The organism is Bacteroides sp. BFG-606 (assembly GCF_024788145.1).
Lineage (GTDB): Bacteria > Bacteroidota > Bacteroidia > Bacteroidales > Bacteroidaceae > Bacteroides > Bacteroides vicugnae.
In genome coordinates this window covers 6,402,486-6,458,723 of sequence record NZ_JANUIL010000001.1, presented here as the reverse complement: position 1 = coordinate 6,458,723, position 56,238 = coordinate 6,402,486, and the positions used below count along the sequence as shown (strand labels likewise).

At 44.1% G+C, this 56,238-nt stretch carries 65 protein-coding genes (2 of these 65 running past the window's edge); 18 read left to right on the top strand and 47 right to left on the bottom strand.

The window, feature by feature from the left end; genetic code table 11:
• The 6 genes from scpA to NXV01_RS25125 form a co-directional block, all read left to right on the top strand.
• Positions 1-2,005, top strand: the 3' portion of a protein-coding gene (gene scpA / locus NXV01_RS25150; RefSeq protein ID WP_148365149.1) for a methylmalonyl-CoA mutase. The gene continues 143 nt to the left of window position 1, outside the view; the window shows 2,005 of its 2,148 coding nt (coding positions 144-2,148); its start codon lies off the left edge, out of view; the stop codon is at positions 2,003-2,005.
• A 223-nt stretch (positions 2,006-2,228) separates the two neighbouring features.
• On the top strand, positions 2,229-2,849 hold the full coding sequence (locus tag NXV01_RS25145) for an RNA polymerase sigma-70 factor (protein ID WP_195649101.1): 621 nt from the start codon (positions 2,229-2,231) through the stop codon (positions 2,847-2,849).
• Between the two features lie 119 nt (positions 2,850-2,968).
• Entirely contained in the window at positions 2,969-3,952 is a 984-nt protein-coding gene (locus NXV01_RS25140) for a FecR family protein (RefSeq protein WP_195649100.1), read from the top strand.
• 32 nt (positions 3,953-3,984) lie between these two features.
• A complete protein-coding gene (locus NXV01_RS25135) occupies positions 3,985-5,130 on the top strand; it encodes a peptidase M26 (protein WP_259023368.1) in 1,146 nt (381 codons plus the stop codon).
• Positions 5,131-5,309: 179 nt separating this feature from the next.
• Positions 5,310-8,831 carry a TonB-dependent receptor gene (locus tag NXV01_RS25130; protein ID WP_259023367.1) on the top strand — a complete coding sequence of 1,174 codons (3,522 nt, stop codon included), beginning with the start codon at positions 5,310-5,312 and terminating at the stop codon, positions 8,829-8,831.
• 19 nt (positions 8,832-8,850) lie between these two features.
• Positions 8,851-10,608 carry a RagB/SusD family nutrient uptake outer membrane protein gene (locus NXV01_RS25125; protein ID WP_259023366.1) on the top strand — a complete coding sequence of 586 codons (1,758 nt, stop codon included), beginning with the start codon at positions 8,851-8,853 and terminating at the stop codon, positions 10,606-10,608.
• A gap of 200 nt (positions 10,609-10,808) precedes the next feature.
• Here the strand turns inward: NXV01_RS25125 and NXV01_RS25120 are convergent, their stop codons facing one another.
• From NXV01_RS25120 to NXV01_RS25015, 22 genes are all read right to left on the bottom strand, one after another.
• Positions 10,809-11,084, bottom strand: coding sequence for a hypothetical protein (locus NXV01_RS25120; RefSeq protein ID WP_008766343.1), 276 nt, complete (start codon positions 11,082-11,084; stop codon positions 10,809-10,811).
• Entirely contained in the window at positions 11,050-12,471 is a 1,422-nt protein-coding gene (locus NXV01_RS25115; RefSeq protein ID WP_008766342.1) for a reverse transcriptase, read from the bottom strand. Before NXV01_RS25115 ends, NXV01_RS25120 begins: the two co-directional genes overlap by 35 nt.
• Before the next feature lie 14 nt (positions 12,472-12,485).
• Entirely contained in the window at positions 12,486-12,866 is a 381-nt protein-coding gene (locus NXV01_RS25110; protein WP_008766341.1) for a four helix bundle protein, read from the bottom strand.
• 145 nt (positions 12,867-13,011) lie between these two features.
• On the bottom strand, positions 13,012-13,824 hold the full coding sequence (locus tag NXV01_RS25105; RefSeq protein ID WP_259023365.1) for a DUF1566 domain-containing protein: 813 nt from the start codon (positions 13,822-13,824) through the stop codon (positions 13,012-13,014).
• Between the two features lie 22 nt (positions 13,825-13,846).
• A complete protein-coding gene (locus tag NXV01_RS25100; RefSeq protein ID WP_008766339.1) occupies positions 13,847-14,638 on the bottom strand; it encodes a hypothetical protein in 792 nt (263 codons plus the stop codon).
• Between the two features lies 1 nt (position 14,639).
• The gene (locus NXV01_RS25095; RefSeq protein ID WP_259023364.1) at positions 14,640-16,106 is read right to left on the bottom strand and encodes a hypothetical protein; all 1,467 of its coding nucleotides are present in this window, start codon (positions 16,104-16,106) and stop codon (positions 14,640-14,642) included.
• The gene (locus NXV01_RS25090) at positions 16,030-20,043 is read right to left on the bottom strand and encodes a hypothetical protein (RefSeq protein WP_259023363.1); all 4,014 of its coding nucleotides are present in this window, start codon (positions 20,041-20,043) and stop codon (positions 16,030-16,032) included. The genes NXV01_RS25095 and NXV01_RS25090 overlap by 77 nt, the downstream gene beginning before the upstream one ends.
• Positions 20,012-20,932 carry a hypothetical protein gene (locus tag NXV01_RS25085; protein ID WP_259023362.1) on the bottom strand — a complete coding sequence of 307 codons (921 nt, stop codon included), beginning with the start codon at positions 20,930-20,932 and terminating at the stop codon, positions 20,012-20,014. The genes NXV01_RS25090 and NXV01_RS25085 overlap by 32 nt, the downstream gene beginning before the upstream one ends.
• 6 nt (positions 20,933-20,938) lie before the next feature.
• Positions 20,939-21,781, bottom strand: coding sequence for a hypothetical protein (locus tag NXV01_RS25080; RefSeq protein ID WP_008766337.1), 843 nt, complete (start codon positions 21,779-21,781; stop codon positions 20,939-20,941).
• Positions 21,774-22,262 carry a hypothetical protein gene (locus NXV01_RS25075; RefSeq protein WP_008766336.1) on the bottom strand — a complete coding sequence of 163 codons (489 nt, stop codon included), beginning with the start codon at positions 22,260-22,262 and terminating at the stop codon, positions 21,774-21,776. The genes NXV01_RS25080 and NXV01_RS25075 overlap by 8 nt, the downstream gene beginning before the upstream one ends.
• Complete coding sequence (locus tag NXV01_RS25070) at positions 22,252-22,632, bottom strand: hypothetical protein (protein ID WP_258903036.1); 381 nt, start codon at positions 22,630-22,632, stop codon at positions 22,252-22,254. Before NXV01_RS25070 ends, NXV01_RS25075 begins: the two co-directional genes overlap by 11 nt.
• Before the next feature lie 7 nt (positions 22,633-22,639).
• Complete coding sequence (locus NXV01_RS25065) at positions 22,640-23,101, bottom strand: hypothetical protein (RefSeq protein ID WP_258903037.1); 462 nt, start codon at positions 23,099-23,101, stop codon at positions 22,640-22,642.
• On the bottom strand, positions 23,101-23,379 hold the full coding sequence (locus NXV01_RS25060) for a LysM domain-containing protein (protein WP_008766334.1): 279 nt from the start codon (positions 23,377-23,379) through the stop codon (positions 23,101-23,103). The genes NXV01_RS25065 and NXV01_RS25060 overlap by 1 nt, the downstream gene beginning before the upstream one ends.
• Positions 23,376-23,879 (bottom strand): hypothetical protein, encoded by a 504-nt coding sequence (locus NXV01_RS25055; RefSeq protein ID WP_008766333.1) that lies wholly within the window; start codon positions 23,877-23,879, stop codon positions 23,376-23,378. Before NXV01_RS25055 ends, NXV01_RS25060 begins: the two co-directional genes overlap by 4 nt.
• Positions 23,879-24,376, bottom strand: a complete 498-nt coding sequence (locus NXV01_RS25050) for an N-acetylmuramoyl-L-alanine amidase (protein ID WP_008766332.1) — start codon at positions 24,374-24,376, stop codon at positions 23,879-23,881. The genes NXV01_RS25055 and NXV01_RS25050 overlap by 1 nt, the downstream gene beginning before the upstream one ends.
• Positions 24,369-24,617: a hypothetical protein gene (locus tag NXV01_RS25045; RefSeq protein ID WP_008766331.1), complete on the bottom strand. Its 249-nt coding sequence runs from the start codon at positions 24,615-24,617 to the stop codon at positions 24,369-24,371. Before NXV01_RS25045 ends, NXV01_RS25050 begins: the two co-directional genes overlap by 8 nt.
• A 12-nt stretch (positions 24,618-24,629) precedes the next feature.
• Complete coding sequence (locus NXV01_RS25040) at positions 24,630-24,929, bottom strand: hypothetical protein (RefSeq protein ID WP_008766330.1); 300 nt, start codon at positions 24,927-24,929, stop codon at positions 24,630-24,632.
• 11 nt (positions 24,930-24,940) lie between these two features.
• Positions 24,941-25,240 (bottom strand): hypothetical protein, encoded by a 300-nt coding sequence (locus NXV01_RS25035; RefSeq protein ID WP_008766329.1) that lies wholly within the window; start codon positions 25,238-25,240, stop codon positions 24,941-24,943.
• Positions 25,237-25,740, bottom strand: a complete 504-nt coding sequence (locus tag NXV01_RS25030) for a hypothetical protein (protein ID WP_008766328.1) — start codon at positions 25,738-25,740, stop codon at positions 25,237-25,239. Before NXV01_RS25030 ends, NXV01_RS25035 begins: the two co-directional genes overlap by 4 nt.
• Positions 25,737-26,708, bottom strand: a complete 972-nt coding sequence (locus NXV01_RS25025; RefSeq protein WP_008766327.1) for a hypothetical protein — start codon at positions 26,706-26,708, stop codon at positions 25,737-25,739. Before NXV01_RS25025 ends, NXV01_RS25030 begins: the two co-directional genes overlap by 4 nt.
• On the bottom strand, positions 26,705-27,340 hold the full coding sequence (locus NXV01_RS25020) for a DUF6046 domain-containing protein (RefSeq protein WP_008766326.1): 636 nt from the start codon (positions 27,338-27,340) through the stop codon (positions 26,705-26,707). The genes NXV01_RS25025 and NXV01_RS25020 overlap by 4 nt, the downstream gene beginning before the upstream one ends.
• 4 nt (positions 27,341-27,344) lie before the next feature.
• Positions 27,345-29,273: a phage tail tape measure protein gene (locus tag NXV01_RS25015; protein ID WP_008766325.1), complete on the bottom strand. Its 1,929-nt coding sequence runs from the start codon at positions 29,271-29,273 to the stop codon at positions 27,345-27,347.
• A 43-nt stretch (positions 29,274-29,316) separates the two neighbouring features.
• Between NXV01_RS25015 and NXV01_RS25010 the strand changes: the two genes are divergently transcribed.
• On the top strand, positions 29,317-29,475 hold the full coding sequence (locus NXV01_RS25010) for a hypothetical protein (protein WP_153842118.1): 159 nt from the start codon (positions 29,317-29,319) through the stop codon (positions 29,473-29,475).
• An 11-nt stretch (positions 29,476-29,486) separates the two neighbouring features.
• Here NXV01_RS25010 and NXV01_RS25005 read toward each other — a convergent pair whose 3' ends face one another.
• Genes NXV01_RS25005 through NXV01_RS24980 form a run of 6 tightly spaced genes read right to left on the bottom strand, consistent with a single transcriptional unit; the run spans position 29,487 to position 33,598 of the window.
• A complete protein-coding gene (locus tag NXV01_RS25005) occupies positions 29,487-29,867 on the bottom strand; it encodes a hypothetical protein (RefSeq protein ID WP_008766324.1) in 381 nt (126 codons plus the stop codon).
• A gap of 28 nt (positions 29,868-29,895) precedes the next feature.
• Positions 29,896-30,336, bottom strand: coding sequence for a hypothetical protein (locus NXV01_RS25000; protein ID WP_008766323.1), 441 nt, complete (start codon positions 30,334-30,336; stop codon positions 29,896-29,898).
• Positions 30,337-30,340: 4 nt separating this feature from the next.
• Entirely contained in the window at positions 30,341-31,564 is a 1,224-nt protein-coding gene (locus NXV01_RS24995; RefSeq protein ID WP_008766322.1) for a DUF2586 family protein, read from the bottom strand.
• 11 nt (positions 31,565-31,575) lie between these two features.
• Positions 31,576-31,716 (bottom strand): hypothetical protein, encoded by a 141-nt coding sequence (locus NXV01_RS24990; RefSeq protein WP_258899642.1) that lies wholly within the window; start codon positions 31,714-31,716, stop codon positions 31,576-31,578.
• Positions 31,713-32,510, bottom strand: a complete 798-nt coding sequence (locus tag NXV01_RS24985; protein ID WP_258899641.1) for a hypothetical protein — start codon at positions 32,508-32,510, stop codon at positions 31,713-31,715. The genes NXV01_RS24990 and NXV01_RS24985 overlap by 4 nt, the downstream gene beginning before the upstream one ends.
• 26 nt (positions 32,511-32,536) lie before the next feature.
• A complete protein-coding gene (locus NXV01_RS24980; protein ID WP_008766321.1) occupies positions 32,537-33,598 on the bottom strand; it encodes an ATP-dependent Clp protease proteolytic subunit in 1,062 nt (353 codons plus the stop codon).
• Positions 33,599-33,800: 202 nt separating this feature from the next.
• Here NXV01_RS24980 and NXV01_RS24975 point away from each other — a divergent pair, with 202 nt between their 5' ends.
• From NXV01_RS24975 to NXV01_RS24950, 6 genes are all read left to right on the top strand, one after another.
• Positions 33,801-34,316 carry a DUF1804 family protein gene (locus NXV01_RS24975; protein ID WP_004303263.1) on the top strand — a complete coding sequence of 172 codons (516 nt, stop codon included), beginning with the start codon at positions 33,801-33,803 and terminating at the stop codon, positions 34,314-34,316.
• Complete coding sequence (locus NXV01_RS24970; protein WP_055256005.1) at positions 34,316-35,854, top strand: hypothetical protein; 1,539 nt, start codon at positions 34,316-34,318, stop codon at positions 35,852-35,854. The genes NXV01_RS24975 and NXV01_RS24970 overlap by 1 nt, the downstream gene beginning before the upstream one ends.
• Positions 35,855-35,856: 2 nt before the next feature.
• The gene (locus tag NXV01_RS24965; protein ID WP_008766319.1) at positions 35,857-36,279 is read left to right on the top strand and encodes a hypothetical protein; all 423 of its coding nucleotides are present in this window, start codon (positions 35,857-35,859) and stop codon (positions 36,277-36,279) included.
• 32 nt (positions 36,280-36,311) lie between these two features.
• Positions 36,312-38,858: a DUF935 family protein gene (locus NXV01_RS24960; protein ID WP_008766318.1), complete on the top strand. Its 2,547-nt coding sequence runs from the start codon at positions 36,312-36,314 to the stop codon at positions 38,856-38,858.
• 83 nt (positions 38,859-38,941) lie between these two features.
• A complete protein-coding gene (locus NXV01_RS24955; protein ID WP_008766317.1) occupies positions 38,942-39,520 on the top strand; it encodes a hypothetical protein in 579 nt (192 codons plus the stop codon).
• Between the two features lie 11 nt (positions 39,521-39,531).
• Positions 39,532-40,131, top strand: a complete 600-nt coding sequence (locus NXV01_RS24950; protein ID WP_008766316.1) for a hypothetical protein — start codon at positions 39,532-39,534, stop codon at positions 40,129-40,131.
• 8 nt (positions 40,132-40,139) lie between these two features.
• Here NXV01_RS24950 and NXV01_RS24945 read toward each other — a convergent pair whose 3' ends face one another.
• Complete coding sequence (locus tag NXV01_RS24945; protein ID WP_008766315.1) at positions 40,140-40,397, bottom strand: hypothetical protein; 258 nt, start codon at positions 40,395-40,397, stop codon at positions 40,140-40,142.
• Positions 40,398-40,663: 266 nt separating this feature from the next.
• On the opposite strand from NXV01_RS24945, the gene NXV01_RS24940 reads away from it, so the two are divergent.
• Positions 40,664-41,575 (top strand): radical SAM protein, encoded by a 912-nt coding sequence (locus tag NXV01_RS24940; RefSeq protein ID WP_008766314.1) that lies wholly within the window; start codon positions 40,664-40,666, stop codon positions 41,573-41,575.
• 51 nt (positions 41,576-41,626) lie between these two features.
• Here the strand turns inward: NXV01_RS24940 and NXV01_RS24935 are convergent, their stop codons facing one another.
• The 18 genes from NXV01_RS24935 to NXV01_RS24850 all read right to left on the bottom strand — a co-directional run bounded on the left by NXV01_RS24935 (position 41,627) and on the right by NXV01_RS24850 (position 50,509).
• Entirely contained in the window at positions 41,627-41,809 is a 183-nt protein-coding gene (locus tag NXV01_RS24935) for a hypothetical protein (RefSeq protein ID WP_008766313.1), read from the bottom strand.
• A gap of 8 nt (positions 41,810-41,817) precedes the next feature.
• Positions 41,818-42,066, bottom strand: coding sequence for a hypothetical protein (locus NXV01_RS24930; protein ID WP_008766312.1), 249 nt, complete (start codon positions 42,064-42,066; stop codon positions 41,818-41,820).
• A 20-nt stretch (positions 42,067-42,086) separates the two neighbouring features.
• Positions 42,087-42,263, bottom strand: a complete 177-nt coding sequence (locus NXV01_RS24925; RefSeq protein WP_008766311.1) for a hypothetical protein — start codon at positions 42,261-42,263, stop codon at positions 42,087-42,089.
• 176 nt (positions 42,264-42,439) lie between these two features.
• Positions 42,440-42,751, bottom strand: coding sequence for a hypothetical protein (locus NXV01_RS24920; protein ID WP_259023361.1), 312 nt, complete (start codon positions 42,749-42,751; stop codon positions 42,440-42,442).
• A gap of 11 nt (positions 42,752-42,762) precedes the next feature.
• A complete protein-coding gene (locus NXV01_RS24915) occupies positions 42,763-43,212 on the bottom strand; it encodes a hypothetical protein (RefSeq protein ID WP_008766309.1) in 450 nt (149 codons plus the stop codon).
• Between the two features lie 176 nt (positions 43,213-43,388).
• Positions 43,389-43,592 (bottom strand): hypothetical protein, encoded by a 204-nt coding sequence (locus tag NXV01_RS24910; RefSeq protein ID WP_004303279.1) that lies wholly within the window; start codon positions 43,590-43,592, stop codon positions 43,389-43,391.
• A gap of 7 nt (positions 43,593-43,599) precedes the next feature.
• Positions 43,600-43,797 carry a hypothetical protein gene (locus NXV01_RS24905; protein ID WP_230328169.1) on the bottom strand — a complete coding sequence of 66 codons (198 nt, stop codon included), beginning with the start codon at positions 43,795-43,797 and terminating at the stop codon, positions 43,600-43,602.
• A 62-nt stretch (positions 43,798-43,859) separates the two neighbouring features.
• Entirely contained in the window at positions 43,860-44,246 is a 387-nt protein-coding gene (locus tag NXV01_RS24900; protein WP_008766307.1) for a hypothetical protein, read from the bottom strand.
• Positions 44,243-44,890, bottom strand: coding sequence for a DUF3164 family protein (locus NXV01_RS24895; RefSeq protein ID WP_008766306.1), 648 nt, complete (start codon positions 44,888-44,890; stop codon positions 44,243-44,245). Before NXV01_RS24895 ends, NXV01_RS24900 begins: the two co-directional genes overlap by 4 nt.
• Positions 44,891-44,913: 23 nt before the next feature.
• On the bottom strand, positions 44,914-45,138 hold the full coding sequence (locus NXV01_RS24890) for a hypothetical protein (RefSeq protein ID WP_008766305.1): 225 nt from the start codon (positions 45,136-45,138) through the stop codon (positions 44,914-44,916).
• Positions 45,125-45,556: a hypothetical protein gene (locus NXV01_RS24885; protein WP_008766304.1), complete on the bottom strand. Its 432-nt coding sequence runs from the start codon at positions 45,554-45,556 to the stop codon at positions 45,125-45,127. Before NXV01_RS24885 ends, NXV01_RS24890 begins: the two co-directional genes overlap by 14 nt.
• Positions 45,525-46,202, bottom strand: coding sequence for an ATP-binding protein (locus NXV01_RS24880; protein ID WP_008766303.1), 678 nt, complete (start codon positions 46,200-46,202; stop codon positions 45,525-45,527). Before NXV01_RS24880 ends, NXV01_RS24885 begins: the two co-directional genes overlap by 32 nt.
• Complete coding sequence (locus NXV01_RS24875; RefSeq protein WP_008766302.1) at positions 46,199-47,113, bottom strand: AAA family ATPase; 915 nt, start codon at positions 47,111-47,113, stop codon at positions 46,199-46,201. The genes NXV01_RS24880 and NXV01_RS24875 overlap by 4 nt, the downstream gene beginning before the upstream one ends.
• Positions 47,114-47,141: 28 nt before the next feature.
• Complete coding sequence (locus tag NXV01_RS24870) at positions 47,142-49,334, bottom strand: hypothetical protein (protein WP_008766301.1); 2,193 nt, start codon at positions 49,332-49,334, stop codon at positions 47,142-47,144.
• Positions 49,335-49,353: 19 nt separating this feature from the next.
• Positions 49,354-49,518 (bottom strand): hypothetical protein, encoded by a 165-nt coding sequence (locus NXV01_RS24865; protein ID WP_008766300.1) that lies wholly within the window; start codon positions 49,516-49,518, stop codon positions 49,354-49,356.
• Between the two features lie 7 nt (positions 49,519-49,525).
• On the bottom strand, positions 49,526-49,705 hold the full coding sequence (locus NXV01_RS24860; RefSeq protein WP_004310117.1) for a hypothetical protein: 180 nt from the start codon (positions 49,703-49,705) through the stop codon (positions 49,526-49,528).
• Between the two features lie 219 nt (positions 49,706-49,924).
• Positions 49,925-50,239: a hypothetical protein gene (locus NXV01_RS24855; protein ID WP_138337142.1), complete on the bottom strand. Its 315-nt coding sequence runs from the start codon at positions 50,237-50,239 to the stop codon at positions 49,925-49,927.
• 27 nt (positions 50,240-50,266) lie between these two features.
• Positions 50,267-50,509 (bottom strand): hypothetical protein, encoded by a 243-nt coding sequence (locus tag NXV01_RS24850; protein WP_008766298.1) that lies wholly within the window; start codon positions 50,507-50,509, stop codon positions 50,267-50,269.
• 85 nt (positions 50,510-50,594) lie between these two features.
• Between NXV01_RS24850 and NXV01_RS24845 the strand changes: the two genes are divergently transcribed.
• The 4 genes from NXV01_RS24845 to NXV01_RS24830 all read left to right on the top strand — a co-directional run.
• Positions 50,595-51,392: a S24 family peptidase gene (locus NXV01_RS24845; protein WP_055256001.1), complete on the top strand. Its 798-nt coding sequence runs from the start codon at positions 50,595-50,597 to the stop codon at positions 51,390-51,392.
• A 395-nt stretch (positions 51,393-51,787) separates the two neighbouring features.
• The gene (locus tag NXV01_RS24840) at positions 51,788-52,006 is read left to right on the top strand and encodes a hypothetical protein (RefSeq protein WP_007765896.1); all 219 of its coding nucleotides are present in this window, start codon (positions 51,788-51,790) and stop codon (positions 52,004-52,006) included.
• A gap of 364 nt (positions 52,007-52,370) precedes the next feature.
• Complete coding sequence (locus tag NXV01_RS24835; RefSeq protein ID WP_259023360.1) at positions 52,371-53,861, top strand: endonuclease/exonuclease/phosphatase family protein; 1,491 nt, start codon at positions 52,371-52,373, stop codon at positions 53,859-53,861.
• Positions 53,862-54,118: 257 nt separating this feature from the next.
• On the top strand, positions 54,119-56,238 hold the 5' portion of the coding sequence (locus NXV01_RS24830; protein WP_148365148.1) for a DNA topoisomerase 3. The gene runs 55 nt beyond the window's last position; only the first 2,120 of its 2,175 coding nucleotides appear in the window; the start codon lies at positions 54,119-54,121; its stop codon lies beyond the right edge, outside the window.

Genomic DNA, 56,238 nt, shown 5'->3' with positions numbered 1-56,238 from the left:
CCTTGAAGGAATGGAACATCTTGGCTATGCTGCCGGACTCCCTCCTTATTTGCGCGGTCCGTATTCAGTAATGTACACTCTTCGCCCTTGGACTATCCGCCAGTATGCCGGATTCTCCACTGCCGAAGAATCAAATGCATTCTATCGCCGTAATTTGGCTTCCGGTCAGAAAGGTTTGTCAGTAGCATTCGACTTGGCTACTCACCGTGGATATGACCCCGATCACGAACGTGTAGTAGGCGACGTAGGTAAAGCCGGTGTATCTATCTGTTCATTGGAAAATATGAAAGTGCTGTTCGATGGTATCCCATTGAACAAAATGTCTGTGTCTATGACAATGAATGGAGCTGTGCTTCCGATTATGGCATTCTATATCAATGCCGGTTTGGAGCAAGGTGCTAAACTTGAAGAAATGGCCGGTACTATCCAAAATGATATTCTGAAAGAATTCATGGTGCGTAATACTTATATTTATCCGCCTGCATTCTCTATGAAGATTATTTCTGATATTTTCGAATACACTTCGCAGAAGATGCCTAAGTTCAACTCTATCTCTATCTCCGGTTATCACATGCAGGAAGCAGGTGCAACTGCGGATATCGAGTTAGCTTATACATTGGCCGATGGTTTGGAATATCTTCGTGCCGGAACGGCAGCAGGCATTGACATTGATGCATTTGCACCGCGTCTGTCTTTCTTTTGGGCGATCGGAACCAATCACTTTATGGAAATAGCCAAGATGCGTGCTGCACGTATGTTGTGGGCGAAGATTGTGAAGCAATTTAATCCGAAGAACCCGAAATCACTGGCATTGCGTACTCACTCACAGACTTCCGGTTGGTCGTTGACAGAACAGGATCCGTTCAATAACGTAGGGCGTACTTGTATTGAGGCTATGGCTGCAGCTCTGGGGCATACTCAATCTCTGCATACCAATGCATTGGATGAGGCTATCGCTCTTCCGACAGATTTCTCTGCACGTATTGCCCGTAATACTCAAATTTATATCCAGGAAGAAACTTATGTTTGCAAGAACGTTGACCCATGGGGTGGATCTTATTATGTAGAGTCTCTGACTAATGAGCTGGCACACAAGGCTTGGGAACACATTCAGGAAATTGAAAAATTGGGTGGTATGGCGAAAGCTATCGAAACAGGTATTCCTAAGATGCGTATCGAAGAAGCTGCTGCACGTACACAAGCCCGTATCGACAGTGGTCAGCAGACAATTGTCGGTGTGAACAAGTATCGTTTGGAAAAAGAAGCTCCGATTGATATTCTTGAAATTGATAATACGGCTGTTCGTCTTGAACAGATTGAAAACCTGAAACGTTTGAAAGAAGGACGTAACCAAGCTGAAGTGGACAAAGCATTGGCAGCAATTACCGAATGTGTAAAGACTGGCAAGGGTAACTTGTTGGAATTGGCTGTGGAAGCAGCTCGTGTTCGCGCAACATTGGGTGAGATTTCTTATGCTTGCGAACAGATAGTAGGACGTTATAAAGCAATAATTAGAACGATATCAGGCGTGTATTCATCAGAAAGTAAAAACGATAGCGACTTCAAACGTGCTTGTGAACTGGCCGAGAAGTTTGCGAAGAAAGAGGGACGTCAACCTCGTATCATGATTGCGAAAATGGGACAGGACGGTCACGACCGTGGTGCTAAAGTCGTAGCAACCGGTTATGCTGACTGTGGTTTCGACGTGGATATGGGACCCTTGTTCCAGACTCCGGCGGAAGCTGCTCGCGAGGCTGTTGAAAACGACGTTCATGTAGTAGGTGTTTCTTCACTGGCTGCCGGACATAAGACATTGGTTCCGCAAATTATTGAAGAACTGAAGAAACTGGGTCGTGAGGACATTGTAGTGATTGCCGGTGGTGTTATTCCTGCACAAGATTACGATTTCTTGTATAAGGCAGGTGTAGCTGCTATCTTCGGTCCGGGTACTCCGGTAGCGAGAGCTGCTTGTCAGATTTTGGAAATTCTAATGGATGAAGAATAAGGAAAACTATCTTATTGACAGATTGTATATGCAATAAGTAACCATGAATCAATAGAAAAAAGGGTCAGTTACTGGCCCTTTTTTTGTATCCTATTATTGAAAACTTCCTTTTGGGCGTTTTATAAAAAAGTACCTCAGATTTGATTTATTGAAAAAATATTCATAATATTGTCATCACTTTGTTAACTGTTGCCCCGTACCTTTGCGCATAAATTTCTAAACTATGGTAGATTTCATGGATGATAAACAATTATTGGGAGAGCTGAAAAGAGGCAATAATGCAGCTTTTGAGTTTCTGTTCAAAAGTTATTATCCTCGTTTGCGAGGGTATGCTATTCGTTTTATAGAAGATGAAGAAACGGTTCGTGATATTATTCAAGAGTGTTTCTTACGATTTTGGGAACGTCGCGAAATGTTATCTGCCTTCTCACTTACTTCTCTTCTTTTTTCTATGGTCCGCAACGGATGTCTGAATTATCTGAAACATCGCTCGATTGTTGAAAAGTACCGGGTGGAATACCTGGCAAAGGTGGATGGGGAAGAAAGACTCTACTATGCAGACTTTATGCAGGATGCAGAATATAAATTATTATACAAAGAATTGCAGGAGCAGATTGCCCTTGTGCTTAATCAGTTGCCGGACAGGTCGCGTGAGATTTTTTTGTTAAGCCGTTTCAGGGGATTGAAGAATAGGGAAATTGCAGAAAAACTACAAATATCTACCACAGCAGTCGAAAAGCATATAGCAAGGGCTTTGCAATATTTTTCCCGGCATTTCAGCGAACGCTATCCGGTGGATCTGTATATAGTGATATTGGCATGGCTGATGATGGAGCAGAAATAATCAATGCACTCTTCGGTTATATAAAGAATAAGAAGCAGGAAAGTTTTTTCTGCTTTTTTTTGTTTCAGAGGTTGGGTAAAAGAAATATGGGTTGTTACATCTTATAGAAAGTGAATATAATGAAGCAAGAAGAAAATATCCATGAATTGGCTATTCAGTATTTTGAAGGACGCATATCAAGAGCTGACGAAAAGAATCTGTTCGAATATATTGAACAGGTGGAAGGTGGCTATGGCAGGTTCCGTCAGTGGGAGAGGGAATGGATGAATCACCGGAATACCGATTCGGAGACAGATGCCGGATGGGAAGCTTTGAAGCATAAGATGTATACGCAGGAAGCGATTGTCCCGTTATTGAGAAAGTCGAAACTTGGTATATGGAAGATAGCCCGTATCGCTGCCGTTATAGCATTGATTGTTGGTACTACGTTGGGTATTCAACAGGCTATTTACTTGTTTACGCCAAAGACTTTCTTTGTTTGCGAAGCTCCGTTGGGGGATAAGAGTAAGATACAGCTTTCGGATGGTACGGTTGTATGGCTGAATGCAGGTTCCGTATTGAGATATTCGAATTATTTTAATACAGCCGACCGAGTGGTAGAGCTGGAAGGGGAGGGGTATTTTGAGGTGACTAAACAGAATGGAAAGCAATTCACGGTAAAGACGCATGAATATGATGTGGTGGTAAAAGGTACGAAATTTAATGTATCTGCCTATTCGGACGATTCTTATATAACAACCACCTTGCTGGAAGGAGCGGTAGAGTTGAATTATAAAGAAGATCAGATACGGATGTCTCCAGGAGAATCTATTTCTTTGGATTTGGCAACAGGACAGTTGAAAGGAAAGAAGGTAAATGCACGTCAGGCAATGGCGTGGGCGGAAGACAGGATTGAATATGATGACATTACGTTAGGAGAGATGGTGAAGAAACTTTCACGTCAGTACGATGTGCATATTCAGTTAGAGTCGGAGAAATTGGGAGATATGAAGTTCCGTGTTTCGTTGCGTAATAAAGAGACAATCGTAGATGTAATGGACGCACTGAAAGAAATCATACCTATCAAAGTAGAATATAAGGAAAAGGATATATATATAAGATAAGAACTCAATGTTTAATTGTAAAGAAATCAGGTATGAATATTACTCAAATAGGCAGATTTGGGATGCTGTTGATGATGGCATCTGTTGCAATCTCGTGTTCTAACCCTAATCCTTTGGACTCATATACTCGTGTTCCGTTCGAAAAAACGGAAACGGATGACGGAAATAGTGATGGTGATGGAGACGGTGCCAGTGGTTTGTTCGAGAAAGGAAACGGAACGGACAGCAAACCTTATATGATAATGAATGCTACGCAGATCAGAAATATGCGTAGTGTGTTGAAATCGGGAATGAAAGTTTATTTCCAGTTAGGTGCTGATATTGATATGGCAGGCATTGATGACTGGCAGTCGTTGAATGGTTCCGGTGATTTTCCTTATGAAATAGATTTTGACGGAGACAGCCATGTCATTAAGAACTTCAAATGTTCTGCCGGTGATTATCCGAGTTTCTTCGGAGTATTGTGCGGTGATTGTCGTAATGTAGGCTTTGTGAATGCTTCTGTATCATCTGCTCGGCAGGGGATTGGAATTATTACCGGTTATCTCGGACTTAAAGATAAAGGTAACGGAAATAAGACAGGAAGAATTGTGAACTGCTATACGACCGGTGAAGTGATCGGTTCTGGTGCGGCAGGTGGAATAGCCGGTGTATTGGCAAATAGCTATGATGGGCAGGAAAGTTATATAAAGAACTGTTATTCAAATGCAACGGTCAGCGATCAGGCGGCAAGTGGCGGAAAAGCAGGCGGTATTGCCGGACGGAAAGTAGGTGTCGGCGGATTTATTGAGAACTGCTATGCATACGGAGCAGTCAGTGCAACTAAAGGAGGCGTAGGCGGTATTTTGGGACAAATTGACAAAAGTTGTGACATTGCTATCAAGAACAGCGCAGCATGGAGTAACTTGACCGGAGTGGATGCTTCGTCAACCGTAGGACGCATTGTTGGGGTCTCTGCTTCATTAGGCAATTATGAGAATTGTTACGCCTGCGAAAGTATTGTACTCAAAGTGAATGAAAAAACGATTACCGCATCAGACGAATCATCAGCCACGGGAACAACTTTTCACGGAGTGGCGAAGTCAGCGGAAGAACTGGGGAATATCATCGTAGCCTGGAATCCGAATCTTTGGAAAAAAGGAACGAACGGTTATCCGATATTCCAGTGGTCTGAATAAATAAAGCCAGTCGATACAAAAAAGCAGAAATAATCTGCTTTTTTGCTTTTATAGGGGTTGGGCAGATGAATGATGAGTTGTTTTATCTTATAGAAGCGATTCAGAGAAATACTACAATCGAATATATATATCCTTAAATATAAATCACTTTAAATTGTAACAACTTAATTGATAAAATTATGAATGACCGAAGAAACTCATTTTTTAGACTGTTTCTCCTGATTCTGTTGTGTTTGGGTGTCCAGTCACTACGGGCGCAGACAGTTACAAAGGTCTTTAAAAATGAGCCGCTGAAGGCGGTATTGAAAGAAGTTGAGCGGCAGACGAAGTACTCCATTATCTATAAAACGGACGAGGTTAATGAAAACAAGAAGATTACGGCTTCCTTTCAGCAGGCAACTGTTAATAATGTGCTTGCTACTGTTTTGGATAAGGATGTAGAGTACAAACTACAAAACCGGATGATTATCATCACAAAGAAAACAGCACGCAATACTGCTGCCGTCCCATCGCAGCCTTTACATCGGGTTACGGGGAAAGTGGTCGATGTGAACGGTGATCCGGTAATCGGTGCCAGTGTACAGGTGATGGGACAGTCTATGGGAACGATCACGAATTTGGATGGTGAATTTACATTGTCCTCGGTTCCGGCCAATGCCCTAGTCGTTGTGTCCTATATCGGATTTGAGAAGAAAGAAATTAAAGTCTCCGACTTGCAGAAATCTTCGAGAGTAATACTCCGGGAGGATACGGCTACGCTGGAAGAAGTGGTGGTGGTAGGCTACGGTACTCAAAAGAAAATAAACCTGACGGGAGCTGTTGCAGTAGTAGACAGTAAAGCGATGGAAGACAGACCCGTGCCGAGAGCCTCACAGATGTTGCAAGGGACTGTGCCCAATATGAATGTAACTTTTGGGTCTGGGTATCCGGGAGCTTCGGCAACTATCAATATCCGTGGTGTGAATTCTATCAGTGGCAATGCATCGCCATTAGTGCTGATTGACGGAATAGAAGGGGATATCGACCGCTTGAATCCGAATGACATCGCTTCCATTTCCGTATTAAAAGATGCATCTTCGGCCGCTATTTACGGGGCTCGTGCTTCTTATGGTGTTATCCTCGTGACTACCAAGGAAGGCTCCGCCCGCAAGACTACCGTTTCGTATGATGGAAGATATTCATGGAGCAATCAGACGACTTCTACTGATTTTGAAACCAGGGGATATTATTCGGCAGGCATCAACGACTTGTTTTATACCAATTATAACGGAAAGCCTTATACCAACTATACGGAAGAAGACTACCGCCAGCTTTGGTTGCGCCGGAATGATAAAACGGAGAATCCCGAACGTCCCTGGGTGGTTACCGACCAACGTGACGGAAGAGATACATACGTCTATTACGGTAACTTCGACTGGTATAATTATCTTTATCGTAAAAACAGACCGATGTGGGAGCACAATATCAGTGTCAGTGGGGGAAATGAAAAGTTGAACTATTATTTATCAGGAAATACAGTTGACCAAACGGGTATCTTCAGACAGAATCCTGATAAATACAAGGTGTATAATTTCAGAAGTAAAATCTCGGCAAAGATCACTCCACGACTGACAATCAGCAATAACACGAAGTACCATTATAATAGTTACTCTTATCCGGGATTATCGGGTATTAATAACAACTTCAATACTGCGGTGAATCATGCACTGGCGAGCTTTGTACCCATTAATCCGGATGGCAGTGCGGTGTATCTGACTTCGTTGAGCAATTCTGCTGTTTTGGATGGCATGGGAGCTATCCTTGCTTATGGAAAACATAAGAATGAAGACCAGCGGTATGAGTTTTCCACGACTTTCGAAGCAAGTTTCAATGTAATGAAGAACCTGAATGTCCGTGCAAACTACAGCTACCTGCACTATAACTATCAGACCATGAACAGAACAGTAAATGTACCATATTCCAAATATCCGGGTGAGATATCCTATCTGACTACCGGAAGCGGTGTGAATCAGTTGAAGGAAACACAGACCAATCATTGGTATCAGGCTTTCAATGTTTATGGTGATTATATGCTGGATATTGCCGACCATCAGATAAAAATCATGGCAGGTTACAATTATGAAACCAAGCGTCTGAAAGATATCAAAGTCTCCCGCCAGGGTTTGCTCTCCGATGACTTGAATGACTTAAATCTGGCAGTCGGAGATGCGATGACTATGTCCGGCGGACAGAATGAATATGCGCTTTTGGGAGCATTTTATCGTCTTAATTACTCCTATAAAGGAGGTCGTTACCTATTTGAGACAAGCGGACGTTATGACGGAAGTTCACGTTTCAGAAGCGGACACCGTTTCGGTTTCTTTCCCTCGGCTTCCGTAGGATGGAGAATAAGTGAAGAACCGTTTTTCGGGAATTTAAAGAAGAATATTGATAATGTGAAATTGCGTCTCTCATACGGTTCGTTAGGAAATCAGCAGGTAGGATATTACGATTATATCCAAACCATTAATACCAACGGTACAATGAATTATATCTTTGGCGATCAGAAGAAAGGCTCTTATGCAAGTGTCTCCGACCCGAACTCCGCTGACCTGACCTGGGAAACCGTTTCGACTTGGAACGTAGGACTGGATCTCGGATTCCTGAACAACCGCCTGAACCTGACTGCCGATGCCTATGTTCGTGATACTAAAGGTATGCAAACTTCCGGTAAAAAACTTCCCGGTGCTTATGGAGCCAACGAGCCCAAGCAAAATGCAGCCAACTTGCGTACCAAAGGCTGGGAATTGATGCTGACTTGGAATGATGCTTTCAAACTGGCAAACAAACCTTTCCGTTATAACCTGTCCGTAGGTTTGGCAGATAATACATCGAAAATAACCAAATTCGATAATCCTTCCAAGATATTGAGTGATTATTATGTAGGTCAGAAATTGGGAGATATCTGGGGATATGTAGTGGACGGACTTTTCAGAACAGACGAAGAAGCGGCAAACTATAATGTCGACCAAACAGCAGTTAACTTCGTTATCAATACAGCGCAGGTGAATCCGGGACTTCACGCCGGTGATATGAAATTTGTTGATTTGGATGGCGACCATACAATATCTTCCGGCTCGAACACGGCAGATGATCCGGGCGACCGCAAAATAATCGGAAACTCATTACCGCGCTATACATACAGTATTCAAGGTGGTTTCGACTGGTATGGATTCGATTTCTCCATCTATCTTCAGGGAGTAGGACATCAAGACTGGTATCCGGGCACTAATTCTGTATTCTTTTGGGGACCATACGCTCGTCCGTATTCATCGTTCATTCCACGCGATTTCTTGAGTCAGGTATGGAGTCCGGAAAATCCCGATGCCTATTTCCCGCGCCCGATAGGGTATCTTGCCCTCGGCAACAACCGTTCTTTGGGAGTGGTGAATGATCGTTATTTGCAGAATCTGGCTTATTGCAGAGTGAAGAATATCACAGTAGGCTATACGATTCCCGCCGTATGGATGAAGAAGGTAAAGATAGAGCGCCTGCATATCTATTTCAGTGGTGAGAATCTGTTTACCTTCTCTCCGCTAAAGAGTGACTACATTGATCCGGAACAAGCATCGGCAGAAAATTCCATCCAATCGGCAAATGGTAACGCAAAGTTGTACCCTTGGTCAAAGACCTATTCTTTTGGAGTGAACGTAACTTTTTAAACTAACTAATATTTGAATTATGAAACCTGTTTATATAGTATCTTGGTTGTTCGCATTGGCGATATCTTTCGTGTCTTGCGACGATTGGTTGGATAAGACACCAAAAGACCGCCTGTATCCGGATGTATATTTCAAGACTGAAGATGAGTTGCGATTATTTACGAATCAGTTTTATAACAATCTGGTTCCGTCCGCTGTCGATATTTATTCCGAGTCGTCCGATTTGATTGTCAAGTCCGACTTGATGCTCGAAATGTCCGGACAGCGCATCATACCCGATGAAGGAAACGGTTGGAATTTTACGGCACTTCGCGATATTAATTTCTATCTGCAGTATTCCCATAACTGCACGGAAGTGAATGCCCGTAACCGTTACGATGGTGTTGCCCGTTTTTTCAGAGCTTATTTCTACTTTGAGAAGGTGAAGAGATACGGCGATATTCCCTGGTATGACAAAGCACTCGACTCGGATGATCCCGAATTGTATAAAGCCCGGGACTCACGTGAATTTGTCATGCAGAAAATGCTGGAGGACCTGGATTTTGCGATAGCCAATCTTCCGAAAACGAAGAATGCGTATGTACTGACCCGGTGGACGGCATTGGCCCTGAAATCCCGTGTCTGCCTGTTTGAGGGTACTTTCCGCAAATATCATGGACTGGAGGATTATGAAAAATACCTGAATGCCTGTGTCTCGGCTTCTGAAACCTTTATGAACGAAAGCGGATATACACTCTATAAATCGGGCAGCACACCTTACAGGGATTTATTCGCTTCCATAAATCTACAAGCGGATGAAGTGATTTTCGGCCGTGACTATGAAGCTTCTCTTTCTGTGCTTCATAATGTGCAGAATTATGAGAACTCCACCACAATGGGACGTCCGGGAATGAACAAGAAGATAGTGAATTCTTATCTGATGGCGGACGGAAGCCGTTTCACGGATAAAGCCGGTTATGAAACGATGACATTCGATCAGGAATGTCAGAATCGGGATCCACGACTGGCACAAACCATCCGTACCCCTGGATATACGAGAATTGGAAGTACAAAGAAAGAAGCCCCGAACCTGGCTTATACCATGACCGGATATCACCTGATAAAATATTCGATGACGGCTAACTACGATGAATATAATAAATCGTGCAACGATATTCCCCTGTTCCGCACGGCAGAGGTGTATCTGAATTTTGCAGAAGCAAAAGCCGAACTGGGCACTTTGAAGCAAGCTGACATCAATAAATCTATTAAATTACTTAGAGACAGGGTAGGAATGACTAACCTGGATATGGAACTGGCAAATTCAAAACCCGACCCGTATTTGATGAGTGCTGCCACAGGTTATCCGAATGTGAAAGGAGCCAATCAGGGAGTAATCCTTGAAATCCGTCGCGAACGAACCATAGAACTGGCAATGGAGGGTTTCCGTTATTACGACATCATGCGTTGGAAAGAAGGTAAACTATTTGAGAACGATCTGCTGGGAATCTATGTTCCCGGGCCCGGTACTTACGATTTAGATAAAGACGGTACGGATGATGTCTGTTTCTACGTAGGAACAAAACCTGCCGGAAATGTACCTTTATATTTAGAGATTGGCGAGCAGATTCGCTTGTCGAATGGTGAAAGTGGTTATATCATCTGTCATAGTCTGATTACCAAGAAATGGAATGAAGACAGAGATTATTTGTACCCTGTTCCTATCAGCGAACGTACTTTGTCCAATGGTGTGATAACACAGAATCCCGGTTGGAATGACGGATTGAACTTTAATTAATTAGATTCAGAAATATAAATTCTTATGAAAAATATGATTTCTTATATATGTCTTTTGGCAACCGTGTACAATCGCCAAATCAAAAAATTCCCGACCGAAAAACAAAATGTGTCATTAAAACACATATTAACATAAAACAAAATGTGATTTTTGGTGCAAAATTAAAGCCTGTTTAATCATCGTTTAAACAGGCTTTAATTTTAATCTATGATCATGTAAACTGATAAATCAGGATTGGCAACAAGCGGAAGAACATCCTCATCATCAAGAACGCTCATTGCATATCTATGAATACTTTTCTTTATCATTTCCAACGTTGGTTTTTCAAGGAATATGGAACTGGCAAATGTCACCAGTTCGTTTCCTTCGTTATCGGTTCTGTCAATGGATTGTATTGCATATCGTATTATCCATGTTCCATCGGATAATTGTTCGATCGGCTTAGCCAATTTCCGGGGTAAGATATTTTTTCGCATTGCCTTTTCTTATTTGTTTTTTTAATTGTTTCTTAAAATTATATTCGTTCTTCAACACAAAAACCTCCCAATGTCCCTGAACATAAAAATATTCCCACCATGCAGGATTAATACGTTTCGCCACTTTCCGTCTTAGATTGTACGTATTGAAATGCCTCATTAATCCATAGTAGGAATTCAGGGTGGCAACAAATTTGTCCGCGTGTGCTTCCGCAAAGCCTTCCTCCGCTATTTTATTATATTTGCTGATTACATCGTATAAATTACCGACAACACGGTTTGAAATATAAATTCGACCGGGCAAAATGAATGCCCCTACAAACAAAACTCCCTTAGAATGATGCTGTATATATATTTTTTTAGGATGTAATTTAAGAAGCAGCTGCTCTTTCAGGTAACTGTCAAGCAAAGGAACAGTATTTAGAATATCTTCTTTATTACGCATTACAAAGGCGAAATCATCCACAAAACGCACATAATGCTTGATTCCCAGTATTTCGGAAACATAGTAATCAAAACAAGAACCGATAAAATTTGCGAATTTCTGCGCATGAAGACTGCCGGGGGCAAAACCATGATCCGGATCAGCATGAAACAAACTTTTATCATGAGGCAACTCATCCCATAAATGTAACGGTGATTTCCTATAACATTTATACTGTGGCTGGTGAAAGATAACAGTGCGCAATATATATAATAAACACTCTATATCGTCGCCTTTATAGTTATCCCGGATAAACAGGTCGATCATTTCCCATAACAGGGATTTGGACATTGACATAAAAAAGCTTTTGAAATCACCCTTGAAAATGTATGCGTCTTTCGTATAATTTTCACTGACTTCCATGATCATCCCATTCAGATAGATAACAGCCGAAAGTGCTCCTTCACCAATACGGCAATTTTTTGAAACATTTCCCTGTGCCTGAAAACGCTCTTCCAAAATAGGATCAAGGCGTAGATCAGCCCAATGTTGTATTACACGATCAACATAAGCGGAAGCAAAAATTTCACGAAGAACGGGCTTTTTCCGTATGAAGCATTTTGAATAATCAGGTTCGTAGCGACCGTATCTGATAGCATCCCACACGGCAACCAAATCCGTGTCATATTCAAACGAAAACTCTATGCAGTCATCTGTATTGCGTTTATTCTTGCAACAGACGTCAAATGCATGCACGATGGAAGATAAGGGTATGTCATAGATCGGTTTATCTGTTGCGGAAACGGGACGAACCCTGCCTGCGTTAGTCTTGTTGTTCGTGTTCACGTTGCCGTTGTTCATGTTCACGTACCACGCGTTCGAGGATTCAGCATTCACTGTCTTAGTCTTTCCCGGTTCATCACCGGGGGAATGCCCAATAGATAAATTAGATTGCTCTCCCATAAACTCCGTGAAGATTATGGCTCTGGCTTTACGGAAGCTGTCTTTTCCTGGGAAGCGGTGAAATTACGCCACCCTATAATTTGCTTTTCAATCGACGTAATCATCTCAATGATGTCTGCTGTCGTCTGAATATTGATCAGTTTCCGGTCTCGACATACCCTTAATAAGAGTTTCAATGTATCAAACTTAACAAGGAATTCGTTCAGGTATTCCACTCGACGCGGAAGGCTTGAATTTGCATAACGGATCAACTCGCAACAACGAAGGGCGGACATCATAAGTTCCGTACCGAATTCGTACCTGTAATTCTTCGGAAACTTGTCTCTTGCATCAAGTATCAACATTAATAACCGATACATTAATTGATAGACTGGTCTGTCCTCTGCTTTTCCCATGTTAATTTTTGATATTTTTAAAATTTTTCTTTTGCTCCGCAAAGTTAATGATTGTCAAACTATTAACACTCATTTTTTCAGAATTTTAAAACTTAAAAAGCCCCTACCGGGGCTAATTAAACGTAACTATCTAAGAGATAAAGAGTTAAAGAGATAAAGAATCTATTGCGGAAACGGGACGAACCCTGCCTGCGAGAGTCTTGTAGCTCGCGTTCACGCTGCCGCTGCTCATGTTCACGCACCACGCGCCCGAGGGGTCGTATTCGGTGCTGCTCCAATACCAGTCAGTTGTAATTATATTTCGATTACCTGATACAGAGGATAATAACTCATTGATTTCGGTCTTATATTTGGCGATGGTAATGAGTTCTCCTTCGCTGGGAAGATACCACTCGGTTTTGTCTTCAAGTCCGTCCAGTTCAAGCGTACAAGCCTTATAGTTCTTTGCTGCTTCTGCGGCTGGTGCACCGACGACACCGGAATTATCCTTGACTCCTGCAGTGGCTTCTATGATAGCATCAGTATTTTGCTTTCCGTCTGCCGTTTCATAAAGCCCTTGATTACCGTTCCCGTAATTCTTAACGCCACGGATGTCCGTACCGTATGCCCCCCATTTGAAAGTACGCCCGCCTATATCGTCAGTGCAGTCGCTTTTCGCTATGACGAACTGGCGACGATCCGCACGGATACGGACACCTACACGCAGGTATTTTGAACGGTTATTTGCGCTAAGGGAATTCCATTCTTCAGCAGTAAAGAACACGTTGACACCGTCTTCGATCCGGATTGTGGCAAAGGACAGGTCAAGCAGCCCGCCAGCCCATCTGATATATTTTGCAATGTCACTGGCAGGCGTATTTTCGTTCACGTTGGTAAAACCGATCTCCTGCAAAACAGATACCTGTTCTTCTTTATTCATGCGCAAAAGCAATGCGCTTTCATTATTCTTGTCTGTCATAAATATGTACTGTTTTAATGGATTACTCTTCTGCCGTTGCCCTTACATGCAACAGGCTTGTATTTTTATTCTGTACGTTCATGTGCCCGGTATTCAAATTGCACGTCCATGCATTTGTCGTATCATAGTACGTGCTCGTCCAGTAGTATTTGTCCGTCAGGAACATGCTGTCACTGCTCCAAAATGCACGCAGCATTTCATTGATTTGGTCACGGTATCGATACATGATCATCATCTGTCCGGAAGAAGGCAAGAACCATTCAGTATCATCCTCCAGACCGTCGCCATCGAGTGTGAAGGCTTTATAGGCTACGGCAGCTTCCGCAGCGGGTGCGCCTTCCACACCGTTCGAATTTGTCCCTTTCAGGGCATCAAGGATCAGGCGTGTATCTTCTTTCCCGGTGAAGCAGGTGTACATTTTGCCCAGCATCTTTGCGGAAAGCCCGTCAATCGCTTTACCAAGACCGCCCCAATAGAAGCTGGAAGACAAGTCAGCTGCATAACACTCTTGTGCCGCAATGACAAAAGACTGCGAATGTGCCCGGATACACAAACCACGACGGATAAACTTCAACTTGTTGGCAGGAGTCAACGAGTTCCACTCCTCACGGGTAAAATACCATTTGGAATTATCGGAAATCCGGTTACATGCCACCCGCATGTCCAGCAACCCGGTAGCCCACTTTATCCGGTTAGGGAACTCGCTGGCACGCGAGTTTTCCGTAATGTCGGCAAAGCCTACCGCCTGCAAGGCTTTTACCTGTTCCTGTTTATTGAGACGCAGCAGGGTTGCGCTCTGTTCTTTTGTACTCATGTTATTTGCTGTTTACTATATCGTTAATATCCATATTTTCTTCCGCAAACCGTTGAAGGTATTCTTCATAGGTTTCACCATTATAATAGTCCATGATTTCACCCACATTATCCAATGTGACTTCGGGATAATAGGGTTCTCCGCCATACGCTTCCGCATTAAACCAGTCGATGATCTTGATATAAGCGTCGATTATGGTGCTGACGGTCAGACCTTCGAAGCCGTTCCGGATCGCTTCTATATCCGAGTTCTCGATGACTTCATCCAGCAGATAGTTCCCGGTAAGTACGGGCTTCTCTACCTGATTACCGTTTTCATCCAGTCCCCCGATACCGAGTTGCAGGATTTCCAGCACTTCCGAACCGTTCCCGATGAAATCACGGTTTGTGATACGGATATGGCGGAATACGACATTACCTTCCTGCGAATCGATTATGTCGCGGATCATCTTTACAACGTCGATAAGCGGGCAGTTTTCCACGCGCAGTGTGGTGATGTTCGGCATGGATTCAACAACGATGCCTGTGTCCGCGTTCAGCCCCTTATAGCTCAACTTATCGAGGTTCATCAACTTGAACTGTGTCATGGTGGTCGGCAGTTCCGCATATTGAACCGGACAGCCGCCTACAAAATTGATAATCTGCAGGGAACTGCCGTATGCCAACAGGCGCAAAAGGCGTGTTGCCCCGGTCAGGTCAAGAGATACCAGCTTTTTGAAGTTCTCAACGTTCAGGAGTCTCATGTACGGTTTTTCACCAAGCGGGAGGTCTGTGACGCTATTGTTGGCATATCCTTCGCGTTTGCTGCCGAACACCAGTTCCTCGACACGGATCAACGTAGTGAAGTCTTTTGCCTGTGTACCGTCGATGTTGACAGTGCTCAAATCACCCAAAGACTTGATCTTCGATGCACCGATGATATAGATCGCGCTCGATGAGTTTGAACCGTCGAAATGGAATGTCACCTTTGAGCCGTCTTCTTCCGCCCATGCCCCCTGTTGTGCGGCTGGCGTATTGAAGCCCGCCCACAATTTCCATTGCTCGCTTGCGGTCACTTCGATATTGATGTCCTCACCGATGGCGCGGAACATGCACATATTATCCGCCTTCAGGATCGTGCTGACACCGAAATAAGCGTCAAGGAAGTCATAACGGGCAGACACATAGTAATGGCGGTAAGGGATACCCATACCGGAGATCACGTTGAACGCCTGACCGCCCGGATTGGTGATATACTTCGCCACGGAATCACGGCAAGCGACGATCGCAGGGATCAAGAGGTGGTCTTTTTCTTCCGATTCACGCAGAACGGCTTCGTAGGAGAAAGCGGACTCGCCACCCGGAAGGCGCGATGTGCGGATTTTCTCCGCGGTCGCTGCAAGTCCGACCTGATCATAACGCCACATGCCTTGCCAAACGACGCTCATACGTCCGGCAAATACGTTTTCCCCCCTCCATGACGCTGTCAAGCATCACGTTATACGGAAGTTTGAAGATACCGGAATTATTCTTTCCGTTCGTACTGTCCGAATCATAATCGTGGTTCATGTACCAACGGTAAATACCGTCCGGGCAGAGGTACAAAGCCCACATGCTGTTTTTCGATAACTGGTCGACGCCTGAATGATACAGGATACGGACTAGGTATGCGCGGAAAGAAGCCACGCTGCAATACTTGTCCATTTCCTCAACCAGCTTCCGGTATCGGTTTTCGAGCGTATCGCTGACCTGTGCACCGTTGATACTGATTTTGCCGCCTGCCATACGGTTCTTCGGGTTACATGAATACACCCATTCGCAGAACTGTTTCCAGTGGTACGGTGTCTTCTTTCCAAGCGCATAGGCAAGGTTCATGCCGTCATCGTCCGGTGTACGGAATTCAAAGAACATCGTCCATTTGGGAACAAGGCTTTCCGTTGACAGTTCCGCACCGTACAAGCCTTTCACCCACTTGCTGTGCGTCGACTGCATAGTCATGAAGTTGTCGATATCATCGAAGATGCACATACCTTCATAATCAAGCATTTCAACACATTCAACCGGATTCAGGACACGTCCGGTAACGACCGTTTTCCTGCCGTTGAAAGAGATTGTTCCGGTAGTGTTTTTCCATGCCCCGTCGACGTATTCCATGAACTTGTACGAAGCGTCCGTCGATTTGGAAAGCATGTAGATCGTATCCTGATCGTAGTCGTCAGCATGGGACATGAAATAGGATTCCGTCACGTCCGGAAGGTCGGTGAAGTCGCCATAACTCAAACAGTCGGCATTGTAGCCGGGAACATCCTTGAAGCCGAAAGTCGGTGGATTTCCCTTGTCAATGTTCCAGTCACCGCGACACCAAAAGTACGCGTCATTGATATTTCCGGTATCTGATTTGAAGACAAGCACACTGTTACCGTCAATACTTGTACGCAAGTCCAGCGTGTTGTTTTCATCCGCATAGTACGCGTTCTGCGCTGGGGTCATATATTCCTCGCCCAAAGCCTTCTGCATATCGTTATTGATACGGGAAATCGGGGTGTTTACCTTGTCGGGTGATGCATAGTTGACCTTCAGGCAAACCTTGTCGAATGGAATAGTCTCACCACGCAAAATGATTTTCTTGTTTACAATCGCGTCGAGCAAAGCCTGCGGAGCCCGTTCCGGATACATCGCACGGATAATTGCCTTTTTCAGCTTGTATTTCCTGTTCTTATAGGTTGGATAGAAGGCGGATGTCGTACCCTGATTGGTCGTTTCCACGTTCTCGAAAATAAGACTCATACCTTTGTCCTTGCAGAACAGATACAGGTCTGTATATATCTTGGTGGACGTGTCCGTTACGTTGTCAAGCGTTTCAAGTTTATAGTCCCCGTGTGGCATTTCGACCAGACAGTCGCACATTTCAAGTGCTTTGTTCAGGTCGATTTTATTGTCGGTTAGGATATCGTTCTTTTTGTTCAAAGCGATCATTTCGTCCGTATCAGATTTACCGATCACAAATTCATCGTTAATCTGTTCGTCCGCCATTTCCTTTTCCCAGGAGAGCAAGCGGTACATATACAGTTCCCCGGCTGTTCCGGAGAAGCTGATTTGTTCGGACTGTTTGATCGCGCTTTGTCCTGCCGTATATTTGGATGCGCCAATCAGGTCACCGTCACAATATAGCTTGGTATAGCCTTTGCCGTCCTCTTCCGCATTTGCCTTTTCAATGACGAAAGCAAACTCGTAGATGTCGCCCGGCTTGAAATACCGTTCGATCAGTTCAGTTCCGAGTGCTTTGAAGTACACACATTTTGAAGTGATACGCCACCCGATTTGGTTTGCTTCGTCCCAGCATGACACGACGTTCGCGTCAGGATCGGCAGCGTTCTGCGTCTTTATCTTGATGATGGTAGTCGATCCGGTCTGCTCAATGTTGGTACGGTTATAGGGACGATAAGTACACAATGCGGTGGCATCATCCGAAACCTTGAACGCCTTCCCTTCGTTCTTGTCGGTGACAAAGGCATTCGTGGAATAGTTGAACCCGTTCTGCTTCATTTCATAAAGTCCGTACAGCCATGACTTGTCCTGATCCGAATTGTCCTTGTCTGCCGGATTGAAATAAATCATATAGCTGGAATCACCATTGATGTCAATGACGGAACTGTTAACGGAGTACTCAATCGTATTGCTTTCCCCAGCACCGCATTTCCCGTAAATACCCAACGTATTCCTGATATTGTCCGCAATAGTAAAGCCATCGACACGGGTGGACAGATTGAATGTACTGTTACGTCCTACTGATACGGTAGTCAGCACTGTATCGGTTTCACTGTTGTCTCCGGTAGAGGTATTGGCAACTTTCGCGACCTTGTGTATTTCGACATGGGCATCGGTAGCGACATGGCTGGGATCATAGCACGCCACTTCGATGTTCAGGTTTGCATACTTCTTGACTGACCATGCCGTTTCCGTTTCTTCGGAATGCGCAAGCGCCACGATAGGCATAAGACTTGACGGGTTGACAATCATCACATCAAAGAACTGGTAGTTCGACCATACGCCCGATTCCACGTCCTGTGCGACAATCCTGACAGTATATGCACCATGTTTCAGTCCCAAAGACGAAACGTTGATTTGCAAGTCCTGTGAGCGTGTGGAAGCCACGCTGGTTTGTGAGATCAGCTTCCATTCGTCGCCTATTTTGATATGTGCCGTAACGGTTGACTTATTGGCGGAAGACAGTTTGAACACGTCCGTCATGGTGATGAGTCCCGAACCTTCCTGCAATGTTTTGTACAAAGCCCATACACGGGAAAGTTTCAGGTTTACAGCCGTGACGCTGATTGTCTTCTGCGCGGTATTTCCCCCGTCATCGGTGGCAACGACCACAAACTTGCGGTTCATCGCTTCGCTGAAATAGCTTTTAACGGAAATCGCAAAAGTGTAGTCCGTATCTGACGGGGAACTTTCCCGGTTCACGTTGAACGTTTCAAGCGTTTCCCCCGTTGACTTGTCTTTCAGTTGCAGGGTTTCGATATTGTTGTATGAAACCATTTCACCCGATCCGGTACGTGACAGGATCGCAAGCCTGATTGTCAGGTCGTCAGTTCCGAGTGCGGCATACAGGGAGGTCTTTTGCGGATAGATATACACGATTGTCCCGGCAACGCCCCCACCGCCACCAGTTCCGACTGCAAAGGTGAAACCGTCGCCCAGCGGAAACCCTTCCGCGTCCTTCATGTACACACGCACCGTTCCGTCTTCCGCCTGTTCGCCATCCACGTCGACGGGCATGGCATCATAGACCGCACCACCTGCTACCGGGTTCACGCTGTCCTTGATGATTTCGGAATCGGTTTCGACTGTTCCCCCAGCGGCAGAACCGAAGTCGTTCCATGCCGCCAAGTCATTATAATCGGCACGGGACGCGCACAACTGTTTGGACTCGAATGTTTCCTTTCCGGTGCGGTAGATGATAACCACACCGGGTTTGATGCATTCCGTTTCATTTGCCGTCTCGTAAGCTGTCAGGGCATCGATAGCCGTTTGAAGAATATAGTATCCGTTTGATAATGGCGCAATTTCATCGACCAGCAGCACTGCGCCTTTGCCCGTCATGTCGCCACCAGCACCACCGAAGTCCGTCCAGTTCGCTTCTGTGGCAAAGCCTTCAAGGGATGATCCGGCAAACTGTTTGGATTCCCATTCACCTTCAGCAATTTTATAAGTCAATACGATACCCGGTTTGCGGTAAGTGACATTATCCGCATTCTCCCTTTCCGTAATTGCGGCAATGGCTGCGGACAAGGAATAGACAGAGCCGCCACATATTTCGTTGACATTGATAACGGACAGGGCTTTGTTAGCCAGCGACAATGCTGAAGACGCGGTAGCCTGTGCGTCTTCAGCCGATTTCTTTGCCGCTTTTGCAGCCAAGTCCCGCAGACGCGGCTAACTGTATCGCGTCGGAGTCGGCAGAAAGCAAAGCCCCGGCAAAGTAGATGTAGGTCTTGTTGCCGAACAGGTATATTTTATTCTCGTGCGGGTGTGTGCGGTCGGTATTCATATAGGCATCAACACCTTTCCAGCTTGGATAATACTTGTTGTCAACGAAGCAGGCAAATTTACCCAGACTGGCGAGAAATACAATTTTACCGTCTTCAGTAGGCGCATTGGACTGCTCCAACACAATGGAAGAGTCGGTTACTATTTCGTCGAAGCGTTCTGTTGAGTGATGTACGAAATCTACCATTAATGAAGACACGTCCTGTGATGTGCTGTCGGCATCGTCAGAAAGGCTTTTAAGTTTACCCCATACTGTCCCGTCTTCGCTTTCCGATTCCGTGCCGATATTATCGGACAGCTTTCCGATATTTTCATTCGCTTTTTTAGCGGATTCCGCAGCTTCGTTGGCTTTCTTTTGTGCAGCATCAGCCGTATTCTTTGCCGTTTCTACATCTTCTTTTTTTGCATATACGGAAAGGTTGCCTGTCGTTGAGACAAGTTTCCACCCCGGATTTTGAAAGGCGTAGATGTTACCATTGTCGACTGCATCGGGGGTATTCTCGTCATACACCGTCACGATCTGACCGAATTTCAACGGCTTTCCGTCAGAACCGACCGGGGAAGTACTGTCCGCGTTCATCTCCGCGACGGTGGTGTATGTGTTACGAATCCCCAACCCGATCTGGTTTTTCTCCGCTTCGTTGATGACATCCAGCGTTTCATCAATCAAGCCGCCCACTTCTTCAGGTGATATGGATAAGGAATCTTTCTTTGCCGAAAGTTCCTGTGCCCGTCTTTTTAATTCGTATATTGTTGCCATTATCAGTTAAATCTTTAATGTATCCTCGATTAAAATAGTACTTGCAGGCATTTGGACAAGTGGGCTGCCATCTGCTGAAGCTATATAACAGTTGCCGTTATCGAATGTGAGTTGAACAATCATTGATTGTGGATTATCCCATGAATCTGCATACGACATCGATAGACTGAACACTCCGGAAATATTCTTTACAGACGAATCAAATGTACATAATCTCCGTTTGCCGTTCACTTCAGGAGCTATCATGGAAGTTCCTGTATTGGCAGCAGCCAAGATATTAAAATAGACAGTTTCATTGCCCGTCTGTTTTGCCCGGTATATGATTTCTGCTTTTCCGGAAACGACTTCACTTAGGGATAACTGGGCTTTCATGTCCTTTTCTATTATGGTCTTGTCCAAATAATCTGTGACAATAGCCAATATTTTGTTCCTGAATGTTACTACATCATTTCTGCCTACATACATATCTGACTTTGTATATGTTGTTGACAGTTTTACATACCTGCGCTCATATACTTGCGCTTCGGAATTGTCCGCAAATATTTCATTTTGAAATTTTTCCTGAACAACCACCCAGTATACTGGTTGTGATGTAGGCACAGTAAGAATATCCGGTTTTATCGGATAAACTTCATCACCTATCACGATATATCCATTTCCGACAATAGTATACACTGTATTGGAACCAAGGATTTCCGTGCTGACCGGATCGCTTAACAGAATATGTTTCTCTCCCAGTTTCATCCCGGAACAAATGGCTTTCAATACGTCTGCTGTGGATTCTTGCATAAATTCCAAATCATCCAAATAAAATGGCTGTCCGCCTTCTTTAAATAACAGTTTATTCATATTCGTATATTTTAAGGACGTAGGTTCGTCCGGCTGGTTTATAATAGTCAATCAAGTTTTTAATCTCATTCTCATACGTTGACAGGAACGACGGTATGTTCACCATGTAATTTCCCGAATAGTTCCCTTCACCGCGCTGCTGGATGTGTTTCTTTCCCACTCCTTCACCCCGTTTATACAGGTAGGACGGGATTTGCTCTTCCCTGCGGTGATACAGGTACGATTCTTTTCCCGCAATATCAGTGATGTATATTTCCCTGTTTTTCAAGAAAAACCTGTCGTTCAGCACTTTCTCGATATATATCACCTGACCGTTTATATTCAGCTTGTTGATAGCCTGTTTACGGTAGCTTTTAAACAGGGTGTAAATGAAGATTAAAGGGAGAAGGAAGATGGATATGATTGCAAATATCTTCCTTTTCCTCAATGACGGACGAAGCACATACTGCGCGTATTTGATAATGTCAAAATCATACCACATAAGTCAGGGAGGTTTCAAGGCTGTTCAGGATGAAGCACCCGGCTACAGCCGTATAGTTATTATTTTTAATTACGTTATATTCCGTAGCGGATGCCGCTTTTGCGGCACATTCTCCAAGTTCGACGTCCAGTACGCCTTCAACCCTCTGTATCGCGTCAACAAGTTTTGTCTTATTGAATTTACCGCCATACTCGATACCTTTCAGATAATCGTTGATGGCGGCAAGTACTGGTTTACTACCATCCGTCAGGCGGATACCGGAAGCGTTGATAACCATAGGATCGACTTCTATGGTCGCGTTGATACGGATGTCATCTGCCGGAATTGACTGTATCGACAAGATTACCCCGGCAATCTTGATCGAATTCATATAGCTTTTAAATGCCGTCAGAACGTCCCCGGTCAAAGGACAAGGAAGTCCCCCCCTCATCTCCGGACACGAGTATCTGAATACTTCCTCCGCGATCTTTGACTGCCACATACTTGACAAGCTGTTTGGTTTTGTCGATAACGGAATACCGGAACTGGTATTTCTCCGGATCATAGACCAGCGGATCACCATACTGGAAAGCCAGCGCACTGCTATGATACCATCGCACGGTCGGTATGATATTGGCGTCAATCCGTTCCTCCACGTCCGATTTGAACTGGTCAAACATTTGCTCTATGACGTGCGCTGTTGCCGCAAAAATGTAAAACAGGGTACTTTCTATTGATACGGGGGAAAACACCGAATCAAAGTCGGCATCACCCGTGATGCCATACAGGTCACGGATAATGCTGTTTGACATATAGGCATCCGTCATTTCTTTCTTTATTTCTGCGATTGTTCTAGCCATTACTTAAATTGTTCGGTAAACTGTTCGGTGAAAATTCTCAATCGTACCGCATTTGAGGCGGTTTCAGAAGTAGCCGGACAAACGGAGTTCCGCTGGCAGTAATCAGCCAGTTCACTGTTATAGACCTTTTCCGGGGTTTCGATTTCCTGTCCGGCTTGTAGGGTGTCCGTTATGCCCATATCGTTCGTCCTGGCAAGCATGAAAGCCGCTTCGATTGTACCATATTCCTGCACGGCTATGTCCAGCAGGGTTTGTCCGGCTTGTACTACAGTTTTCATCTTACATTTTTATAAATAAAAAATACAAATGCAATAAAAAAGGCTGCTATTACGGCTTTTGCCCACGGAGGAATGTACGCGACCTTTTCAACGACCTTTGTATCATTCCTCTCCTGTTTTTCCAGTTGCTCCTTCAATGTCAGCAGGGTTTCCTGAATTTCCTGTATTTGTACCTGAAGTTGTTCATTATAGGTTTCTTTCTCCTGTCTGGTAGACGTTCCTGTCGCTGTCTCCGTGGAGGTCGGGTATTGTTTCCCGGTCGAATCCGGTGGCGAATAGTTCGTCTTCTGCCAGTTGAATTCCATTTGCTGCATCATCTCGATCATTCGCTCAACATTCTTGTTTACGCTGACCTGCGCTTTGTCTGTAGAAACTTCTTCCTGTTCCGTCTGCTTCTGTTCCGTGTTATCCTGATGGACGGTCGTGTCCGTTTTGGACGATCGGCAGGAACAGACGGACAGCACCACGATTGTGAGTAAAAAAACGAGTATCTTTTTCATTACGGTCGAACGATTACAGGTGGTAAAAATGAGGTAAATTCACTCTTTACGTCGAAGCAGGGACATTCTTTCATCCACTCGCATTTTTCGACGATGCCGTTCCCGTTCTTGTCCGGACTGGTATCTCGATGCCCGAGGATATCAATAATGTCGTGGCGGTGGCAGATGTCCTGAACGAGCTCGCGCATCGCTTTCTTCTGTGCGTCCGTCCGGGTATCCTTTGCCTTGCCGTTCTTATCCAGTCCGCCCTCATAGCAGATACCGATTGAACATCGGTTATAACTGGTTTTCTCACCGGGAACGATAAAGTTATCATGTGCCCCGATTTCGTTTTCCGCACGCATGGGAATCACGCGACCGTCTTTCCGGATATAATAGTGGTATCCCCATTTTCCAAAGCCACGGGCTACGTGTGAATCATTAATTTGCTTCTCTGTGAAATCTTTGTCCTCGCGTGTTGCAGAACAATGAATGATAATGTATGTAGGTTTATTCATCTTTCTTTTCCTCCTTATTTTCTGTTTCGTCTTCTCCTTGAATGTATTTCTTATACTTGCATTTATACCTGTAATCAACTCCGAAGAGTGCGCCTGCAAAAGTCGAAACTTCGCCATAGGCGACTAAAACCGAGTTGTCAATCTGTCCCGTAGGTACTACCCAAAATCCGCAAAACAGCAGGATCATTCCGGATACGGACAGGAAAACTGCGATCCATAACTGTACGTGTAGTCTTTTCATGATACATACAGGTTATAGAATCAGTCGGAAAACTATCCATACCAGTAATATGACCACATCCGCCAACAATGCCCCGCGTACCGTCGCCCGGATGTCTGCCATATCCGGAACATCGTCTTTCGATTCCTTCCATTTACCAGCCAGCCATGCGGATACAGTTCCCAAAACCATGCCGCCCAATACGCTAGGGAAGCTCACCCCAAACAGGAAAACAGATGCTACCACGCACACGGCTAAAATGAGCATCCCAATCAGTCCGTGAATGATTTTGTCTACTCCGAACTTTTTAATCAGATCGTTACTTGCTTTCATTTTCAATCATTTTAATCGTTAGTAATTTCAATATTTATTTTATCCACCAGCTCCGAATAGTCAATGCCCGCGCGTTTCAGGTGGATTTTCATTTGTTTCTCAATGGCTCTTTTATCAGCCTGTGAACGGATATACCGGATCAGGTTCGCACCCAGCACCGGGTCTTCTTTCAACTCACCCTGATTCAGCTCAAGCACGATTGCCGCATTTTGAATCAGAGTGTCACCGATTACGAACCCGGTCAGCCCGTCTTTTCCCTTATGGGGGACAATTCTGATATCACCATCCTTGTCGAGTAATAGTCCTTTCATTGCTTCACCCTTTCGTTTTCAATGTCCCTGACCTGTGTCTCTTTTAGTGATTCCGAAATGTAGGAAGACAATGCCGTTTTCAAAGCCGATCCCCCGTCGTTCGGTACAGGTGTCCATCCTGACAATTTCTGCTTCAATGAATTGATGTCCTTTTCAATCAGGTTCAGCCGTTCCGTCAGTTCCCCGACTTTTACCAGTCCGCCCAATGTCCCGCCATTCAGCACAATTTCGTCCACCTCATCAGCAGAAATCAGGAAGGCGTCAGTCTCCTGTCCCTCGATGATTCCGACCAGACAAGTTGTTCCCGGTTTCGGATAGATGCATAATGCACCCATTCCCAACTGGACATCATAATATTCAAGCTGGTCAATGACCCCGGTCACATCCATTGCCTTGTTTTCTTTATCAACCTTGTCTACCGTTACCCAGCGCAATTGCGCCTGTCTAGCCCCTTCGCGCCATTTTTCAAGCGCATCACGTAACTGTTCATCCGTAGTCATTCCGCACGTCCTCCCAACTCTAATTTTTGCCTGTATGTAGCATCGTCACTGAAATCCTTTGTCACCTTCTCAACGTAATAGTATCCGTTCATTTCCGGAGTTATTTCACTCTTCAGGTCAATCGTTATACCGTGGCGGACGACAGGTATCCCGAACAGTTCGACGCCCCCGCGGTACTTCTGCTTTTTAAGGCTTTCGTAGAAATCTCTGGCGAACTTCTTCAGGTCTTCGACCTTGACGGACTTTCCTTTTTCATTGTAAGTCAGGTTATAGACCTCACTTCCTTCCGTTCCGGCTTTTGCTTCCAGTTTCTTGCCGCCAGCACCGATGCTGACAACCTTGACCTGAAACTCACCGTTGGTTTCGTTCAGGTTCTGACTGACGGCATTTTTTTCCAGTACGATTTTCACCTTTTCGGTGTCGACCTTTTCGGAATAGACATTTCCGCAATACAGGACTTTGCCGATGAAATAGCAGTGGAGGTTGGTTTTCTTCCGGATGTCATTCAGGATTTCCGCGACCGTTCTGGAAGAATACCGTACCGCACCAAGTTCAGCATCATAGTTCGTCTTCACCTCATAGCCTTTGGCAACGTCTGCAAGCAGTTTCTTCAGTGTGACATTCTTTGCGGAATAGGACACTGTTTTTCTTTTCAGGTTATACATTTCGTCCTCGCACCGGATCGTCACTGGAACACCCCAGCCGATCAGCGATATATATCCTTCAAATTCCGTGTACAGGTTGGAATCATATCCGAGTTCAATCTTCACCTGATCCCCGGCAGACAGCAGTTCCTTCAGGTCTTTTCCGGCAAAGTATTTGATACGCCTGGGAAGGACTATTTCTGCAGAGTCTGTCAGCATCTTCCATGAACTTTCGATGTGAACCGACGAAATCGTATAGATGACCAGTTCCTCGCGTCTCTTGTTTGCCGGGAATGTGATCCGGCTGCACATCATATAGCTCATAGTGTCAGTTCATAAGGGTTATCACTCGTTGCTTCTATCGTGAACGGAACTACGCTGCTGTTTCCCTGAATCGGATTGAACGAAATGTTATCAATGACAATGGAGTAAATTTCCTTGTTGTTGAAGATGCTTCCCGTAACTCCGACCGCTTCCGTCACTTTGCGGAACTTGCAGAGCGCGTTCACTTGTTCGGCAACCGTCTTATAACCTTCCCGGCTTTTGTCTGCTATGCAGAATCCCCGGATATTGATTTTCCAGTCGTCGAGCCCGTAGACTTCCTTTACAGTTCCGTGAACACCCAATACCTTCGTTTTTGAACAGTTCATCGAGCGCGAAAAGTCCACGATCGTTGCATACGGCATCGGAAAACTAGCCATATTCATCGTGCCGCGTGACCCGTCCGGATTATAGGTGCTGTATTGCTTGTTACCGTCAAGGGTAAACGTCCCGATGACCGGAGTCCCCATCCAGCTGTATGCTTCGGCTTCGGCATCCGGAATCGTTGTCACTCCGATGTATTTCCCCGGATCGTAATCCTGCAGGGTTCGTCCCCACGGAAGATAAATCGGGGATGAAATCCCGAAGACCTCCGTGAACAATGCACCAATATTTAACGCTGTATTTCCTGTCATAACTTTATCCTATTGCTGGTACTGTATCGGTTATCACCGCTAAAATTTCCCGTTTGACCTTATCCGCAACATCGCGCATGTCCGCACCTGCCGCAACCCTGAAATGATTGTTGAATGTCACGTTCATGGTGATATTCCTCACGCTGCTTCCACCTTTTCCACCAAGTCCCACGTCTTTCCCGGAAGTCCCCCCGGTTGAGGTTGTGACGGTGGTCGGTTTGTTGACTGCCGCTGGTGCGGTGTCCAGCTGGAACTTGTCAAGTCCGGGGACTTTGTCCTTGTTCCGCCAGCTTTCCCGTCCCTTTTCCTTGCCTTCTTCCCATGCCCGACCGACTGCCACAGCGTTGTCAAACACTTCTTTCTTTACCCGTTCAAATACGTCGTCAATGCTCCAGTCATCCCTGAACCAGTTAACCGGATTCAGAATTTCAATGATTCCCATTTGGATGGTATGAATCGTCTTGAAAAAGGAAAGAAAGCCCGTTTTAAGGACTTCCCACAGCCCGAACAGGAACACACGGACTCCTTCAAACTTGTTATAAAGGAAAGCCACGAAAGCGATGACAGCCGTTATGATTGCAACGATCCAGCCGATGACAGGGATACCCATGATAGCGACGGAAATCAGCCGGCTACCCACGATTGTAGACAATGCCATTTTAGCCATCGACGCAACCCAAACCCCGGCAATCTTTGTTATTCCAAGTGACATGATCTGCGAAATAGACCATGCGACAGTTCCGAGCGTGACAAGCGCGCCTACAAAGATTCCCACAACTTCAATGGCAGGGGCAATCGGTTCTACAAATTCAAAGAAACTGATCTTCAGGTCGTCGATAAACGCTTGCATACGTTTCTGCTTTTCGGCATAAGTATCCATTTGTTTATTTGCCATGTCGACCGCAGAAGTAGAACCCTGTATCGCTTCCGTCCATGTGTCAATTTGGTCTACACCCTCAATCAAAGCCATCGCTGAAGCAAGGTTTTCACTTCCGAACAACGCGGACATGATTGTAGCGTTGTGCATGACCGGAGTCAGGGCACGCAGTCGGTCAGTCAGTGAAAGGGACTGGTTTTGCATCGTTTTTATATTGACCCCGGCAGCTTTCAGTTGCTTGATCGCGTCCGTAGTCGGAGCCTGCAATTTGACTATCGTGTTACGCAAAGCGATACCGCCTTCTGAACCCTTTTTCCCCGATTTGTCAAGCAACTGGATCAGGGAGTTTGTTTCGGCAAATTCAACCCCGAATGTTTTTGCAACACTACCCGTTTGTTTCAATGCTTCCGCGACCTCCCTGATTTCGGCAGACCCTTCGACAGTTCCTGCCGCCATGATGTTCATATAGTCCGTCATAGTTTGTGCGGCTTTCATCGGATCATCGAGGGAAACCTTATACTGGTTCATGGCGGTGGACATGGCTGCAGACGCTCCGGGGACGTCATTTTGCATCGTTTTACTAAGTGTCATTACATTATTCGACATGATTTCGAGCGCGTCCGGTGCTTTTTTCAGTTCCGGAGTAATCTTTGAAAGCAAGTCCTTATAAACGACCATAGCATTTGACGCATCGACACCGAACGCTTTTGCCGTGTTACGGGCTTTGGTGGCGAGAACGTCCAGTTCCTTCCCCTCCATGTTGGTGATACCGGACATTTCGGCAACGGCAGTTTCAAACCGGACGCCCGGTTCGATGGCGTCGTTAAAGGAATCACGGATATTGTCAACACCTTCCTTCAGCTGGTTGAGAAAGAACATTCCCTTTCCCAGCCCTTCCAGTTTTCCGGCTGTTTTTCCCGATGTCTCCCCAAGACGTTCAACCACTTCCTCCGTGTCGTCGATTACCCGTGTAGCTTCTTCGGCTGCATCGGTTGCCGCATGTAGCGGAGACGTGATCCTGTCAACCAGTTCCAATATCCATTGAGTCACTTGCATTGTCTTTTGAGAATAATCGGTTTACAACTTTAGCGAATGCATTGTGCATTACTATTTCAAATTCTTCCAACTCCGTTTTCCGCAACATGCGGTATTCGGCATAGAGCCGGAGCCATTCATCTTCGTCCAGTTTGTCCGGGATGTCGAAGCCATATACTTTTTTCAGGATGGCATCTATTCCCTCGACAAGACCGAACGCTGATGAATATTCCTCTATGCTTTGCTGATAAAAGCCGCCTGTCCGGCAATCAGTTGTCCGATGGCGGTCAGGACTGAAGTATAGACGGTAGAATCTTCCAACGCCTCCATATTGCCAGCCGCCACGCAGTTCCGGATCAGGATGTCATTTGCTTCTTCAAGATCATCCTTTTTCTTTGCCATAGCCAGCAGGATGTTTTTTTTCGGGCGGACGATCAGGTAGTCGTAACGTTCATCCTCGTCCACCTGTACGGTGACATGCTTCAGGCGTTTTCCGTATTTCAGTTTCAGTTCCGTATGCTCTTCCTCTGTGAAATCGACAATCAAAGCCTTTTCCTCCGTTGTCAGTTCCTCGTAAGGCTTTCCAGCCTTGATTTTCATTTCTTCTTCTTTCATTTTAAAAGTCTTTTAAACGGTTATTAAACTACATTGCCACATTCCAGTCGATATGGCTGGGAAGAAGGGTGAATTGTGTGGCAATGCTTTTATCACCCTGTTTAACGTCCACGCCATTGTCCGTGAATTCGACGTTCCGGATTACGTCCTTCATGACAAGCCCTTTATACTCATACATGACCGGAATGTCGAACGGCTCGATATCCGTGAGACGCTTTCCCGAACCGAGTGTCAGTTGCAAGGCGTTCACTTCTTCTTTCAGAAGGGTGATCGATGCTTCAGCCTTGTAATTCCCCTCACCGCGACCGACAGGAAATTCACCGGCACCGTAGATGTTGTCTTTCTCTTTGCTGTCTTTGTAGGAAAGGGCTGTGATACCCTCTACCTGACGACCGAGCATGACAACCTTGACGCTGTTCCATCCGGCTATTTTTCCGAACTTGTTGATTAATGTTCCTAACAATGCCATATTTTCAGATTTTATTTGTGAAACCCAAGTCAATCTCAAACTCATGTACAATACCGTCTGCAACCAGTTTTACCTTGATATTGAAAGGCTTGTCGCTGACAGCCATCTGTTTGGGATTGATATAAATGTCGAAGTCTGCAATATCCTCCGAAGTTACCATAGTTTCCAGTGCGGATTTGACAAGCGCGTCCCAACTGCTGATCGTGGTATTACTGATATATCCGGTTGACGGGTCAGCTTTCACCTTACTTCTCACACGCGGTAACAAGGTATTGCGGATAATACGTGCCGCCTTGTTCCAAACAGCGTTATATTCAATATATGCATAGTCGCTGTCCGCTTCCGTACACGTACATGAATTGCTGAAAAAGAATCCGGCATACCCTTGAAAGCTGCCGACGAAGATATACCCTTGGTCAGTCAGTTTTTTCTGGTCGGATACGCTCAACTGTGAGAAGGGTTTGCCATTGCTCAAGGCTGCATCCAGCCAAAGCCCGTTCAGTTTGTCAGTCAATGGATAGTCCTTTGTCCCCTTTGCCGTCCGTGGGTGGTTTTCAATATCAACACTGCCCATATTTTCATGTACATAGCGGACAGACAGCATTCCGAGTGCGCTTCCTACGGCAGCGTGTGTCCGGTATGCTTCATCCTTTGCCGCCCGTGCCGGGTCTTGTGCAATCACGACAGAGACGTTTTCAGCATCCAACTTCCGGAGGTCGACAGCATCGGCAATGGCATTGATATACTTTCCGACACCTTCCAATATTACCGCATCGATATACAGGTGGTCTTCCCTGAATTTATTGACCATCTTCTGTGCCTCTTGTACGGCTACTGTGATTGTTTCGTCCGCAGTCAGTGAGCAGATACCGATGGTGTTTACTCCGTTGATGGTACGTACCGCATTGACGAAATCTTCCTTCGTCAGCAGGCTTGACACTTTTTCAGACTTCGGAACCAGCATAAGATACAGCGAACGTTCCGGAGACAGGCGGAAGACTTCGCTGGTATGGTAATGCACCAGTTCCTTGTTTTCAAGATCAATGGTATCATCCCAACCAAGTGCTTCCAAATCGGTAATGTCGTTGAGGTTTTCCGGCTTGTAATATTCAAGTTTTCCGATCTCCGATCCACCGACCACGAGCAAGATGATGCGGTCACTGGTATCGGTATCCCGTACCAGCCCGCCATTAACTTTGTTGATGATTACTCCTGTAAAATTTCCCATAAAATAATTCGTTATACGGATTTACCTGATAAAATTGCACCAACACCGAAATCTTCAATACGGTCTACAATACCGTAGGTTTGGGTACGATATTCGGATGTAGGACTCTTGCTGCGTGTATCGGTCGTTTCCGGACGATACAGGGATTTCACGGATTCGATGTGGTAATACGTATTCGGAGCATAGAAGAACGTGCTTGCCTGAAAGTCCGTTTCGGCAGACGGTTTTGTGCCTTCCGCCACCTTCTTGGCTGTTTCCGCATTATAGAACGGGCAGTCGTTATTCTCAAAGAACTTGATACCCATGAAGCCTTTCGGTTTTCCGGTTGCCGGATCAAGGTAGAAAGTACGGTCATAGAAGTACTTGGACGCATCCTTATCCAGCAACAAGTCACCCATGTGCAGGGGGAAAGCACCATGTACAGGGCATCGGTAACGGGAAGGTTCCACGTCTTTGCGAGCGTTGCAAAATCGACCAGATCCTTATAAGACAGTCTCAAACGACCATTAATATCTTTCTCACCCGTTGTCCGGATAACAGGCATTTCTTCGTTTGAATCATCCTCCGGAGCCAGTTTGTGCAGCACATGGTTGCGGATACCGACCTGAAAGGCTTCATTGTGCTTCACACGGATAGCAGCGCGCTTGTCAAAAGCGAGATAACGGATTTCGTCATCCGTACAGGAACTGGGTTCCGTATCGTAGATTTCCCACGGTACGATATAATTCTTTCCGGTCATTTGCTTCGGCTCGAAATCTTCCGTGTTGTTTACGCGAAAACCGACATTGTTAATCAGTTTGTTTCTGCGTACACCGTCCGCAGCCAAAGCTCCGGCAGGAACAGAGCCTAAGACCTGCATGAAGTCCGCCCTGTAATTGCGACGTTCGATCAACAGTTGGGGATCGACGTACTTGTTCAAATAAAGACCGTCTACTGGTTGTGCCATATTCTTTTTTTTAAATGGTTAGTATTTTATTTTCCGTTACGCTTTATGTAGTCATTCAAAAGACGTTCGTATTCAGCCGGATTCTTCTCCATGATATTTTTCAAAGCCTCCGGATCGTTTTGAAGGTCTTCGAACTTTTTGTTTGTGGTATCCGTCAGACTGGGAGCATGAACTTCCGGCATTTCCACAGGCTTGATAGCGTCGAGCAGCTTCTTTGCGGTATCGAAATTGCTGGTCAGGTTCGCCTTCCAGTCGTCACGAACGTCGGCTGTGATTCTTTTTTCCTTGATCGCACTGTTCAGGATGTTTTCGATTTCCTGTTCCTTGCGTGCCTCCTCCTGTCTTTCGAGCATGTCGACGCGGTCTGCCTTACGCTTCCACACGTCTACCTGTGCGATGAATTGTGCTTCCGTGGTACTTGCGTCCATTCCGAAGCGGGTAGTCAACATTGTTAAATCCATGTCATTTTTTGATTTTTCGTTATTAATAGAGTCAGTAATCTCAATTTCACCTGTGTAACCGCAGTTGGTAATCATTTGTGCCATAGCCTTATCGACTTTTGCCTTGCCTGTAACTTCCGTCACAAAGCCGTTTTCCTTCGCTTCCTGCGCGCTCATCCAGTAGTCGCCCTTCTCCCAGGCGTCCCGGATTTTCTTCTTGTCCGTGCACTTTGACAGGAAGGCATTCAGATAGTGCTCATTCAGTTTGCGCATGACCTCCAAAGCCGATTCAATATCAGCGACTCTCCCGCATGCCCCTCCGCTGACCTGATGGATCATGAAAAGTCCGTTGGCAGGCATGGAGAACGATGTGCAATTGATAGCGATGTAGGTTGCCGCACTGGCTACCAGCGCACCGCCTTCACCCGTAATTTTGCCGGGAAACTTCTTGATCACGTTCACGATCTCGTTGGCTTCGAAGCATTCGCCACCGGGAGAGTTGATATAGATATGCACATCCTTGATTCCTGATCTTATCAGTTGCTCAATTTTGGAAGTGAATTCCGCTTCCGTCTCCCTCCATTTTGATATTGTGCCTTTGAGTTCAATCCGGGCACGTCCGTTTTCCGCTGTTGCAGTCAGATTCATTTTCGCGATATTTAAAATTTCATACTGCAAAATTGGAAAAGGAAAGGCGGGTACGGAAAAAGCGTTTTCATCTTGGAAAAAAAACAGTGTTAACAAGGACGTATTTTTTCCAACTTGGAAAGAATACGTTCCAACATGAAAAGCCGTTTTCCACAGGTGATGATGAAATATGACCTTTGCTGCGTAAACGAAAGGAAGCGATATGCCAAGCAAAGAATACTACCGTAAATTGAAGAAGGAAGCGCACGACCTTTATGTACGTGAAGGAATGACGTGCAAGGAGATTTCCACACGAATAAACGTGTCGGAAAGGTCTGTTTCAAGCTGGATTAATGAGAATGACGCACTTTGGAAAAAAGAGCGTCAGGCATCTGTTATTTCATCGCAAAAGCAGGGTGACAACCTGAAACAGATTATCAACATTCTTGCAGACCAAAAACTGGAGCTGCTGCGCATGATTGACGAAGCCATTGCGGAAGGTGACAGCGACAAGGTGCTCGAACTACGGAAACAGGCGGCTACGCTTGACAACAGTGTGGCGCAATGGGGAAACCAGCTCAAAGAGGTGGACAAAAAGAACCGGATTACGCTCGCTATTTACATTGATGTCATGAGCCGGATATTCGATGCGATGAAGGTGTACGATGCAGACCTTTATTTTAAAACACTGGACTTTCAGGAGAACCACCTTTATGAAGCCGCAAAAATGTTGGGATAATGAAAGTCGAAGATAGCAAAGCCCTCAAGGAGTATCAGGAGAAGTTAAAACGTGCGCGGTGCACGGGCAACCTGATTGATCCGGACGAATCGCTGACAGTTCGGATGAACCGCATACAGCGTGCGAAGCGGGATGTCAAGTATCTTGTCGAAACCTATCTTCCCCATTATGCGACCGCAGACTGTGCGGACTTTCAGATCGCTCATGCCAATAGGGTGATGAACGATCCAATTTATAAAGGATATGCCGAATGGGGACGCGGACTTGCAAAATCGGTATGGAACGATGTGATCATTCCCCTATGGTTATGGATTAACGGTGAGACGCATTATATGTGTATCGTTTCCGACACATTTGACCGCGCTTGTGACCTGCTGGAAGATTTACGTGCGGAATTCGAGGCAAACGAACTTTTGAAACACGACTTTGGCGAGCAGTATAATCCGGGATATTGGGAAAAGGGAAACTTCGTAACGATGAACGGCTTTATTTGCAAGGCGTTCGGTGCGAAGCAGAAGGTTCGCGGGCTTCGTAAAGGCGCACATCGTCCTGACCTGTGGATAATTGACGACTTGGAGACACCGCAGACCATCAAAAACAACCGGATGCAGGATGATTATGCGGACTGGATCGAAGCGGACGTGCTGGCAACCATGACGGGAAAGCGCAGACGTCTGATAGGTGCTAACAACCGTTTTGCATCCCGGATGGTACAGACGATTCTCAAACAACGGCATCCCGACTGGGACTGGCATCTGGTGAAGGCTTATGATCCGGTAACGTATGAACCAGCGTGGAAATCGATGTATTCCGCCCAGTTCTATCGTCAGCAGGAAAAAGACATGGGCATTCTCGCGGCACATGCGGAATATAACCACGTACCGCTTGTCAAGGGTAAAATATTCAAGCCCGAAATGGTGAAGTGGGGAAAGCTCCCTGACCTTCACACGATGAATGCGATCGTGGCACATTGGGACATTGCGTATGCCGGGACAGATACAAGTGACTTTAACGCATGTAAGATTTGGGGACGCCATAAAAATGATTTTTGGCTGATAGACGGATTCGTAAAGCAGTCAAAGATGAAACTCTGCGTACAATGGATGTGCATGAAGCAGGCTGAATTCAGGGCAAAGGGCATTATCTGTTTTTGGCAATATGAGAGTCAATTCTGGAATGATGAAGTTAAACGGAACATTGAGGAAGCTGAAGCGGAAACGGGGGTGGAGCTTAATTTGGTTCCAATACAAACTCCCAAAACGATGACCAAGTTGCTTCGTATGCTTTCCATGCACCCGTATTATCAGAACGGTCGTATGTATGTCAATGAACTGCTAAAGTCAAACCCTGACATAGCTGTCGGCTTAAAGCAATTGTATGCGGTTGAACCGGGTATGACAGAACATGACGACAGTCCGGATGCCGATGAACAGGCGGTGAAGAAACTTGAAATATACACTGATCCCCCACAATCAGAGGATGAACCCGCGTCACGACCGTGGAAAGCGGGAAGATATAAACGTAAATACACTTGGTAACTATGAAGTACATCAACATGGATGATTTGACAACCATCATACAGAATCGGTTGCTGATCGAAAGTATAGAGAAAGAAGAAGAGATACTGGCAGGGATTGAAGACCTTGTCATAAGTGAAGTGTGCGCCTATATCGGTGGTCGTTACGACGTGGGGAAAATATTTGGTGATCCTCCGATCCGGACAGGGTTGTTGGTACGTGTGGTCGCATGTATCACAGCCTGTCGTGCTGTCAGCCGGAATGCAACCCGTAAAGTTCCGGATTCCTTGTCGGGCTTGAACGATTGGGCGGACGGCATACTTGTCAAACTGCGCGACGGGATCATGACTTTGCCACAGGATATTCCCCCGGTAACGGATGAAGACGGGAACGTGCAATATCCCATATTATACGGGCACACGCGCAATGGTGGATGGTTTCTTTAAATAGTTTTTAAACCGCTTTTAAAAGGTATGTTATGTACAAGAAGTTAAGAGAAATATTCAACTGGTTTCAACAGAAGGCTATTCGTCGGATGAGCCTGAAGAATATACTCAATGAGTATTATTATCGAATGGACAGCAGTGGGTTGCCAACGTCAGGAACAATGTATAAAAGGCAGGCTGTTGTTTATCGGGAAAAGACCATTGACGACTGGATCATGTCAGTGACCGCAGCTACCGATCCGGATGATCCCAGGCGTGGTTTATTATACCGCTTTTTTCAGTCGTTATATAACGATGAACATTTGCAGACGACCATTGACAATCGCGTCTTACCTGTGCAACAGGCAAAATATAACCTTGTGGATGATAATGACAATGAAGATGAGGAAGCAAAAAAATTACTGGATCGTCCATGGTTTCACCAGCTTATCAGAATCTGTTTTCTGCATCAGTTACAGGGGGTATCGCTTGCCGATCTTTCCCACCTTGATGATAATTTGGAAATTAGCCATGTCGAAGAAATTCCCATGTCAAATTACATTCCACAACAACAAATCATCATCAGGGAGGAATCAGACCAGACTGGATGGTCGTACAAAGACGGTGCGCTTGAACCGTACTATGTACAATTCGGGAATCCGTGGTCGCTGGGGATGCTCAACGAACTGGCGGTCATCATTCTTGCCAAGAAATTAGGATTGGGGGCATGGATGAATTATATCGAAAAATATGGTGTTCCGCCCGTCTTTGTTACTTCAGACAGAATGGATAAAAAGCGGATGGACGAATTATTCGAAATGATGACGGACTTCAGGAATAATTTCTTTGCTGTGCTGCAAGGAAACGAAACGGTCGAGTATGGGAAAGAAGCCGGGGGAAATACAACCAATGCTTTTTTACCGTTAGAGGAACGATGTGACAACCAGATCAGTAAACGTTTGCTGGGTCAGACGGGAACAACTGAAAACGGTGCGTGGGAAGGTACGGCAGAAGTACATGAACGTGTTGAAAAATCGCGGCACGAATATGATAAAATGTTGTTCCAGTTTTATTTCAATTACATTATCATTCCCAAACTGGTAAAGATCAGCCCGGTATACAAACCGCTTGAAAGGCTGAAACTGAAGTGGGACGACACGGAAAGTTTGTCTATCACGGAATACATCGAAGCAATCAACAAGCTGGCTTATACCTTTGAGTTTGACCATGAAGAAGTTGCTAAAAAAACAGGTTTGCCGATCATTGGTCAAAAGAAAAATCCCGGTGGTGAGCAGCAGGGAGGAACATTGCCGAATCAGCCCCAAACAGACCCTCAAAAAAAAAAGACCGAACCGGACGATGAAACGGTAACGTCGCCTGTCATGGAAGCCGGGGAGTATGATTTCAGCAGTATCATCGGAAGAGTGATGAAACAGGTTTACGAACGTAAAGTTAAGACAGGGAATATTGACGGGGAATTATTCAGAAAGACATACGAGGAACTGAATAAGAAGGCGGCTGAAGGATGGGGAGAAGACGACTATAATGATCCGGAACAGGCGGAAGAACCTCAACGGATACGTGACAACTTGTTCAAGTTCTCCGGAGCGAAGACGTATCAGGAAATTAAGGAGATGAATGATGCCCTTTATGATGATAAGGGGAAAAAACTTTCTTATGAGGACTTCCGGGAAAAAGTAATGGCAATTCATAAAGACTATAATGAAAATTACCTTCGCACGGAATTTGAAACGGCAGAAACAAGCGGCAGACGCGCCAGTGAATGGCAGGAATTCAAGGAGAATGCGGATATAATGCCTAACCTGAAGTATGTGACTGCCGGGGATGAACGGGTAAGAGAATCACATAGGATACTGGATGGTGTCGTAAAACCTATTAACGATCCGTTTTGGCTGCAGAACTACCCGCCCAACGGATATCGGTGCAGGTGTTATGTCGAACAAACGGACGAACCGGAAACACCTGCTACGCCTATTGTGACGATACCGGATGCTTTTGCGAATAACGTAGGTCAATCCGGTGAGATATTCACGGTTGCACATCCTTATTTTTCAATGCCGGACAATGACCTGATAAAAATCAGGAAAGAGACGGAGCGGAATAAAATATACGCCCCTTATCATCGTGATCCGGAATCGAAAGTGATGATCAGCGACTTTGCTGATCCGAAAGACTTGGCAAAGAATGTGGAAAGCGCACGGGTAATTTCAAAGGAACTGAAGATGAAAGTAAAAATCCGCCCGCACATCAACGAGGACGGGGTAAAGAACCCGGAATATTTGATTGACGAAAAGCTGGCAGACCTGAAAAATATTCAGGGGCTGGGCGGTATAAAACACGGGCTTGACAGTTCGAAAAAACAGCAGTGCGAATATACTGTATTCAATTTGAGCGCTTTTGACACTGTCGAACCGGAAATGCTGAAAAACAAACTGAACGGCATATACAAACTGTATGGCGAAAAGTATGCCGGGCAGCGGATGGTGTTCATTTATAAGAGAAAAGCCGTGAAAGTGTCATGGCAAGACGTGGTGGACGGAAAAGCAACCGACCTTCTTAAAGAACTTCAGGAGCAGTAGCCGAAACTACCACTCCTGAAGGGAGCTCTTGACCTGTTACAGCCGCGAACATTGCAAATATACAATTTTATTTTGAAATGCAAATGGAAAGAACTGAATTACCTGATTTTTTTAAAGAATTATCCACACTGGTAGAAGATGCGCACCGCTACGCGAAAGTTGCGGGTGTGAACTTCTTCAAGCAGAATTTTCGCAGGCAGGGGTTTCTTGATACATCACTGACACCGTGGGCTAAAAGGTCACTCGCAATCGGTTCGGATCGTGGCGTATTGATACAAAGCGGGAAGCTCCGTGACAGCATACATGCGGTCAGCCGTGGAATAGACCGTATCATTTATCAGACCGATCCGCTGGCTTATGCCAAGATCCACAATGAAGGCGGGTACATTGTCGTAACGGAGCGAATGAAACGTTATTTTTGGTATTTGTACATGAAGTCGACCGGATCAATGCAAAAGAGGAAAAATGGCGAATTACGGCAAAATAAAGCCAATGAGCGGCTGTCTACAATGGCTTCTTTTTACAAAAGTATGGCACTTAAAAAAGTAGGCAGCAGGATAAGAATCCCCAAACGTCAGTATATGGGTGAGTCCGCTACGTTTATGAAGCAACTCGATACATGGATCGCATCGGAGATTGACAAACGATTCTCGAATATTTAATCTATATAGTTATGATTTGGACAGACTGCTACAAAGAACTGGTTGAAATAATACGGAGCAAAGATGAGTTCCTCGCATCTATCCCGGATGAGTATTCCGAGCTAAGGGAACGGATGGAAAATACACCGGGGATTGAACATATAGACATGTGGCATGAACAGGTTAGTTTTCTCGATGAAGAACATCCCTTTTCGTCCCCGGCTGTATTCATTGAATTTAATACGCTGGGTATTGAGGATGAAGGGTTACTCGTTCAGCGGCTTCACACGCAGATTGATTTCCGGCTGTTTTACGAAACTTTTTCCGATACCTACGAAGGTGCGGCTATGCAGGAAGAGGCGTTGTCCTTTCTTGACCTGTTGACATTGCTGGGGATGATGTTACACGGAAAATCGGGAAAGAACTTCGGCACGCTCCGACGTACCCATGTCGGACGGGAAGAGTCGGGGGGTGCGGGAAACCTGTACCGGATCAGCTTTGAATGTGAAATCATGGATTACACCACAATGGAACTTGCAAGCCATGCCGACATGAAAGACCGTGAAATGAAAATTAGCAATGGGGACTTACCGGAGAAAACGGAAGACGAAGAACCGCTGTATCATCTATGATGCAACGGTTAAAAACCAAGACTAAGTTGATTTGTATCGTTCTTTTTTGAATCGGGCTTTTTGCCCTCTTTTAATTGTTCGTAATATGATAAATTCTCCGATATATAAAAAATCCGTTTGTAGATGTAGTTCTGATCAAGAAAGAACAGGTCATGACTCATACGCAAAAGAACATCCTCCAAACGGATGCGCTTTTTATCATAGAGAAGATAGAACGTTTCTACCATCTTCCGGTCACGTATTTTGGTCATTTCAGGATTCCGCATAAGAAAGCACTATTATAAGCGCAAATATACGGATTTTCAGTGATTTGTCAAAATTGAATATAAGCCTGTGGGGGAAAGGCTATAAAAAAGCCCCCAGCCTGTTAGTAAAGACGCCAATCACATACTAACAAAATGCGAGCAGACGCACAGCCGGGGGCAAAAACCCTTGCTGCGTCTACTCGCATTTTTGTTTTATGTGATTGGCATTGCAAAGATAATCAAATTTGTATTATTATTATAAACATTCATTTTAAAAGAGTATGAGCATGTTGAAAGAAGAAATTGCGGGTATGACTACCGGATATACAGTAAATGCACCACAATGGGTGACTACGTTCACAAAAGCACCAGAGTTTAAGTCCTTTTATAAGACCGTCTCCGGAAATGAAGGAAATAAATGCAATTACCCGACACGTTTAGACCTCTACGGCTGTGGATGCTTTCACGACTGTTCTTATTGTTATGCAAAGTCACTCCTTAATTTCAGGGGACTATGGCATCCTGATAATCCATCTGTTTCCCGGACGGACAAAGTGGGGAGGAAGATCTGCAAATTAGAGCGGGGAACAGTTGTGCGTTTGGGTGGAATGACTGACTGTTTCCAACCTTGTGAGGCTGTTTACAGGGAAACCTATAAAGCAATTCAGAACCTGAACCGACAAGGGGTACATTACCTTATCGTGACAAAGTCCTCAATGGTAGCAGATGACATATATATCCGGTTGATGGATAGAAAACTGGCGCATATACAAATATCTGTGACTTCTACGGATGACACTCTTTCACGTACATTTGAAAAGGCGTGTCCGCCATCTGCACGGATTAAAGCTATTGAGAAGCTGCAGGAGCAAGGATTTGATGTCTCTGTCAGGTTATCACCATTTATCCCTCAATTTATTGATTTTAGGGTTCTGAACAGTATCAGATGTGATAAGATTCTGGTGGAGTTCTTGCGGGTAAACACATGGGTGAAGCAATGGTTTGATATTGACTATTCCGAATACACCCTGAAGCATGCAGGGTATAATCATTTGCAGTTGGAGCGAAAAATCGAATATCTAAATAAGATTTCAGGATTCAGGAAGATTTCAGTTTGTGAGGACGTGGATAGTCATTTTCAGTACTGGAAGAAGAATGTAAACTACAGCCCGAATGATTGCTGTAATTTGAGAATATAAAATTAAGCCGCGCAAAGATTTTTTCTTGCGCGGCTTTTCTCGAACGGATAATCATTTGTAGAATATGTATTTTTCTTCGCAATAAATGCAATGATTTTCTTTGCAATACTTCTCAACTGCCTTGCGCGTTTTAAAGTCTTTTACTTTTCCGTCTTTCGATTGAATATGCCCCACATTAAAGTCTTCATCTATCTTTAGGGGAACAAACCTTGTTTGGGTATTAAATCGTTTCATGTTTATAGTTATTCTTTTTCCATTAATTTTAAAATCCTGTTGAACTCATCACGGCTCATATTGGTAGGTACAAAAGATGCTTTTACCTCTTCAAACGGACGAAGAGAATGTTTTAATGTTTCTTGAGCTTCCTCCCTTGCTTTTTGGGCACACATTTCAATATATTCTTCATCTGTCATATTATAATCACTAACAGTATCTATCACCGTTGAGAATCGGCATAAAAGCCCATTCTTTTGTCTTGCAATAAAGCTCATCTATTTTGTTTTACTTAAAATTACCACTCTACTTTATATACGCCATTCCAATTCTCATCTATAGAGAAACGTATTTTATATCCGACTTTTATTAGTATATGTCGTACATACGAAGACAGATTTATGAATGTGTGCGAATGTTCTCCACGTTCTTTCGCCTCTTCGATTATTGCTACTACTTCTGCTATATATAACATTCTATTCCTTTCCGTATTGTTATGATAACTCTACTATTTCAGGTGCAGGAGTGATGAGCTCTGTTACTTCCAGATTTATTTCGTTTATTACGATTGAAACTACTGCGTCGGGTTTGCAAGTTTCAAGTTCTTTTATTAACTCTTTTACTGTCATATTATTCTTTCCTTTCTATTTATTAGTTAATTTTCACCCAGATACGAGAACCTGGTAAATCTGATTTAGCTGACATAACATGAAATAATAATACTTTTTTCACATCTACACGGTTCCCTTTGATTGTTCTCTTAACTTTTTCTGCACTCACAAAATAAGTGTATTCACGTTCACCATTTAGATGTTTGTTAAGAGCTTCTTTTGCGTCAGATTCCTCTTTAAAAACATCATAAGAATATGCGTTATAGGTCCGTTCTCCATCCAATTTAAATTGTAGCTGATAAAAGACTTCATTTGTTTCTTTATCAAAAGATTTTCCTATTCTTATCTTCATATCTATTATTGTTATACGTTATTTTTCTCCTTGTCAAATTCAGCTAAAAACATCTGTAATCCTACCCCCATTGAGCACACACCATCGAACAACTTATACATCAATTCCGGCTCTTCTTCCCAAATTTGATAGACTATTACTTTTTTTCCTGCTCCTTTCATCCATCCTGCCTCCGAATGTGCAGAGCGTCCACAAGGCAATACAAGAACACAAACATCTGCCCATTGCATTGCATCAAAATCAGATTTGAAACCAGCCTGTGCAATGGGATGTTCAAGCGCAGCCCTATATTGGTCTGTACTCCAATTCCGCCAATCTTCATCAATCTGTGACCACTGAAATCCAGTTTTTCCAGCAGGATGCCTAAAATCGTAAACCTCATGTCCCTGCTCGCGAAGGAAACTAACTACTTGTGGTTGATGTTGATTTCTCCAACTACTTGCTACATAAATCTTTGCCATATTCTTATTCCTTTCTAAATTAAATATTATCAAAAGCCGATCTTTCCCGGCTGTTATCCCTTTATTTTAAAACTCCACAATAAGCCAAAACCGATAAGGAGGTAAATATACCTATTACTGATACTAAATATAGAATCAGTAGATCCTCTAAGCTATTATCTTTTTTCATATCCAATTTAATCTTCTACTATTTTATCATCTGTTAGCAAACGTTTCATTGCCCGGTCTCTTTCCGCTTTTGAAGGATAATTGTCCCCATACCTTTTCCAACTATCCGGATTTATATCGCTTTTAAAAGTGATATGCGGCTGGGGGTAATCATGGCGACGCAGGATTGTATAGCCGGCTTTGCACAGTTTTCTTTGATCTTTTGCATTCATCTTTTTGCTAATTAGAATTAAACTTGATTCTGGCATAACGATAGAATCGTATATAACCAAACTGGTAGGAAGGGTGCTCCGTATTATCCGATATGGTAATTTGTACATTATAACCTTTTATTCGTAAGAAACGGGCAGCAATTTCCTCAATAGTGTATGTTTTTATATATATATCCCAATCACTAACGACCAATATCGTTTTCACATTCCCACTTTTCAGAATCCTTTTAAAATTTCTGATAGTGCGTATTATCTCCTTCTTCTTGTTCATACTTTAGTTTTATCCTCTTTTAAAATAGTTTTATAGGCTTCTTCCATCCGTTCAATCTCCTCCACACATGCCAGCCATCCGGGAAAACCTCCGATGTTTTTGTCATCGATATAGCAATGGGCATATATCTTTTTCCCGCCTTCCCCATATTTAGCGACATTTTCAGGATCATGGTCATTTACACGGTCGAATGGTATTTTGCGTTCCAACAGCCAGTTGATGGCATTCAATAACTGATCACCAGTACGGCATGTCCAAATAATGATTTTATGTCCTTCATCATGTAATTTCCGGAGCGATTCACCAGCGTATGGTTGCTCCCCGTCAATAGCCGGGAATCTCCCCCGGCTAATGGTTCCGTCAAAGTCAACTGCTATAATCATAATCTACAGAATGAAGGTTCAATACGACGCCATACTCCGTTCTCGTCACGCTTATGGAAATAGTAATTAGTTGCAGTTTTATACACGACATTACTTTCTTTAAACAGTTGCATGATAGAGGCATATTCTTCATCAAAACGTGACTCCAATTCATATAATTTGCTGATAGACTTATAGTCCAAATCCCCCTGACGGTTACGTTCGAGAAGCGTCATCGCCATTTGATACATCGGATCATCGACTCCTTTTTCCGAATGGGCTATATAATTCTTCAGGTAGTCAATCAGCCTTTCGGCAGCGAGATCGGCACGTTCATCAAAACTTTTCACCTTGTTGCTTTTTACCTCCAGTTTGAAGTTCCCGTCTACTACTGAAAAAGTGGCGGTTTCTTCACCCTGACGCATACGGAGCTGACCGTATTCACGCATCACGTTACGGAAAGCCTTGCTTTCACCCACAATCCAATCATAAAAGCCCTGAACATCATTCACTACTGGCATGAGTTTACTTTCCACATCGAACATGAACTGATGTCTCAACGCTTCGTAGGTTTCCTTCCGCTGAATGGACTCTGTTTTTTCTTCCTCTTTCAGTTTACGCAACAGTTCCGCCTTTTCTTCTTTTGACAATTTACTAATATCCATACTATTAACTTTTAAATGATTAATTACAATTTGATTTTATATACTTCTTTCAGTTCCCGTTCCTTGTTTTCCGCTTCGATATAAAGCGATGACCTTTGGTCTACCAACTTCGCAAACTCGTTACGATTCATATTTCCGGCATACAATTTTTCGTGTATGGCATCCAGCTCACCGGGAATCTTGTCAAGCCGATCCAGTAATTCATTAATCCGGTTTATCCGGTGTTGTTCCGCACTAATATCCGCCATCTTCTTTCTTTTTTAATATTGACTCCAGCTTCGGTATCAACAGGAGAAGTTCTTCCCCGTCCAGTTCGCGAAACTTCTTTCCTGCTATCCGGGTATCAAGGCAAAACGCATTCACCGCTCCCCAGTCCGTTGTGTCGATTCCGATCCGCTGCACTCTCTTCAGGACAGCCGATCTGCGTCTCCTTATTTCCCGTTCGGTGATGGTTAGATCCTGGTTTTCTTTTTTCGCACCGTTCAAATAACCGCAGAGATACATTGCCTCGCTGTATGTCAACTCTTTTGTGGTATTTGTCCGTCCGTCTGTCAGGTCTAGCAGGATAGCCCGCTTTTGTTCGTCATCAATGCCTTGTGCGCTGTATATGATATGCAGGCGTTTGATAAGGCTCTTACTGATAGGTTTCTTCGTCTTCTGTTCCATCATTATCGCTTTTAATATTTTCAATCCAATATTTTTGATACCCTTCCGCCCATACTATGTAATATCCGCGTGAACCTCCTTTGCCACGTCCGATAAATGTTGCCTTGAAATGTTCCACGTAGATTCTTTTAAAGCTGTCACGTTTCACGTCATAGGCTGTTTTTCCTTCCACCTCGCGCCCGTCCACATGCGAGATGAAGACAAATATCTTTCGCGGATACTTCTTGCGCAGGCGGATTATTTCGGGGGCTTTCGCTCCCCCTTGCTGCTCGAAGTATTGTATGGAGTCTATCATTATCACGTCCGGGCTGCGTTGCTTTGAGAGGTATTCGTCCAGTTCTGTGATGGTGGCTTCATCCGAATAGATTATATTATTCGTTTTACTATGAATGCCGACACTAAGAACGGAATTCACGAAGTCGTCGCACGCGCCCATTTCAAGTGTTAAATAAAGAACCCGGAGCCCCATTTCATCAAATTTGCGTGCCAGCTGCAGAGCGAAAGAACTTTTTCCTTGTCCCGACTTTCCGTAAATGATCCAGCAACCGGATTTTTCCGGACGACCGAATGCCAGATACCATTCACCGTCAAAATCAATATATTCATGTCGGATGTCTTCTAGGTTCTTCTGACTCCAAACTTTCATGCCAGTTCTCCACGCTCGATTTGTTGTTTGATTATACGGTCTTCGATCATGCCGGACAGTTCACGCAAATCATCGGTAAACCAAACATATTTTCCCGGCACAGGCTCTTTTTTCTCTTTATTCAACTTTCCCCAAATGTTTTCCTGTTCCTCCGTATCATTGATCCCGTTTGCCGCGCAAATGGCTTTGACATCCTTCTTTGTGGCTCCCAGTAATGCGATGTAGTTCCGGCAAAATCTGCCGTCTATTTCGTCGTATCCTTCTACACGACCGACATAACGCTTTATATTGCGTTCCAGCGTCTCCGTTCCGGCTACGATAGCCCCCAAACGGTGTAAAGTATCATCATATAGAGGTATCAACGTACAAAGGGCACTGTGCGCCAGTTTTCCGGCATCATCAAGGATTAACAAAGGGGATTTTCCAGCCATGCGGTTTATGTGTGAAACAACCAAGTCCATAAGGTCATCGTTATCCATATAGCGCGTTACCGTTTCCCCCATGCATGTGGCTAACTTGGTCAGGAATTTACGTGCCGTCCACTTCCGGCATTTCAGATATATGACTGAATTATCAGTACTCATGTTATAAAGGTCTATGAGGGATTGAGTCTTCCCACTGCCGGATCGGGAAGATATGCACATCCATTTGTGATTCCGTTTGGCTGCCACGAACGCGGTGCGTACCTGCTGGTAACTGGTGACGCTTTCCACTACATTCCAGGCGTTTTCGTAGTAATTAAGACCGGAAGCGATCTTTTCAGCGATAGAGTCTTCGTTAGCTCCATACTTGCCGCTTCTGAATTGGGACATGGCGGTATCCGATATTCCACATTTACGCGCCAACTCCGTTGCAGATGATCCGCGATTGATTAACTTCTCTATGTACGTTTTTAATGCTTGATTATCCATGTTGTATATCTTTTAAATTGTTTTTAAATCATCTTGAAAAATTCATGTCCAGCGGGTTGTAATCGTAATCTTCATCATCCGTTCCGGTGGAAGCCATTGCTACACTTTGCCGGGTGATATGTTGGGTCACTTCCATGAAATCCGCGTCCGTGGCGTCATCCCTCATTTTCGACCGGACATCCTTGTGCTGTCCCAAGCTGTCGGTTATCAGGTAGCGGTCAAGAACCGTTCCTGCAGCTATTTCGGGGATACGTTGGCAAATGGTGGTGATTCTCCTGTCTACCTCTTTCACTTTCTCCTTCACCGTTTCCACCATTTCAGTGTTGAACCTGTCGACACGTGCCCGGTATTCAAAATGTTCCGGTTTCTGATCAGCCAAAGCCATCGGAACTTTGATATCACGTTGCAGTACGTATTGCAATGTCCCGATCTCTTTGTCAACACGACCGGACTTCAGGCGTTTTGCGTTCGATACAAGCACCTGACTCATATCGTCCGGGTCAAAGCGTACTATCCAGTCTTCGTTGTAATGGTCGCGGAGGGAAAGGTCGAAGCTGTCGAAGCAGATTCGTTCACCCATGAACTCGATAAACAGTCCCGAACCTGTGATCTTGTTTGTGCGTCCGGTGGTTTCCCCCATGAGCATCAGATATTCCTCAATCCCGAAAGGCATTTTGCGGGCTTCTTCGGTACGTTCCCATGCAGCGCGGTAAGCATCTATCTTCTTTGCCCGTTCCTGCGCTATTATAGCCTCTAATTGCGCAATAACGGTGGCTTCATCCGGGATGAACTTGTGATTCTGGTTTAATACTTCCAAATTAGGCTGGTTATCTTTGTCGGCAGTGATACCGAAGCCCGACCAGTTCGCCTGTTTTTGGCAGTATTCCACGTTCAGCCGTTTGAAATAGGGTTCTACAATTTTGGACTTTGCATTTCCCAAAGCGGCTGGTGTATAGTACTTGGTCATGGCTTCATAGAAGGGAACCATCACCTTCTTTTGATAATTGTCGCTTTGTAGCTGTAAAGGCTTATAGCGTTCCCCAAATAGCTCTTTGGTATGTTGTACCGCATTTCGTAATGCTTCACGAATAAGAGCGGGTGATTCATGGTCGCCAATGGCATACCCTACCGGATATTTTTCACATGCGTCAAGTACGACTACCATCGTTTTCCGGTTGGTATAAGTGGTGTACATATATCTCTTTTCCTCACCGTTTTTCTTTACCGTTTTGGGAGTCTTTTTCTGGTAGAACAGTTCCGCATCCCATCCGTCCAGCGTCCAGTAAGTAAGTGCTTGTGTCGGGGCTTCGCGGTGTATCTGTTTCATGCGTGTGTTCTTCAGAGCTTTGTCTCCCTTGTTTCCCGCCATTGTTGTGAGAGCAAATTTTTGTCTCCAGTTCTCAACGGTGGTAGGACTATCGATCGGTTTCCAATCCATCAGGGAAGCCACCTTGTTGTATTCTTCCATGATTTGAACATTATTCAGATTGTTATGCATACTGATTAATTTATGCATCACTGCCTTTGCGTCCTCGTTCAGTACGACTGCCGCGTATTTGTTGCCATACGATTTATGGATGACACTGCGATAGCCTTCTTCCTCACTGATCCGTCGTGCCGCTTCATATTGCTCGCATTTACGTTTCAAAGCCTTCCAGTTCTTCGGCAGGTTATGAGGAAAAATATCACGCCCGTTCGGGTCTTTCAGTGTCAGAAGATCATTGCTCAACTTACAGAGCTTTTCCCAAACGTTGATGCGCGTACCACCACCGCCTATCGAGTTGGCTTTACGACCATCGCGAAGGGAGAGGAGCGCGTTCATGATGCGCACATTAAGGGTATATTCGTCAATCTTCGCGGGGGGAAGCTTCTTGTCACCGTCATAGCGGTATTTCACACTGAAAAACTCGTAGGCGGCATTGCTGTAGACAATCGCATCTTCCAGTATGGATTTCTGTGTTTTAGCGGCAATTTCTGCACGGGGATCACCTTTACGTACAATGTACCCTTTCTTTACGTCCTTTCTCATGGTTTCAAAATCTACTAGGGCAGGACATCCGGGAATACCACGACGGAGTACGATAAGTTGCCCGTTCCTCACCATCGAATAGTATGTTCCTTCAGGAATGAACCCATCTTCACTCCCAACTTGCGTTTTGGGATTGAAGATGATTAATTCATTCGCAAACACGCAAATCCGATTATTAAATATCTCAGCCATAATAATTATACTATTAACTTTAGCGCAAGTCCCGGCACTGCCCCAGGATTGTAGCTGCTTCCCCTCTTTTCACCTGTTCCCATTGAAAACCTGTCCTAACACCATTAAATAATACCATGACAAATTCAATCTGAAACCATGAGTCTGTGTTATCCCGAAATACGGGGAAGTTCCTTGCTTGCATACTTGTTTTACTCTTCGTCCTTTTCCGAACGGAATTCCCTTTCAAGAATGGTCACTATCGTGAAACAGGCAATAACAAAAGCCGCCTGCACATTAGAGGCAGACACCTCAATCCCGTCAACCAATGAAACGGTAGTTATTATCCCGACCGCTATCAACACATTCTGAATCACTCTAAATGTTTTCATATACTATATCGTTTTTCTTGTTCTACATTCATGTTTCTAAAAAGGCTATTCCTATTCATCACGAACCGGAATAGTTTTGCTACATTTGTAGCCAATATGGAAAATATTTAATTTAAATAAACCGTTATGATGTTTTTCGATGATTTGGAATCTAAACTTGCATCAGACCAAACAATATGCAAGAGTATACTCCGAGATGTAAAATGTCCTGTTCATAAGCTAAAGGCACGTATCATCTATGATTACGACAAAGACTTCACTTATGCCCATATTACGAAATGCTGTTGTCCTCAATTTGCCCAAATAGTGGCGGATACGATCCGTAAAACAGAGACTATTGATGTAGTAGTAATTGACGACTGTGAATATACTCGCTGAATTGGACAACTTTCTCACTGAAACCCGGCACGTGTCACCAACCATGAATAGTTTCTTCTTGAATCTGGCATGGTTGCCGAGGCGTAGCACATCATCTGCTGTTAAGTTATCACCCATGACAATGGCTTGAAAAATAATGCGATCTATACGTTTCAAAATCTTATTCTTTTGCATTGCAGATTTTTATTTATTGCTTATTACTCTTGTTACATTTCCGTGAGAATCCAAAACCTTCACTTTTGATGGTTCATTACCTTCAGTATATTTAATTCCACCATTTTCTTGTGCCATTCTACGAATAGCTTCTGCATTCTTTCCATTCCGTTTGAAACGGAGTATTTGACTAAGATTTGCGAGAGATATTCCAAATGTTTCTGCAATCATCTTTCGTTTTTCGGTGTCTCTTAATTCAATTATTTGTTTCATACCTTTTTATTTTAGAGTAATTATTCATACATTTGAGCGCTGTTAATCTGTAACACGCTGCAAATATAATAGAGATATTTCAATTATGAAAGAAAACATGAGAGATTTTTCAGTATTAAAGCAGAGAATTCTGCAATATTTAGATTTTAAAGGGATTACAAAGTATGAATGTTATAAAAATACAGGCATAACCAATGGCGTGTTGAGTCAACCAAATGGAATGTCTGAAGATAATTTATTGAAATTTCTCTCATATTATAGCGATATCTCTACGGATTGGTTGCTTGCTGGATGTGGTTCAATGTTGCGTGATGACAATCAAACGAAAATTTCTAAAATCGTTCCAATAGAGTCGGAATTTGAGTCAATCCCTATCGTTGATATATCTGTAGCTGCAGGTTATGGATGTGAAAATCCTGATTTTATAGAAGTCGTGGAGACTATTAGGCTTCCTTACAATATGCTACGTAGGAATAGAAAATATTTCTGTGTTAAAGTACGAGGAGAAAGTATGTCTCCGACATTATTAGACTGTTCATATCTCATTTTAAGATTATTGGATCGAAGTGAATGGAATGAGATTAAAGACAATCATGTATATGTGGTAAGCGACAGAAGTGGACGTGCTTACGTGAAACGCATAAAAAATAGATTCCGTGAACATGGTTTTATAGTTTGTACCTCTGATAATGTTGATAAAGCTAATTACCCAAACTTTAATTTGATGGAAGATGAGATTAATACTATACTATATGTGGAATGGTATTTAAGCGCAAAGATGCCTAATATTAACGCGACGTATTATGATAAAGTAAACCATTTAGAAGACGATGTGGATGCTTTGAAAAGTCAAATGTCCCTACTTATGAAAAGGTTAACTTAATATTAAACATTATATTTTATTATAAATCATTGTTTTTTAGCATATTACCAAAAATATCTGTATTCCTAAAAGTTGTATTATAGGGTATAACTCAATGCATATACCAGTATTATAGGGTAAAACTCAATAATAAAAACACTTCTTTTTTAATGGGTGTTTAATGGGTGATATTCACATTTTGTCTCTATTTTCTAATGGGTGTTTAAAGGGTGCTGACATGGGTATAGGCTATTTTAACAATAAATTATATCTTTTCCATAAGTCTGTATTTATCACGAAATAAACAAAAATACATCCTATTTTCTTCATTTATTTCGTATATTTGCAATTAGAAAAACTTCCATATAGCAACTATATAGAAGTTTTTAGTATTACAAATATCTAAAAGTAAAGTCATGGCTAAAGAGACTAAGGTTATACATGTTCATCTCATTTTCAAAAAAACAAGCCGTTTTTTTGGTTCTATATCAGCAATCTATTCTGAATTTACTGCTGAAGAAATAGGTATTACGGAAGAAACCCTACGTCACAAAGGGTTGTCCGATGGTGTTTCCTTCGCTACTAAAAAAGCGATCATACAACAAGGAGTGCTTATTCGAAGCGCACGAAAATAGCATTTTAAGCCGCTGTAATGTATTTCTATATCTAAATTAATAAAGGCTATACACCCATCTAAATGGAGCGTATAGCCTTTGTTTTAAGCCTAAAAACAGAAGCAACATACAGTCTTTCCTTCGCCTTTTCAATCTGTCTCTCATTGTTTCCCCTATTTACAGCACAGTCCACCGGAATGAATATAGAAGCAACGGAAGCAAAATAGAAGGAACGGAACTTTTTGTTTTCTTCCCAAATATATTGCGTGACATTCGTCAATCACCGATGTACAGGCGGTTTCACGTACTTCACCTTACATTTCATTCATGCCACATTTTGTATTGAGCCCCGTACGTGTTTGCCAACTTGTCCTGTGCCGACGACATGGACAACTCTAAATTCGATAATATGATACCTTACGGTAAACAGGAAGTTTCCTATACTTATCCGAAAGGGGAGGGGAACCTTAGAGTGTTGACCTTTAATATAAGGCATTGTGCCGGTAACGATGACGTGATTAATTATGACAGGACAGCCGCTGTTATCAACGGAATGGAACCCGATGTCGTTTGCCTGCAGGAAGTGGACTACATGACTACCCGCAGTAATAAAGTCGACCAACTGAAAACCTTGGCGGATAAAACAGGCATGAACCACTATTTTAGTAAGTCAATCGCTTATCAGGGTGGTGAATACGGTAACGGTCTTTTGTTCAAAGGGACGCCGATCAGCACGAAGACTTATCCCCTTCCCGGTGCCGAACTCCGTTCTGCTGCCATAGCTGAATTTGAGAACTATGTAGTTATCTCCACCCACTTGGCTTTGGAAGAGAATAATAGAGTTGAATCTGCAAAACAGCTCACAGACCTTGCCAAAACATATAATAAAGTGGTTTATATGGCTGGTGACTTTAACGAGGACTTGATGAATGGCACATTCTTTACGGAACTGAAGAAAGAATGGGAGGTTGTCAGTTCTACAGAAAACACTTTTCCTACCGGACAGGCTACCAAACGGATTGATTTTGTTGTTACTTTGAAAACTCCACCTACCACTGTGGTAAAATCGAATGTAATATACAACCTGGATGGTGTCAACGTAGCAATAACTTCCGACCATTATCCACTTTATTGTGATTTTAAGAAGCCGGCCGGACTTGAAGAATATCCGAAGGCAGAAGGTGACCTGCGCATAGGTAACTATTTCCTGACCTATTGTAAAGGCACAGATGGCGTGATTGATTACGACCGGACAGGACGTATTATCGCCAAAATGAATGCGGATATTGTTTGCTTGCAGGGACTGGATAAGGAAACGGAACGTTCGGAAGGTATCGACCAGTTGAACGTACTGGCACAGAAAACGAATATGCATGATTACTTTGCTAAAGCCATTGATTATAAAGGCGGTGAATTCGGTGTTGGTATACTGACAAAAGAAGAACCTGTAAGTGTAGACAGATACCAAATGGCGGGAAAGAGCGAGATGCGTGCAGCTATGGTAGTGGAATATGAAAAGTTTGTAGTAGCCAGTACCAATTTCGATACGGATATGGCAAAGCGTATAGAGGCCCTTCAAACGTTAGAAACGAAACTGTCCGCCTATAATAAACCTGCATTCCTGTTAGGATACTTCAATGAGGGCGACTTGGAAAGCGAGTTTTTCCAAATGGTGAAGAGTAACTGGAATCTTCTTAGTGCTGATAAGTCTACCGAAGTCAGTGGTAAGAAACGTCGCCTTGACTTTATCGTGTCTTTGAAGAGTCACAACGTAAACGTGACGCAGACTGATGTGATAGAAAGTCTATCGGGAGTAGATGTGACCGTTGCTTCTATACATTATCCTCTTTTCTGTGATTTCTCCGGTTTAAAATAGAAACGTTATAGAGAGGCTGCACAGAGCTATGCACATATCGTGTGTAGAACTGTGCAGCTTCATTATATAGCTTATCAAACATCAAATGGAGTGGTATAAAAAAGGAGAAAGTGGTACATCTTGAAAACTATTTAGTTGAAGTTATCATTCTTTCTCCGATCTATGACTTTATGGACTTTTTTCTCTCTTCATGCGGTCAATGAGAAATAATCGTGTAACTTTGTAAACTGTTAGTGTAAAAACAAGAAGAGAAAAAAATGATAGTTTGCATAGCCGAAAAGCCATCAGTAGCACGCGATATAGCCGAAGTACTCGGCGCTCATACCAGAAAAGAAGGATATATAGAAGGAAACGGATACCAGGTGACCTGGACATTCGGGCATCTTTGTACCCTGAAAGAGCCGCATGAATACACGCCTAACTGGAAATCGTGGAATTTAGGTAGTCTGCCAATGATTCCTCCACGTTTCGGCATCAAGCTGATAGAGAATCCTACATACGAAAAACAATTCCACATTATCGAGGGACTGATGCAGAACGCAGATGAAATTATCAACTGCGGTGATGCCGGGCAAGAAGGAGAATTGATTCAGCGTTGGGTGATGCAGAAAGCAGGTGCACGCTGTCCGGTGAAACGGCTGTGGATTTCTTCATTAACAGAAGAAGCTATCCGGGAAGGGTTTGCGAAGCTGAAAGATCAGACTGATTTTCAATCACTCTATGAAGCCGGACTTTCCCGTGCGATGGGTGACTGGCTATTGGGAATGAACGCCACCCGTCTTTATACCATTAAATACGGTCAAAATAAACAGGTGCTTTCCATTGGTCGTGTGCAGACACCGACCTTGGCACTGATTGTCAACCGCCAGTTGGAAATAGCCAATTTCGAACCCAAGCAATACTGGGAACTGAAAACCAACTATCGGGATACTACTTTTTCCGCACTTATCCGCAAAAGTGATGAAGAAATAGCTGCGGAAGAAGAAAAGAACGGTGGAAAAAAGAAAATAGATAATCCGGGTATCGACCCTATTGCTAACCGGGAAGAAGGTGAGGCATTGGTAGAACGTATAAAGGATCTTCCGTTTGTAGTCACTAGTGTTGGCAAGAAAGACGGGAGAGAGTTCGCCCCACGTTTGTTCGACTTGACTTCTCTTCAGGTAGAGTGCAACAAGAAATTCGCTTATTCAGCTGATGAAACGCTGAAACTGATCCAGTCTCTTTATGAGAAGAAGGTAGCTACCTATCCGCGTGTCGATACTACTTTTTTGAGTGATGATATTTATCCGAAATGTCCCGCTATCCTGAAAGGACTTCGTGATTACGAAGTCTTGACAGCTCCGTTAGCCGGCACTACACTTCCTAAATCAAAAAAGGTATTTGACAACTCGAAAGTAACGGATCACCACGCCATTATCCCGACCGGAGTCTATGCTCAAAACCTGACGGATATGGAACGTCGTGTCTATGACTTGATAGCCCGTCGTTTTATAGCCGTATTCTATCCGGACTGTAAGATTTCTACTACTACAGTCATGGGCGAAGTGGATAAGATAGAATTCCGGGTAACCGGAAAACAAATCCTGGAACCGGGATGGCGTGTTGTATTTGCCAAAGATGTAAAAGAACCTACCGAAGAAAAAGAGGAAGAGGATGAAAATGTACTTCCTGCTTTTGTAAAAGGAGAAAGTGGTCCTCACATTCCCGACCTGAATGAAAAATGGACGCAGCCGCCCAGACCTTATACCGAAGCAACTTTGCTTCGTGCAATGGAGACAGCCGGAAAACTGGTGGACAATGATGAACTTCGTGATGCCTTGAAAGAGAATGGTATCGGTCGGCCGTCTACCCGTGCTGCCATTATTGAGACATTATTCAAACGGAACTATATTCGTAAAGAAAGAAAGAACCTGATTGCCACCCCGACAGGAGTGGAGTTGGTGCAGCTCATTCACGAAGAATTATTGAAATCGGCAGAACTGACTGGTATTTGGGAAAAGAAGTTGCGTGAAATTGAAAAGAAGACATACGATGCCCGTCAGTTTCTCGAAGAACTGAAACAGATGGTTTCGGAAATAGTGATGAGTGTACTTTCTGATAACACAAACCGACGCATTACTATTCAGGATGCAGTAGCTGCAAAAGCCGAAGAGAAAGAAAAGAAAGAAACTAAAAAGCGCGAACGTAAATCGAGTGCACCGAAAGAAAAGAAACCAAAAACAGGAAAAGCGGCAAACGAAGTGAGTTCTAATTCGGCACCTTCTCCGGCTCCGGTTACTACTCCTGCTTCAACTCCTTCTGCTGCAGGTGATGTAGATACGTTTGTAGGTCAGCCATGTCCGCTTTGTGGTAAGGGAACTATTATTAAAGGAAAAAC

What these genes read in the sequence shown, in the direction of transcription:
- NXV01_RS25145 (WP_195649101.1), top strand. Translation starts at nt 2,229, where the DNA reads ATGGTAGATTTCATGGATGATAAACAATTATTGGGAGAGCTGAAAAGA.
- NXV01_RS25140 (WP_195649100.1), top strand. Translation starts at nt 2,969, where the DNA reads ATGAAGCAAGAAGAAAATATCCATGAATTGGCTATTCAGTATTTTGAA.
- NXV01_RS25135 (WP_259023368.1), top strand. Translation starts at nt 3,985, where the DNA reads ATGAATATTACTCAAATAGGCAGATTTGGGATGCTGTTGATGATGGCA.
- NXV01_RS25130 (WP_259023367.1), top strand. Translation starts at nt 5,310, where the DNA reads ATGAATGACCGAAGAAACTCATTTTTTAGACTGTTTCTCCTGATTCTG.
- NXV01_RS25125 (WP_259023366.1), top strand. Translation starts at nt 8,851, where the DNA reads ATGAAACCTGTTTATATAGTATCTTGGTTGTTCGCATTGGCGATATCT.
- NXV01_RS25120 (WP_008766343.1), bottom strand. Translation starts at nt 11,084, where the DNA reads ATGCGAAAAAATATCTTACCCCGGAAATTGGCTAAGCCGATCGAACAA.
- NXV01_RS25115 (WP_008766342.1), bottom strand. Translation starts at nt 12,471, where the DNA reads ATGGGAGAGCAATCTAATTTATCTATTGGGCATTCCCCCGGTGATGAA.
- NXV01_RS25110 (WP_008766341.1), bottom strand. Translation starts at nt 12,866, where the DNA reads ATGGGAAAAGCAGAGGACAGACCAGTCTATCAATTAATGTATCGGTTA.
- NXV01_RS25105 (WP_259023365.1), bottom strand. Translation starts at nt 13,824, where the DNA reads ATGACAGACAAGAATAATGAAAGCGCATTGCTTTTGCGCATGAATAAA.
- NXV01_RS25100 (WP_008766339.1), bottom strand. Translation starts at nt 14,638, where the DNA reads ATGAGTACAAAAGAACAGAGCGCAACCCTGCTGCGTCTCAATAAACAG.
- NXV01_RS25085 (WP_259023362.1), bottom strand. Translation starts at nt 20,932, where the DNA reads ATGGCAACAATATACGAATTAAAAAGACGGGCACAGGAACTTTCGGCA.
- NXV01_RS25080 (WP_008766337.1), bottom strand. Translation starts at nt 21,781, where the DNA reads ATGAATAAACTGTTATTTAAAGAAGGCGGACAGCCATTTTATTTGGAT.
- NXV01_RS25075 (WP_008766336.1), bottom strand. Translation starts at nt 22,262, where the DNA reads ATGTGGTATGATTTTGACATTATCAAATACGCGCAGTATGTGCTTCGT.
- NXV01_RS25070 (WP_258903036.1), bottom strand. Translation starts at nt 22,632, where the DNA reads ATGAATTCGATCAAGATTGCCGGGGTAATCTTGTCGATACAGTCAATT.
- NXV01_RS25065 (WP_258903037.1), bottom strand. Translation starts at nt 23,101, where the DNA reads ATGGCTAGAACAATCGCAGAAATAAAGAAAGAAATGACGGATGCCTAT.
- NXV01_RS25060 (WP_008766334.1), bottom strand. Translation starts at nt 23,379, where the DNA reads ATGAAAACTGTAGTACAAGCCGGACAAACCCTGCTGGACATAGCCGTG.
- NXV01_RS25055 (WP_008766333.1), bottom strand. Translation starts at nt 23,879, where the DNA reads ATGAAAAAGATACTCGTTTTTTTACTCACAATCGTGGTGCTGTCCGTC.
- NXV01_RS25050 (WP_008766332.1), bottom strand. Translation starts at nt 24,376, where the DNA reads ATGAATAAACCTACATACATTATCATTCATTGTTCTGCAACACGCGAG.
- NXV01_RS25045 (WP_008766331.1), bottom strand. Translation starts at nt 24,617, where the DNA reads ATGAAAAGACTACACGTACAGTTATGGATCGCAGTTTTCCTGTCCGTA.
- NXV01_RS25040 (WP_008766330.1), bottom strand. Translation starts at nt 24,929, where the DNA reads ATGAAAGCAAGTAACGATCTGATTAAAAAGTTCGGAGTAGACAAAATC.
- NXV01_RS25035 (WP_008766329.1), bottom strand. Translation starts at nt 25,240, where the DNA reads ATGAAAGGACTATTACTCGACAAGGATGGTGATATCAGAATTGTCCCC.
- NXV01_RS25030 (WP_008766328.1), bottom strand. Translation starts at nt 25,740, where the DNA reads ATGACTACGGATGAACAGTTACGTGATGCGCTTGAAAAATGGCGCGAA.
- NXV01_RS25025 (WP_008766327.1), bottom strand. Translation starts at nt 26,708, where the DNA reads ATGAGCTATATGATGTGCAGCCGGATCACATTCCCGGCAAACAAGAGA.
- NXV01_RS25020 (WP_008766326.1), bottom strand. Translation starts at nt 27,340, where the DNA reads ATGACAGGAAATACAGCGTTAAATATTGGTGCATTGTTCACGGAGGTC.
- NXV01_RS25015 (WP_008766325.1), bottom strand. Translation starts at nt 29,273, where the DNA reads ATGCAAGTGACTCAATGGATATTGGAACTGGTTGACAGGATCACGTCT.
- NXV01_RS25005 (WP_008766324.1), bottom strand. Translation starts at nt 29,867, where the DNA reads ATGAAAGAAGAAGAAATGAAAATCAAGGCTGGAAAGCCTTACGAGGAA.
- NXV01_RS25000 (WP_008766323.1), bottom strand. Translation starts at nt 30,336, where the DNA reads ATGGCATTGTTAGGAACATTAATCAACAAGTTCGGAAAAATAGCCGGA.
- NXV01_RS24995 (WP_008766322.1), bottom strand. Translation starts at nt 31,564, where the DNA reads ATGGGAAATTTTACAGGAGTAATCATCAACAAAGTTAATGGCGGGCTG.
- NXV01_RS24985 (WP_258899641.1), bottom strand. Translation starts at nt 32,510, where the DNA reads ATGGCACAACCAGTAGACGGTCTTTATTTGAACAAGTACGTCGATCCC.
- NXV01_RS24980 (WP_008766321.1), bottom strand. Translation starts at nt 33,598, where the DNA reads ATGAATCTGACTGCAACAGCGGAAAACGGACGTGCCCGGATTGAACTC.
- NXV01_RS24975 (WP_004303263.1), top strand. Translation starts at nt 33,801, where the DNA reads ATGCCAAGCAAAGAATACTACCGTAAATTGAAGAAGGAAGCGCACGAC.
- NXV01_RS24970 (WP_055256005.1), top strand. Translation starts at nt 34,316, where the DNA reads ATGAAAGTCGAAGATAGCAAAGCCCTCAAGGAGTATCAGGAGAAGTTA.
- NXV01_RS24965 (WP_008766319.1), top strand. Translation starts at nt 35,857, where the DNA reads ATGAAGTACATCAACATGGATGATTTGACAACCATCATACAGAATCGG.
- NXV01_RS24960 (WP_008766318.1), top strand. Translation starts at nt 36,312, where the DNA reads ATGTACAAGAAGTTAAGAGAAATATTCAACTGGTTTCAACAGAAGGCT.
- NXV01_RS24955 (WP_008766317.1), top strand. Translation starts at nt 38,942, where the DNA reads ATGGAAAGAACTGAATTACCTGATTTTTTTAAAGAATTATCCACACTG.
- NXV01_RS24950 (WP_008766316.1), top strand. Translation starts at nt 39,532, where the DNA reads ATGATTTGGACAGACTGCTACAAAGAACTGGTTGAAATAATACGGAGC.
- NXV01_RS24945 (WP_008766315.1), bottom strand. Translation starts at nt 40,397, where the DNA reads ATGCGGAATCCTGAAATGACCAAAATACGTGACCGGAAGATGGTAGAA.
- NXV01_RS24940 (WP_008766314.1), top strand. Translation starts at nt 40,664, where the DNA reads ATGTTGAAAGAAGAAATTGCGGGTATGACTACCGGATATACAGTAAAT.
- NXV01_RS24935 (WP_008766313.1), bottom strand. Translation starts at nt 41,809, where the DNA reads ATGAAACGATTTAATACCCAAACAAGGTTTGTTCCCCTAAAGATAGAT.
- NXV01_RS24930 (WP_008766312.1), bottom strand. Translation starts at nt 42,066, where the DNA reads ATGAGCTTTATTGCAAGACAAAAGAATGGGCTTTTATGCCGATTCTCA.
- NXV01_RS24925 (WP_008766311.1), bottom strand. Translation starts at nt 42,263, where the DNA reads ATGTTATATATAGCAGAAGTAGTAGCAATAATCGAAGAGGCGAAAGAA.
- NXV01_RS24920 (WP_259023361.1), bottom strand. Translation starts at nt 42,751, where the DNA reads ATGAAGATAAGAATAGGAAAATCTTTTGATAAAGAAACAAATGAAGTC.
- NXV01_RS24915 (WP_008766309.1), bottom strand. Translation starts at nt 43,212, where the DNA reads ATGGCAAAGATTTATGTAGCAAGTAGTTGGAGAAATCAACATCAACCA.
- NXV01_RS24910 (WP_004303279.1), bottom strand. Translation starts at nt 43,592, where the DNA reads ATGAATGCAAAAGATCAAAGAAAACTGTGCAAAGCCGGCTATACAATC.
- NXV01_RS24900 (WP_008766307.1), bottom strand. Translation starts at nt 44,246, where the DNA reads ATGATTATAGCAGTTGACTTTGACGGAACCATTAGCCGGGGGAGATTC.
- NXV01_RS24895 (WP_008766306.1), bottom strand. Translation starts at nt 44,890, where the DNA reads ATGGATATTAGTAAATTGTCAAAAGAAGAAAAGGCGGAACTGTTGCGT.
- NXV01_RS24890 (WP_008766305.1), bottom strand. Translation starts at nt 45,138, where the DNA reads ATGGCGGATATTAGTGCGGAACAACACCGGATAAACCGGATTAATGAA.
- NXV01_RS24885 (WP_008766304.1), bottom strand. Translation starts at nt 45,556, where the DNA reads ATGGAACAGAAGACGAAGAAACCTATCAGTAAGAGCCTTATCAAACGC.
- NXV01_RS24880 (WP_008766303.1), bottom strand. Translation starts at nt 46,202, where the DNA reads ATGAAAGTTTGGAGTCAGAAGAACCTAGAAGACATCCGACATGAATAT.
- NXV01_RS24875 (WP_008766302.1), bottom strand. Translation starts at nt 47,113, where the DNA reads ATGGATAATCAAGCATTAAAAACGTACATAGAGAAGTTAATCAATCGC.
- NXV01_RS24870 (WP_008766301.1), bottom strand. Translation starts at nt 49,334, where the DNA reads ATGGCTGAGATATTTAATAATCGGATTTGCGTGTTTGCGAATGAATTA.
- NXV01_RS24865 (WP_008766300.1), bottom strand. Translation starts at nt 49,518, where the DNA reads ATGCAAGCAAGGAACTTCCCCGTATTTCGGGATAACACAGACTCATGG.
- NXV01_RS24860 (WP_004310117.1), bottom strand. Translation starts at nt 49,705, where the DNA reads ATGAAAACATTTAGAGTGATTCAGAATGTGTTGATAGCGGTCGGGATA.
- NXV01_RS24850 (WP_008766298.1), bottom strand. Translation starts at nt 50,509, where the DNA reads ATGAAACAAATAATTGAATTAAGAGACACCGAAAAACGAAAGATGATT.
- NXV01_RS24845 (WP_055256001.1), top strand. Translation starts at nt 50,595, where the DNA reads ATGAAAGAAAACATGAGAGATTTTTCAGTATTAAAGCAGAGAATTCTG.
- NXV01_RS24840 (WP_007765896.1), top strand. Translation starts at nt 51,788, where the DNA reads ATGGCTAAAGAGACTAAGGTTATACATGTTCATCTCATTTTCAAAAAA.
- NXV01_RS24835 (WP_259023360.1), top strand. Translation starts at nt 52,371, where the DNA reads ATGGACAACTCTAAATTCGATAATATGATACCTTACGGTAAACAGGAA.